Source organism: Sporosarcina sp. P12(2017) (assembly GCF_002743035.1).
GTDB lineage: Bacteria > Bacillota > Bacilli > Bacillales_A > Planococcaceae > Sporosarcina > Sporosarcina ureae.
This window is the reverse complement of record NZ_PDYL01000006.1, coordinates 115,343-173,013: the sequence shown is the minus strand read 5'-3', so window position 1 is coordinate 173,013 and position 57,671 is coordinate 115,343. Positions and strand designations below refer to the sequence as shown.

The window sequence follows — 57,671 nt, the reverse complement described above, 5'->3', positions numbered from 1 at the left end:
GCATGATATGATTCTCCTGTCAATTTATTGCACATTTGATCGGCATCAAATATCGAAATATCATAGACCCAATTAGCCATCATACAAACAGCTGCCATATGTGCTCCATCTGTAGTAGTTCCACAAATATCTTTTACAAGATCGATCTTATAATCACGATAGTAAGCATCCATTACTGTCGAAAGGACACAGACATCTGTCAGGACTCCGCCAATGATCAGATTCTTTACATTCAAACTTCTTAACATTAAGTCTAAACTTGATTCATGAAAACCGCTGTACCTATATTTATCAATAATGATGTCACCAGGTCGATTTTTCAATTCACCTATAATCTCAATCGAATCTGAATCTGTATGATAATAAAGTGGTTCTCCATTCTGATCAATAGGTTCACGATTGGCAAGTGCAATCCCGTCTCCTCTATTGATGTGACGCGTATAAATAATCGGTATGTTATTTTGTCGGCATGCTTTAATTACCTCTGCTGCTTTGTTAATAATTCTATCCATTCCCGCTATAGCAGATGTACCGCCCTCATTTTGAAAATCTATCAATAGCAACGCTGTGTTTTGTGTATCCAACTAACAAGCTCCTCTCTGCAAATCATTACCATGTACCATGCAAATATATACCAAAACTCCGCTCTCTTTTTTTCTCAATAAGGACCGCGTTATTTTTCAAGTTCGCGCTCTTAGTGGAGTTCCACTTCTTAAATTCGAACCGACAGACCCTCTATACGACATGGGGATCAGTCTCTTCCAACTTCAGTGTTTCCTCATAAGCAACCGCTCGATAAATAACTAATCCGCCTGATTGATAAGCAAAATGACCTCAGGCAAAGATCTTCCCTTGTACATCCAGCTCATTCAAGTGCTTTATATGAATCAGACGTACTTCCTCATTCCTCCAGGGTGAATCAGATTCAAAATCCCTTATAATAAGCCTTACAATGCCACCTAAATGCGATTCCAAACGACTATTTTCAATTCGTCATTTCTTCGACTGCATATTTCAATCCTTCTCCTCTAGTTATCCTTGATGCCGCCAACAGTTAGTTTTCTACTCGGAAAGTTGGAATGTCATGGTTCAAGACACCATCAATATACAATTTATCGGCTGCATAAAGTGCTTATTCAATTGAATGGATTTCAGTTTGCAGACCAAAACGTAAACATTAACTTTTTCTATTGCTTCTTCTGCTGATGTCACTTTGTCTATAACGAGGATCGGTGCAAACACTTCATTTACTCTTTTACAGCAGGCCTCCAGAATACCCCAAAAACTACCGGTTGAGCGGGAATTTCAATTGAACCAGTCGAGTCAATCTATCGTTGGATATTCAGAGTACTATTGTGAGTGTTCGGCATAAGAGAAATATTGTTGATTTCTACTTTTTAATTGAGCGCAAATTCTTTTTTAAGCAATCCCTTCTTTTAACCCTTTAGCACTTTCTTCGACATGACGTATCGTCATATATTCGGCTTCTTCACGTTTTCCTGTTAAAATCGCCTTGTTACTTTCCAGGCTTGTATTCTCCTGAAATGATTGCCAACCATATTGCGTGAGTAACTTGTGACGTCATACCAACAGTTTGTACTTCTTTGAATAATAGATATCACCTCTGCCTGCATGACCTATGTATAGTGATGACCCCAAAAATCCCAATTATCAAACTACCATGTACCATACAAGTAATAATAAAATTATATTATCTATTTTTTAAAATGTCAATTAATATTTTGATAATTAAAATTATTTAATATTTTTCTCCTCTATCTGCCGCTACTTCTTTGATCAATACAAGATCTTGCTCCTTTTCAACAATCCCTGGTTCAATCGCAAGCACTCTAACTAATTTAGGCGCACACCAAAAGCTGGGGGTAAACGCATACAGAATCTCATCTGCCACGGGGTGCTCTATGATGCAGTGGACGTTCAGCAACCAACCGGCCAGAGCCGTTTTCAAATTATTATACCGCTTACAGCTAAAACAGCTGATCTATACATTCGCTCGCTTAAAAAGTTCATCCGACCAACTAACCGAATGGGCGTTAGCACACGGCATGTTCGTTACAAATACACACTCCCCTTATGACTTTTTCAAATCTATCGAGAAGCATACACTACAGGATGAATTATCGGAAATTACACAGAACGTCCTTTTGCTGTCAGGAGAAAAAGATCATTATATTCCAGCATGGCATTTTACGCATCTCAAAGAAAACTTGCCTAATGCACACGTGGAGAGTCGAATGTTCACCGAAGCAGAAGGTGGCGAACAGCATTGCCAAGTTGGAAATTATGAAATTGCCATTGAGTATATGTACGAGTGGATTAAGCGGAGAGTATAGATGTACCAGGTTCCGATACTATTTAGGATACTTAGCGGCACACCTCTTGAGCAGATCAGCCAAGTTCAGACGTTTTTTGCCCAGCAATTCGAATTTGAAAACCTTGACGTCCTGCTAGGGAATGAAGAACCTATTACCGAGTAATACCTTCAGGATAAAATGATCCAACAAAAACGTGGCGGACTATGCTATGAACTCAATGGCCTGCTGTATATCGTACTTAAAGATCTGGGCTTTCCCGCACAACTCGCCGCTGGCACTGTTTGGGCACCGTCACCGCGAGACAGCTATGTCACGGACCGGACACACGTCGTGAACTTGCTCGAATTCGAAGACACACTGTACTTGATCGACAGTGGTTTCGGCAACAATCTCGTCATGCAGCCTGTCGCATTGGATGGAGACGCTGTCACTTCGCCTGCCGGCACATTCCGGTTGCGGACCGAAACGACGGAAAAAGGCACGATGGTATTTGAACAACTGAAAGACAACAACTGGGAACTTCGTTATGGCCTCTATCCCGACGCAATCAACTGGTCGCACTTGGATTGTGTAAAACAGCAGATCCACCACAGCCCCGAATCTTCATTCAATAAAGCGTTGCTCATTGCTAAATTAACAGACGACGGCACGTACTCGATTAACGAAGACCGTTACTATCGTAAGTCTAGTGGCAACGAGGAAACTCTGACATTCCAAGATCATGATGAACTACTCAAGCAAGTCAGACAGCATGCAGCTCCAGCTGTTTACGAAGCGACCGTAAACTATATTAATCAACAAAAGCTCTCCTGCTAAAAAGGTATCAGGTCCCGACACAATTCCAAAAAAGTTTCGGGACCTGATACCTTACCTCACTCTTGCAATTTTCTTTTTTCACTAAGTAGTCTTTGAAATCCCTTCTCTAATTCGTCTGTCGGACTAACACTTAAAACGACTAATGACTTCCGAAATCTTTGTTTCCAGCAAGAGTAATTCATTTTGCCGCAAGTCGTATTCTTTAATAGGATTGCGGTTTTATACTGTTCGTAGGTGCCATCAAATACTGTTAGTGCTCTGTTATGAATATCCACTATTCGTGTCGAGACAATTTCTGTGAACTTTCTATCATGTGAAACAAAAATAATCGTTCCTTTGTATTGTTTCAATTATATCCCTTTGAAATAACGTATAATGTAAATAATTAAACTTCTAGATAAAGCCATTTCCCCCATGCTTCATCTTAAACCCGAAAGGAACATCGATGTGGCTATTTGTCCAATCTAATAAACCCCCTAAGTACAAGTTAATTACGAAATGAACTCTTGGGGGAGTAATGTATGAAACTGAATAGAAATTTCAATTTGTTACTGACTGGCCAGTCTCTTGCCAACATTGGCGACGTACTATACATTGTCTGCATCATCTACTTCATCTTTGAATTGACCGGATCCGCCACTGCAGCTGATTTCGTCCCATTTACTATCACAAGCGCGATGTTTATCTCGAATGCCTTGACACCTTTATTAATACAACGCTTCAACCTTAAATGGCTGCTTGCTGGCTCTCAAATCGGAAAAACGATCTTGCTTGTTGCACTGACTTTCTTCCTGCAGCAACTTTCTTTATCCAATTTCTATTGGCTGTTTTTGATCATATTTCTAGTCGCCTTGCTGGACGGCTGCACTAATCCCGTCACCCAATCGCTAATACCAAATTATGTGAAGAGTGAACAGCTGCTAAAAGCGAATGGAATTACTGAAACCGTTACTCAACTGATCCAAACTTCTATATGGTTGATCGGTAGCTCATTGTTGATTTGGCTCTCTGCAAGTGCGTTTGTCTGGCTCACAGTCGGTGCATTCTCCGTATCTAGCCTACTCTTCACCAGGTTGGAAGCCGTTCAATTTACGCCAACTAAAGAAAAATACACATGGCAGCAAATTAGCCGAGGCTGGCAAACCGTCTTCACTTCACCTGTATTAAAGCGAATTGTCTGGATGGATATTCTTGAAACGATTGCTGGTACGGTATGGATTGCAGCGATTCTCTATGTATTTGTCAGTGATGCTTTGGTAGCTGATGAGAAATGGTGGGGATTCATCAATGGCGCCTTTTTCATAGGGTTGATGAGCGGCAGTCTTATCTGTCTCCGATTCCCAAACTGGATCGAACCAAAACTTGGCCAGTTCATTATCCTGGGCTCGTTCTCTAGCGGATTACTCACCATCTTCTTTGGTTTAACTAGCATTCCTACGCTGTCATTGATTATCTCCTTTCTTGTCGGTGTTTCTGGTCAGGTCAAAAATATACCCCAACAGACCGTGGTCCAGACGAGTGTTCCTAAAGATCGTTTGCCGACCGTATTTACAACACTCGGAGCAATTGGAACCGGAACCTTTGGCGTTGCTTCTCTTTTAACGGGTGTTCTGGCAGATGCATTTGGGATTCGGGGTGTATATATCTTATCGGGTCTTTTGTTATTAGTAGTTGGGGTGATTGCGTACAAAGGTAGAGTCTTACTTTCCAGAAAAGTGTAAGACCTAATTATCAAAGATGAAAGGGGACAATTGGAATATTTCCAACTGTCCCCTGCTTTCATTTTCTTTTCAACTGAAAATATACAATTTAATTAACATCTTTAATAAAGCTGAATAGGAATCCCGCACCTCCAGCCTGACAGACATCCCCCACTAACAAAAGACCTTTCAACTCAGCACTCCACCCAAAAACACCAAGCCAACCCGCATAAAAAAGGAATAATAAGGACATGATGAATAAAAGAGTGAAGAACGACCAAAAAACATGCGTACAAACGCAAAACACCAAACAGTAAATGAGGTAGTGTATGGGCTTTTTCAAAAAGAAATATAATACTAAAGTACAATCCACTTCCACTAAACAAATGAAGGAAACCAGTTCATCAACTGATCTTAAGACAAGTCTTCAAGACAATATACAAAATGTAAAAGACAGCCTGGGCGAAAGCTCAGATATTGTCATTCGAGAAATACGAATTGGTAAAGGTGGATCGATTAAAGCGGGTATTTTCTATACCGACGGGTTGACTGATACACCTGCATTGCAAAATTTCATAATGGAATCCTTGATGTTAGACATACAAGGTACCGAGTTAGAAAAGAAGTTAACGCCTGAACAAGATCTGTTAACTGCATTAAAAGATTTTGCGATGACGGTAGGAGAGATTAAAGATGTAACCAATTTTGATGATCTTTTTACTTCCCTTTTATCTGGCGATACTATTCTGTTGGTTGATGGATATTCCGAAGGTCTGGTCATCGGCAATAAGCATTGGATTGAGCGTGGGGTAACTGAACCTATGTCTCAGACAGTAGTTAGAGGGCCACGGGAAGGTTTTACCGAAAATTTGCGTGTTAATACGGCATTAATTCGTCGGAAACTTAAAGATCCGAGTCTATGGATGGAGTCAAGAGTGATTGGAACGCGCACGAAAACAAATGTGGCCATTATGTATATTAATGGCGTTGCAAATGACAAAATCGTGAATGAAGTCCGGTTACGTTTGGACCGAATAGATATTGATGGAATTTTGGAAAGTGGTAATATCGAGGGATTCATTGAAGATTCATCGTACTCCCCTTTCCCTACCGTCTATAATACCGAACGACCGGATACAGTAGCTGCAGCGCTTCTCGAAGGACGCATAGCCATTTTAGTAGATGGAACACCTTTTGTACTGATCGTTCCCGCACTATTTGTTCAATTTTTCCAATCACCTGAAGATTACTATGTGCATACAGGGATCGGGAGTCTGATTCGAGCCCTTCGCTTCCTTGCATTCGTGATTGCTTTGCTTGCACCTGCGTTTTTTATTGCAATCACCACTTTTCAACAATCTATGCTACCTCCTGCACTTCTTATTAGTCTGACAGCCCAACGAGAAGGTGTGCCATTTCCGGCATTTATTGAAGCCGTCATAATGGAAATCACTTTTGAAATCTTGAGGGAAGCAGGTATAAGAATGCCCCGCACCATCGGTTCAGCCATGTCGATTGTAGGCGCATTTGTTATTGGGACCGCAGCGGTCGAAGCGGGCATTATTTCAGCTGCCATGGTCATCGTCGTTTCCATAACCGCCATATCAAGTTTTGTTTCGCCTACTTACAACCTCGCGATCTCTGTGAGGATACTACGCTTTGGATTTATGGCGCTGGCTGCTTCGTTTGGCTTATATGGAATTGCCATAGGTTTAATTGCTCTCATTCTTCATTTATGCAGTTTACGTTCTTTTGGTGTACCTTATATGTCACCAATAGCTCCATTTAATATGTCTGATCAAAAGGATACGTTGATTGTTGTACCTATATGGAAAATGTTTACTAGACCTCGCCTAACCAATCAAACAAATAAGGTTAGGCAACAAGATCCTGCTTCTGCAAAACCACAGCCACCAAAAAACAAGGAATAGGAAAGGGAGTACATGATGAAAAAATGCATATTTCTACTCATTATTCTCACTCTCTTCTTGTCGGGGTGCTGGGACAGGAGGGAATTAAATGAGCTGGGTATCACCATGGCATTAGGTATTGATAAAATAGGAAATGAGTATGTAGTAAGTGCTCAAGTGGTCGTACCTTCGGAAGTATCCATGAGGGCAAGTACGGGACGTTCAGCGGTCACTCTCATCCAGGCAACCGGAGACACAGTATATGAAGCCTTTCGAAAAATGACAAAGATTTCCCCCCGAAAAATTTATCCGGGACATCTTCAAATACTGGTCATCAGCGAAGACCTGGCAAAAGAAGGAGTAGCTGAATCATTAGAGTTGCTGTCAAGGGATTGGGAGCTTCGATCAGACTTCTATGTAGTAGTTGCGAAGGATATAACTGCTTCTGAAGTATTGAATGTTACTACGCCAATAGAAAGTATTCCAGCCAATAAAATGTTTAATGCTCTTAAAGTATCAGAAAAAAACTGGGCCGGAACAGAAGGCGTTATTTTAGATGAGCTAGTAACTAATCTCATAAGTGACGGAAAGGAAGCTGTGTTAACAGGGATTCAAGTATTAGGTAACAAAGAAACAGGATCGAGCAAACAGAATGTGGAATCGATTACTCCTTCTACGCAAATTCAATATGATTATTTAGCTGTGTTTAAAGAAGATCAGCTAGTCGGCTGGCTAACTGAAGAGGAAAGCAGGGGGTACTCGGATATCACCAACAATGTAAAAAAATCCGTAATCTCTATTTCTTGTCCTAAAGGGGGAAAAATCGCTATAGAGATTCTTAATTTTAATTCTACAATTAAAGGCACTATAGACAAAGGAGAACCTGAGGTGGATGTCAAAATTCAGCTAGAAGGTAATGTAGGGGAGGTACAATGTTCAATCGATCTTACGAAACCAGAAACAATTGATGAGCTACAGAAAATTGTTGAAAAAGAAGTGAAAGAAACTATAGAACGGACAATAGATTCAATACAAAAGCAATACAAATCAGACATTTTCGGATTTGGTGAGGCCATTCATCGATCCAATCCTAAAGAGTGGAAAAAGATGAAAGAACATTGGGATGAAAAGTTTTCCAACTTGACCGTGAATGTTCATGTTGATATGAAACCCCTTCGTATCGGTACAGTAAATAATTCCTTCTTAGAAAAAATAAAGGACTAATACATCATGCTAAAAAGTATAGGAATACTCTTGTTAGCAGCTGCCATTCTGTGGTTTGAAGTTCCCTCACTCTTGGAAAAAAAATATAAGAAAGAATTGCTCGTGTTTTCAATTCTTCTAGCAATTGGAGTAGTGTTGGGCATACTACTTGCTTTTGGAGTAACTATTCCGCCCCCATTGGAATTACTAACTTTTTTGTTTACACGGCTAACTGACCTTATTGCTCCATTGTTAAAGTAAAGAACCATATGGAGGGAAAGGTAGGATATTACATGCAAAATATCAAAATTAATCCATATCAATTTCTAGTTTTGGTTATTTTTTTTACTGTAGGTACAGGTATCTTAATTATCCCGTCAGCTTTAGCTGCTGAAGCGAAGCAAGACGCTTGGATTGCCGTTATAGTGGGTATAGGAATCAGTTTGTTGGTCATATGGCTATTTACCACTATAGCTCTTTGGTTCCCTCATCTCAACTATATCCAAATTAATGAAAAACTATTTGGAAAATGGATAGGAAAAACCGTTTCGGTACTATTTGTAATCATGGCTACTTATTATACTTCTAGTCTTTTGTATTATTCCGCGACATTTGTAGCGACCAATATTTTGCCAAATACTCCTATGGTAGCTCTTCATATTCTTATGATAGGAATTGTCGTCATGGGAATCCATCTTGGATTGGAAACAATCGCTCGTTCTGCAGAAATCCTAATTGTTGTTTTCGTTGTCCTATTCCTCATTTTAGTAGTGTTTATTTCTCCACAAATCAAGTTTGAAAACTTACAGCCTGTATTTGAGGTAGGAACAAAAATGATCTTTCAATCAAGTATTTATTTTGTCACTTCATCTACTGTCAATGCGATTGTTTTATTAATGATCTTCCCTGCCTTGATCAACAAAATGAAGCAAGCTAAAAAATCCTTTTTAATTGGTCACTTAATAGGCGGGATCTTCATCTTCATACTTACATTTTTGAGTGTTTCGGTATTAGGTGCTGAGGATACGGCAAGACAAATTTATCCAGGTTATGAATTAGCCAAAAGGATAAGTGTTGGGGATTTCGTACAGCGTATCGAGGGATTAATGGGTTCACTTTGGTTTATTGCTCTCTATTTTAAGACGGTTCTTTACTTTTACGCTTCCATTTTAGGGATTACACAAATTTTAAATTTGAAAGACTATCGCCCCTTAACAGTGCCGTTAGGAATGCTTGCCGTGATCCTCGCTCTCGTGATCTATCCGAACGTCGTGTACCAAAATGTAATGGAACAATCGATTGAGATAGTCTTTTCCATGTTTATTGGACTTCTCTTCCCTCTTTTACTCGTTATCGTATATGCCTTTCGAAAAAACAAGTTAAAAAAGGAACCTGACAGCTCTTAGAATGAATTTACTTACTAATTGAACGTAAGTTATGTAGCAATCCAGCTGATCTTCTAATGGAAGTTCACTGGATTTTATTATTGTTCGTGAAAACTTAGTGTTTTACGATTCACTTTGCGACTCCACATCCATCCCTCCTCTCGCTCATAACGCACGATGCACCAAGCGCTTCCCCGCTTCTACATGTCCCACATACACTGGAAACTGCACTATGCGCTTTCGATACTCATACAAACTTTCCTCTATCCCCGATTCCACAAATGTTAATAAGTTCGGCATCAACCGATCGGCGTGAGTGACCTTTACACCGGTCTCACGAAATGTTTCGCTATGTAACCGATAAGCGTTTGCTTCTTTCTTACCGAGATAAAACGCATACCAATTCGGTTGCTTACTTTCCACTACAAAAAGCTTGATCTCGCCAATACGCAATGTATTCACTTTCATCGATTGCTGGATCGCTTCTTGGTCGTACTCGATCTCTTTCAGTTTTTTACTATCTTCGTCCATGCGGATCTTTTGATTCGTGATCGCCCAGAAGATGCTGTGGGCGGTTAGAGACATGTCGGTGTCCACTGCGTAATCGAATAGTTCTTCAACTGTGACCATATATACACTCTCCTTTTTGGGGTACCTAGTCCCCCGAATTATTCAGAATTATTCGGGGAAATGGTGCCGTCACCGAATCGATGACAGTCGGCCGTTGTCTTTGTTGTAGTAGACCGTGAAGCCGCCGACAGGGCCGTTGCGATGTTTAGCGACCGTAATTTCGAGATGGTTTTTGAGCTCTGATTCCTGATCGTAGTAATCTTCTCTGTAGAGGAAGCACACGACGTCTGCGTCTTGTTCTATGTTGCCGGAGTCTCGTAGGTCGCTCATCATCGGTTGCTTGTCTTGTCGTTGTTCGACTGCTCTCGAAAGCTGAGACAGTACGACAACAGGACAGTTAAATTCTTTGGCCATCGTTTTTAGATCTGAGCTAATTTGGCCGATCGCTTGGTTTTGATTATTCGTAGTTTCTTCCGGTCGAATGATTTGCAAGTAATCAACGAAGATAATCGGTCGTTTGTCAGGTTGTTCCCTGATGATTTTGCGGGCAGTGGCTTTTATTTGGCTCACTTTTATTCCGCTTCTGTCGTCAATACGGATCTTAGCGCTTTGCAGGTGCTCAAGTGCCGTCATCCATGTATCCTTCTGTGTGTTGTCGAAGTGTTTATATGGATCGCGCATCTTTAATCGACTGTATCCACCCGCTGCGGAAATCAGACGTTCCGTCATCGATTTACGACTCATTTCAAGTGAGAAAACGATCGGTAAATGATTGTTCCATCCGGCAGTCAGCGCGAGATGATTGAGTGTATCGGTCTTTCCCATGGAAGGTCTTGCAGCGATGACAATGAATTCACTGTCTTGGAATCCGTTCAGCAAATAATCCATCGGCTGTAAGCCTGTGCTAATTCCTGTCATGTCAGATGCTTCGATAAATGGACGTTCGTACTGTGCCACCAGGATCTCGTCGAGTAACAGCGAATCATCTGACGTGTAATCGGTATCCAGTTTTTCTAACTCTTTAAAAACATCATTAAGTTCCCACTGTTCGACCTGTGCTTGCTGTAAGATTCTCTCCATCTCGCGTTTTTTCCACTTTGTAATAACCATTTCCAAATACTCGTCAAAGCGTGCAGGATTGGCAAAGCGACGTAGTTCCGATACGTAATTGGCCCCACCAAGTTCTGCCGGTTCACGTGTCGTCAGCAATGTGATGAAGTCGATTGGGCGTCCGTTGTTGGCTAATTCTTTCATGGTCAGATAAATATTTTTGTGCAGCTGTTTCTCAAAGAATGCTGTCTGTATTCCACTGTCGAGCACCAAATAATTTTCCTCCATCATCGTACCGAGAAGGCTTTTTTCCATTAGTTCACTATTCATAAGTGTTCATCCCCTTTATTGAAATCCAGCACTGGCAGAGCGAGCAAGCGTTTTTTCGGTTTCTGCACTACAGCTAGTTCATTGATATAGTTTTCGAAATTGGTTGCGCTAAATAATGTCGACGGCCGCAGGAAGCGGTTGAATTCAGCATGGTTGATCCACTGAGATACTTTGAGATCGATGACTTTCATGAAGTCCTCTTGTGTATAACCTTCTTTCACTCTGCCAGCGATGAACTTTCTGGTTGCTAAAGACTGGGCTTTAAATTGCTTTCCGGCTTTATCATTTAAATAATTAATGACCACATGTGCGACGTCGAGATTCATCTCGACTTGGTCTTTATTCTTTATTTTTAAAGATTCTTTAAGTTCTTTAGTTATTGGCTTGCCCAATTCCGCCATGTGGACTTGCTCAACTCCGACAGGCGCACGTGGCGGTTCTGAGCAAGTGACTTGCTCATGTTCGAATGCACTTTCAGGCAATCGGGTATAGTCGATGCGATACCATTTCGTGTTGTCGATTTTCATCCGGTTATGATGATCTGTCGATATGAGATAGCCTTTGTTTTCAAGATCATAAATAATACGTCTAATCGTGTTCGAAGACCAGAATGTAAATTCTTTTGTCCACTCTTTATACGTTTTATGAATCCACCTATGGCCGTCTCGAACATTTTTGGATACAAGCGAGCGGAAATGCACTTGTTGCATAAATAACGCTCCGTTAATTCCCACTAAATGTACGAGCGACGGTAGTAGCGGTATCGACTCTTCATCAATTAATAATTTCATATGGTTTTTCCCCCTGTAAAAAAGTTGTAGTAGAGTGCTCACTTTGCACTTCTCATACTCCATATAGAGAGTTTTTCAGAAAAGGATACTGATTTTAAAAATAAATTTTGAATATGCTAAAAAAGGGGTGAAAGTTTAGTCCTTCACCCCTTGTAAATTATGTACGTTTAGACACACATCGCATAATTGATTTGATAGCATTTCAACGTAAAGTCTGGTCTGCCGGTCATGACGTTGAGATAGCCTATGTTTTCAAATATTGCTTCGTAGCTATTTGGTGCATAACCAATTCCCCCTCGATTTAGATTGCTCGCTTCATAGGTTATATAGAGTAATTTCTGTTTATGGATACACACTCATTGAAACTTACTACTATTGGATTGTTCTATACATCGTGTTTCGTGATACTTTTTAATTTTCTAATAGTGATTTTGGATATCTTTGGTATAATTATGTAGAAGTATAAAATCAAGTGGTATTCAACCATCGCGTCCATTTACAGAATGATTACGAAAAATAACAGATGTTTAAAGAAAGAGGAGGGGTTTTGTGTTCTGGTTAAGATTTGGGGTAATTATAGTATGTGTTCTTGCTCTTAATTCACTACTTAAGGTTCTTCTGAGGAAGCTACTTAAAATTGAAAAAGTAAAAAAAGAGTACTTTTCTTTTAATCACATAAATGAAGTACATCGTAAAATTGATAAAAGTTTGCGTGTTTTTTCTGCGATCAGCCTAATCACTCTATATTCTGTTCTACTTTTTTATTATGAAGATTTCATTTATCTGTTTTTCTTCGCCATCATAGCTTTTACAATACTGGATTATCTGATAAGGGCCTTTTTCGAATGGAAGTATACACACGATCCAAAACAATCTATTTTGACTGTAACCGAATTGCTAATAATAGTAGTGGCGGCCACCATCATGATTATCTGGTTACTACCTGCGTAGCAATACTTCATATTATGAACGGCAACCTCTGCCCTTTCACACCATTCAGAAAGTGCTACTCCACTGTTTTTATAACCATCCATCTTCGCAGACCAGTATGCTCCTTTCTTTTCTTTTCAAATAAATTCCTCCCAAAATATTTTCTTTGGGAGGAGTAACTCACGAAACGTCATCGCCACAAACTATAAATCCTCGTCAAACATAGGCGCTAATTTAGGTTAATGCCTTACCGCAAGCGGATGATACGCAACAGCTGTTTGAAATCCTTTCACCTTATACCATCCCCCGGGCAATCATTCCACTTCAGTAGAGGTCTACCCCTTTAGCCAATAGTAATGTAGAGGGTAAATTACGTAATATCAATTAGTAAACTTGTAGTCCGCCTCCAAAAAATAACCTCACATACCGATTTCAAATCGGCTTGTGAGGTTGGCGTTCTATAAAATAATCCTCCTACTATTTCGGCATGTTCTAATTTAACCTAAGTAGGATTTTTGCACAATTTCAGTATCTTTCAATTCATCCTTTGTTCCTTCACCTACGAGGCGTCCCGCCATCAGGACATATGCACGGTCACAGAAATCAATTGCCATTTCAGCGTTTTGGTCAACTAATAATATGGTCGTTCCTCGCTGGTGTAGTTCTGTTATTTTTTCATACACTTCGTAAACGAGCCTCGGAGATAATCCCATGGATGGCTCATCAAGTAATAATAGTTTTGGACTAACCATCATTGCCCGGGCAATCGCCAGCATTTGTTGTTCACCACCGGATAATAACCCTGCCATCTGATTTTTTCGATCTCTTAAAATCGGGAATGGCTCCGACACTTCTTCGGCCATTTGTAATCGTTCTTTATTACTTAGCGTATAGCCGCCTAAAAGTAGATTATCCCAAACAGATAAATACGGAAATACTTGCCTTCCCTCAGGAACTAACGTCATCCCATGATTGACTAAACGAAAAGTTCTTGAGTTCGTAATCGTTTTGTCGGACAATGTGATTTTCCCGCTTTTAGGACGAACCTCTCCCATGATACTTTTTAAAAGAGTGCTCTTACCTGCCCCATTTGCACCAATGACAGAAACCGCTTCCCGTTCTTTCACATGAATGTTCATATCTTCTATGGCACACACTTGACCATAATACGTGTTTAACCCTTGTACTTTAAGCATCTACCTTCACCTTCCCCATATATGCTTCAATAACTGCAGGGTGTTTTTGTATCACATCGGCAGTTCCTTCTACTAGTTTCTCCCCAAAGTTAATTACTGTAATATGGTCAGACAATGTGTTCACTAAGTTCATATCATGTGCAATAATCAGAATCGTAATGCCTTCATTATTTACAGCCGTAAATAATTCCATTAATTCCTTTGTCTCTTTTGGATTCATCCCAGCCGTCGGTTCATCGAGCAGTAAGAGTTGTGGTTGCGTCGCTAACGCCCTAGCAATTTCAACCCTTCTTTGATTACCATATGACAACTGCGCTGCATACTCATCTCGCACATCCCATAGCCCAACGAATTTCAAGATCTCTTCCACACGTTGTTTTGCAGCCTGTTCTTTTTCCCTAAATGCTTTCGTTCGCAATAAGGCAGGAGCTAGCTTCGCGCCTGTTAATAAATAGGTTCCAATCAAAACTGTCTCGGAAACAGTCATGTCCGGAAATAGACGTATATTTTGAAAAGTTCTAGATACACCATGCTTGGCAATCTGATCCGAGCTCAATGAAGTAATATCCGTTGTAGAAAAAAGTACCTCACCTTTATCAGGAGGTATAATTCCAGTAATCAGGTTAAATAACGTACTTTTACCTGCACCATTTGGACCTATGATGGCATGTATATGGTTTTTTTTCACTGAGAAGGAAAGGTCATTTACTGCCTTGACCCCTCCAAAAGATTTGGAAAGGCCCGCTACGGTTAAGATAGCTGTATCCGTCAGATTCTTTTTATTCATAGCCTAACCCCTCTTTCTTTACATCTACTGTTGCTTTTCCTCCTTTCATCTTCTTTAGTAAGGCTCGTTTTTCAATTTGTTTTCTATAATACTTGATAATCCCCATAATGCCTCTCGGGAAAAACATCATCATGATGACAATTAGCAATCCATAGATCAGCATGCGTAATTCTGGTGCTGCACGTAATGCTTCAGAAAAGATCGTGAGCAGTGATGCCCCTAATACCGCACCGATGATTGATCCTTGTCCACCGATCATGACCATTGTTAAGATGGTGACGGACATTGTGAAATTGAATGTCTCAGGACTGACAACATGAATGAAGTGAGCATATAATGTACCCGCGGCCCCACAATATGCAGCTGAAATAGTAAACATAACCACTTTCGTTCTAAATACTGGAATCCCCATTGACTGTGCAGCTAATTCATCATCCCGAATTGCAGTACAAGCCCGTCCGAAACCAGAATTGATGAGCAATTTCGTAACGATGATTGCTACCATTACAAAGAACAGTAATAATGGGTAATAATCAGCGTACTGAGTAAATGAAAGCTGAAAAATACCAAAATTCATTGCGGGTGGTGAAGGAATCAATGCAATTCCCATTGGACCACCTGTAACATCTGTCCAATTTAGAAAAACTAGCCAAATAATTGTTCCAAATGCGAGCGTAGCCATTACCAAGTATTCTTCAATCAGTTTTAGTCCGATAAATCCGATGATGAAACCGATGATGGCAGTTGCCAAAATCGCGATGGGTAATGTAAACCAAAAAGACAGACCAAGTTTTGTTGAAAATATAGCCGCTATATATGCACCTATTCCAAAAAATGCCCCATGACCTATGGATACTTGACCTGTATAACCCACTATTAAATCTAATCCTAGTACAAGAAGTATATAAATTAGGATTAGATTAATGACATACATAAAGTATGGATTCGTTATTCCGAGGGGGATCATAAGTAAGGCAATTACTCCGATGAGCAATCCTAGCCTACGATATCCCAACTTTCTGATATGTTCCATGTCATCTACTCCTTTATACTTTTTCTGCTACGACTTTACCGAAGATTCCTTGTGGACGAAGCAGTAAAATTACTAATAAAATGACCATAGCAACCGCATCTCGATAACCGGAAGAAATAAAGCCAGCAGCGAAACTCTCAAGCACACCTAGCATCAAACCCGCCACCATAGCACCAGGTATATTACCCATTCCACCCATAACGGATGCGGTAAAACCCTTAAGTCCAGCAAATACACCCATTGTTGGATAAACGAGGAATACAGGACCGACTAGTATACCAGCAAGCGCACCAACGCCCGATCCAATTGCAAATGTAATCGAAATGACTTTGTTTGCATTTATGCCCATCAATTCGGTCGCTTGAATGTTTTGTGATGCTGCTTGCACTGCTTTCCCCATTAATGTACGATTCATGAAAAATTCAAGTAGGAACATGACAATGATCGTAACAATAATGATGAAAATATAATGTTGATTGACCATCATCCCACCGATATTAATATTGTTTGAAAGGAAAGGTGAGGCTAACCTTTCAGGTGAAGCTCCCCAGATAAGTTGTGCGGAGTTTTGTAGAACAATCGCAATACCGATAGCCGCTATAAGCAAGTTCAATTTTGGAGCAGTACGCATTTTCTTATAAACGAGCTTTTCCATTAAATAACCTAATAGTGCACCTGATAACATACCACATGAATAAGCCAACCAAACTGGGGCTCCTAGGTACATGGTGGTAAGGGCAACAAATGCCCCTCCCATATATACCTCACCATGTGCAAAGTTGATGAATCGCAGGACATTCCAAACCATCGTGTATCCGATTGCCATTAATGCATAAACGCTTCCCAAGACAATCCCATTTATTAGTTGGTCGACAATCATAAATAATCACCCTATTCTTGGATTATTATAAACTTCTGGTCTTTCACTTGCATGATCATTGGAGCATTTGAACGTTCGCCATCTTCGTCAAATTGAATTAATCCTGTCGTCCCTTCCATCTGAATATTCGCCAATGCGTCACGGACTTTTTCTGGTGAATCTCCGCCCTCTTCAAAGGCTTTTGCAAGTGTCAAAGCAGCATCATAGGCGATTGCTGTATTCGCTTCAGGCTCGATATTATTTTCTTCACTTAATTTTATAAATTCATTCATTGCCTCTGTATCCATTTCCATGTTAATCATAGATGCAAAGATATGATTTTCAACTGCATCTCCCCCTAATTCAATTAACTGTTCGGAATACATGGAGTCGTCAGGTGAGAAAAACTGAACATCTAGTCCTGCTTGTTTTGCTTGTTGTGCAATTAAAGCCACTTCGTTGTAGAGACCTACAATCATCACCGCATCTGGTTTCATTTTTTTTATTTTAGATAATTGGGAAGAAAAGTTTTTATCTCCTGGGTTATATGTTTCCGTTGCAATAAACTCAACACCTATAGATTCCGCTGCTTTTTTCGCAGAGTCGGACATTGTGATTCCGTAATCAGTATTTTCATATATAGATGCGATTTTCTTGATTCCCTTTTCTTCAGCCATATATTTTAATACTGCTGGAACGTACACTTGACCAGTTAGGATGATGCGGTATAAATAGTCATTATCTAAAGTAGTGAATTCCGGACTTGCTCCCATGTGGACGTGAAGTGCCTTGGCATTTTTCGAAACCTCTTGAGCCGCTAAAGTTGGTGATGAATTATAGCCGCCAATTATTGCTTTAACATTATCATTCATAATCATTTTGTTCACAACCGCAACTGCTTCAGATGGTGTCGCTTTATCATCCCCAACGACTAACTCCAACTTCTTTCCGTTTACTCCACCTTCTGCATTAATCTTTTTAAAAGCCAGATCAACCCCATTTTTCATATCTTGTCCGTATTGGGCATTGTCCCCGGTCATTGGTGCTTGTAGACCCACTCTAATGGATTCACTTTTGTCAGATGCTTCTGCTTTTGAAGATGACCCTTCTTCGGTTGAACATCCTGCTAGAATTAGCGTGAGTGCCATGAAGAAAGCAATACATCCATTGAATTTGGTTTTACCGAATGTCATTTTCATTCCCCCTAGAATTATTTAAAACAATTTGGTTAGCAAAAGAATAACTTGTGTCGAAGCAAGTGGTAACATCGCTATTATTTTAGAATCCCTCCTTATTTACCTATGGAATATTGTTTAATATAAATAAAGATGATTCCCTTGAATTGTAAGAGCTTTCTACTGTTGTCTCACAATCAATTAAGAAATTATCCTCAAACAATCCTAAGTTAAACTCGAAACTATGAATACATTGACTTTTCTGATAATTGATAATGTGATTTTCCTAATTTTATTAAATGAGGATTCTAACATAGCTCTACAATCTGGTAGTAACTTCAGCTATTCTAAAAATATCCCCACAAAGCAATTTCAAATCGTTTTGCGGGGTATAATTTTTTATGATGTTCCTACTGCTTTTTTTAGAAGCGCTGAACCGGCAATACCGGGTTCGGTCATTTCCTTCGCATCCAAAATGATGTCGAGTTCTTCTGAGGTCAGATATCCATGACGTATACAAATTGACCGTACGGACTGTCCCGTGACAAGTGCTTCCTTTGCAACTTTAGATGCAATTTCATAACTGACATGCGGATTGATCGCAGTTACGATTCCAACACTTGATTCCACTAACTTTCTACAATGTTCAACATTTGCCGTAATTCCTTTAATTGCAAACTCTGACAGTACATCTACACCATTTGTTAGCATCGTGAGGGATTTAAATAAATTAGATACAATCACTGGCCCCATCACATTAAGTTCTAATTGACCTGCTTCAGAGGCAAGCGAAATGGTATGGTCATTTCCGATAACCTGAAATGATATCTGATTAATAACTTCCGGGATAACAGGGTTCACTTTTCCCGGCATGATGGATGAACCTGGTTGTCTGGCAGGTAAGTTAATTTCATTGAATCCAGTTAACGGGCCAGATGATAGTAACCGTAAATCATTTGCAATTTTGGATAGGTTGATAGCTAAGATTTTCAACGCAGAAGAGATTTCTGTATAACGATCTGTATTTTGTGTAATGTCCACTAAGTTCTCTGCTGTTTCCAATGGGTAGTTTGTTTCTTCTATTAAATATTCCATCATCTTTTCGCGATAATCAATTCTAGCATTCAGACCCGTTCCTATCGCAGTTGCTCCAATACTAATTTTATTTAACTGCCGTACAGATTGTTCAATCCGATCTATATCCCGTCGAATGACACAGGCATAAGCACCAAACTCTTGACCAAGTCGTATTGGTATGGCATCTTGCAAATGTGTACGCCCCATTTTGATAACGCTTTCAAATTCCTTCTCTTTAATGACTAACTGTTTATGCAAGGTATTCAAACCTGTGCCTAAGTCTTTTGCTAATTTTAGCAAGGTAAGATGGACGGCTGTCGGGATTACATCATTTGTTGACTGGGACATATTGACATGAGAGTTTGAGCTAACAGTGACATTGGAACTGTTCAATATCTCAATTGCGCGATTGGCAAGTACTTCATTAACATTCATATTTAATGAAGTGCCAGCACCTCCCTGAATCGTATCCACTACAATCTGGTTATTCCACAAACCCAGTTTCATTTCCTGAGCGGACTTTCTGATTGCTAATGAGATGGATTTATCCAACAGTCCTATCTCGGCATTGGCTTTAGCCGCAACTTTTTTAATGATTGCTATAGATCGAATCAATTCTGGATGTGGTTTCTCCCCCGTAATCGGAAAGTTATCAAGGGCTCTAGCTGTTTGTATACCATAATAAGCATTTGTAGGAATCTGCTTCTCTCCTAAAGAGTCACTTTCTATACGATATTTCACATCTACCCATCCCTTTCTAGATCGATATCAACAATTGATAATCTACGATGAATTGGAGATACAATTATCTTCTCAGACAGTTTCGTCAACAAGCAAAACCTTATTTGTAGTTTAAAAGATGATGAAGAAGCTAGCATCCTAAATTGAGACCCTAAACATTCCAAGCGCAATCAGATCATTTAATCCAGCTGCTGATCAATTGTGAGAATACCATTTAACATGACATCACTCGCAATTTTAATATCTTCAGATGTACTGTATTCTTCGGGACAATGACTCTTGCCATCGATACTTTTTACAAAAATCATCGCAGATTTTGAAATAAGGGACATATGAGCAGCGTCATGTACTGCCATGCTCGGCAACGTCATATAAGGAACAGATATTCGTTCTGCGGAATCTTGTAAAATGGAGACAATTTCTTCATTCAACGTAGTAGGTTTTTGTTGCTGTAAAATGGATTGACTCATTTGCACTTTACGACGTTGCGTCACTTCATTCCACTTCGTTTCAATCTTGTCTACTACTTGGTCCATACGCTCTTGGCATTCTCCCCTAATCTCCAGCACGAACTCTACTTGCCCGGGAACGATATTTACGGCATTCGGCAATACCTCCAATTTCCCTACCGTACCAACCAGATCCGTTTCATCTTCCCCGCAAATTTGCTCCACTACAAGAATCATCTCACTAACAGCAGTGAGTGCATCGAAGCGATGTGACATCATCGTCGTTCCCGAATGATTTGCTTCCCCAATTACCGTTACCTTACTTCTGTAAACGCCAACCAGACTGTTAATAATCGCCACGGATTTATCATTTGACTCTAAGCGCTTTCCTTGTTCTATATGCATCTCCACAAAGATTCTCTTCTCTTCATGCATCGACGCCATTTCATGTATCTGCTCGATATCTCCATTTACTTTCTGCAAAGCATCACGTAATAGAAGACCTGTAGAGTCAGTGGCCATTCGTAGTTCATCTTCCGTCAGTTTACCAACGAAAGCACGGCTCCCTAGCGTAGACAAACCAAAGTCATTTGACTCTTCCGCAGTGAAAGAGACGATTTCCAAGTCGTGATCAAAGGTAATATCGTTTTCGATTACGGTTCGAATAATCTCTTTGGCAACAAGTGTCCCTAAGGCCCCATCATATTTCCCCCCGTTTGGAACTGTGTCCAAATGGGATCCGATGACTATACTCCCTTTTTTCTTTCCATTGCCTTTTAGCTTCCCCCAAATATTCGCAATGCCATCAATTGTTATGTCTAAACCTAGATCCTGTAACTCTTTAATGAAGCGTATCCGAACTTCCAAATCCGCCGGTGAGAAACTTGGTCGTGTAATCCCTCCACGTTCATCACGACCATATTCCGCATAGCTATCAAGATCGTCAAGTAAACGCGGCAACTGAATCTGCAACATTATTTGTCCTCCCTATGACTGATAAGTATCTATCGACGTTTCAGTTGTTGTACTGTGATCTTTAATTTGTTTTGTCTTTTTTTGATCATTTACATAACTTTCAACTACAGAACTTGTATCTGGTTTTGTCATATAGCTGACCCCGACCATTACAATCGTATTGGCAATTAAACCAATTAGACCAGGATGTATTTCAAACGGTGTTGTCGATGCAAATACTTGGAAGTAGAGGTTGACCGCAAAGCCCACCACTATTCCTGTAAATACACCTTGAGTTGTCACGCGTTTCCAATACAGTGCACTTAGCACACCTGGCGTAAACTGAATGATTGAACCATAAGCCCCTAATAATAAAGCTACTACGCCTTGTCCGCCGAATACCGCGATACAATATGCAAGAGCTCCAATCAGTACTACAGCACTTCGCATAATCAATAGCGTCACTTTATCTGATAAATTCGGAAACATATTTTTAATAACGCCATCTGTAAATTCCATTGATGCACTATGTGTAATGACATCAGCACTCGACATTGCTGCGGCTAATGCTGCTGCACCTACTAGGCCATATAACCAGCCTGGTAAGGATAAAAATGTCGTAATGAGATAGGGTAAAATTTGATCGGATTCACCGACAGCACTAACATTAACAACCCCAACCGCAGCGAATCCTGCAAGTAATAAAGGGATAATTAATAATGCAAATAACGGATAAGCGATAACCGTCTTTTTTATCGTCACTGCATTTGATGAATAGGATCTTGCAAACATATGCGGCCACATAAGAAACCCTATGACGGAAACTAATATGACCGAAGTAAAGGCAGTAGTAGACATTGTTGAACCCTCTACTCCAATTCGAAGGAAATCAGGATCAGCTGCTGCAATTTTTGAAAACATTTCGGTTGTCGTTCCGTGCATTTTCTTTACTATCATGATTCCTACAACCCAAGATACCGTGATCATTAATGCTCCTTGGAACACGTCAGACCAAGCTGCTGCGCGTAATCCACCTGTTGCCACATAAGTAACTACAATAGCATAAGCAACTAAAGCACCGAACCAAAAAGCAATTCTTCCTTCCGTCATAAGATTAAAAATAATAGCCATTCCACGTAATTGAGTCGCTAAATACTGAATACAAGCAAAGAAGGCAATGAACCCAACAAGGATCCCAAGTGCTTTACTTCGAAAGCGCGTCTGTAGAAAACCGACCAATGAATAGAGATTGAATTTACGTCCAATTCTTCCGATCTTTGGACCGAGAATATACCAAGGCAAAAGTGAAAATGCTAAATACGCCAGTATGTAAAACGCAGGAGCTCCGCGTGTAAATGCCCATCCTGGTGCACCTAAAAATGAAAAGGCGCTAAAAATGGCTCCACCCATTAAAAACCAAGTTAAGAATAGTCCTAAACCTCTACCTGCAGTAGTAAATTCTTCTAATGAGGCTTTGTTCGTACCTCTACCGGCCATTACACCAACAATAAGTGCTACAGCTAAATACAACACCATAATTAACATCGATATTTGCCAATGTTCCATCTACTTATACCTCCTCTTTATCTGGGTCAATGAAATATAGAATGAGGACTGCTATAAAAGTAATGACAATCCATAATATAATCCAGAAAAAACTGTATGGAAGCCCCAGTATTAATGGATAGGCTTTATTACCAAAGGTAAATATCGGAAAGAGAACCGTTGAAAACAACAATGTGCTAATAATGATGTAGTACGTACGAAAACTTCGAACACTCATATATGCCACCTCTTTTTAACGTATTGACTGTTACATTAGCGTCTTTTGACGTAATCCTAATACAACATGAATTGTCGCTGATCTTATGCTACTTAACATGATTCTTTCTATGCTATTACGGACATCTGTTTAAAAAAATATGTAGCCTTAGATTGTTATGTCTATGACTACATATGTTAGTTACTATGAATATTGCAAATTATTCGTCTCCTAGAACTCCATATGACGGAGCAATTTCGGGTGTGATTGCTCTTATTCGATACTCTTCAGCTTGTGGGCCATAAACTTCCCACGCCCTTTTCAAATCTTCAAGTGGTTGGTCACTGTAATCCACTCGTAAGTCTACAAATGGGAAAGCATCCTCTTGATAAACTAATAATCCGATGGAATGTTCTTGATCCAGCTCTCCACCCATCTCAAAACCTTTAGAAATAGCAGCAATTAACCGATCAGCCAACGTGCCTTTTGCATCCAAAAAGGTTTTCCCCATCTGTTCTGGAATGTTGGGGTCACTTAATAAATTCCCGATACTTGCAACGTTTTTAGCGGAAAATTCTCCATGGACTCCTAGAGCTTTATTACCTGTAAAGACGGCTGAGTTCCCGCTTGCATCCACGACGGCTAATTGACGATATTCTCTGAAGGGTGTCGTTTCCTTCATTGCATTGATTGCCGATTCCGCGTCAAAACCGTTTTCTAAGACATTCAAACCGATATTGGCAAGTCTTGGGTCCGTCACGTTTTGCGTTAAAATCGCCCCAACGCCTTGCTTCGCCCACGGACACCTTGCGCCTACTGAAGGACTGCTTGATGTAACAATAACCCCTAGTGCACCTGTTTCTTCACATCGTCCTGCGACTGAAAAAGTATTTGTAAATTTCATAATTACCCTCCATTACTGCTTGTTCGATAGTTTTCTTATCTCGTATTTATTCGCTAATTACTGCTTCAACGTCAATTTCCATCAACATTTCAGGCATTGCAAATCCGCTTACAATTAATCCCGTACTGCATGGATAGACATCTTTAAAATGTTCAGCAATTACTGGATATACTTTACTGCGGTCCTCACGCTTCAAAATATAAACTGTCATCTTACAAATATCTTTAACGGATCCACCAGCCTCTTCAATTAATTGCTTTACACAACGGCAAGCCATATCTGTTTGTACAGCTACATCATCAACGCCGTGGAAGTTACCTTCTAAATCGAAACCTGTTTGACCACGAAGAAAAATGCGATTACCAGCGCGGACAGCCATACTTAGCTCATTCACAATATGGTGTTCCGGCTTTCCTAAACCTGAAGGGTAAAATTCATCTGTCTTAAACTTTCTGATACGTTGGATCTCCACTTTTTGTGTATTTTCATAGATTGTCATTTGTATATTCCTCCACTTTTCAAGTTATTTTTTCATTAATCTTTTCTCGTTCTGTTGAACAACTGGTTTAAGATGATTCCAACCTAGTAACCAATTGGCTTCATCTACTTCTCCTTTTGAAAATAATTCACGAATGCGTGTAGATGAAATGGTTTTTCCTGCGCTACACAGCACCGGATCCAAAATGAACACATCAAAATACTTACGTAATGTATTTACATCACCTTCTCGTCCTCTTCCAAAGCGAAAATCATGACCTTCGAAAATCTCCACTGGATTCAAATTTATCAATTCCTGCAGAAATCGCTCCACGCCCTGTGAAATATAATCCGCATTGAATTGCGCTACAACCACGTGATCTACACCTAGCTTTTCAAGCATCTCCAATTTCTCAGGTAGCGAAGTTAGTAATTTCACATGTTGGAAAAAAACTTTTGGTGGCGGGTCGAATGTATACACAACAAGTGGCACACCCAATTCCACAGCCTGCTCACGAGCTTGCCTCACTAATGTTTGGTGGCCAATATGTAGTCCATCTAACGCACCGATAGTTAGAACACACTCCGGAAGCTTTAATGTTTTGGATTTATGAACTTGCATGCATGACACCTCTTCCCTCTAGTTTTTCTTACATAAGTTGCGCTGTCCCACAGTAATGGGACAGCTAAACATTATGGTTGGAATACTAACGAAGACGATAAATTTGCAGCTTTCATCACCATTTCACGATTTGGAGTCAAATCATAATTGTTAAAGACAGCTGCATGTTGCGCGAATGGCGGGCTTTGTGCAAACAATTCAAATGTAATTTGGTGACCTGCATAGGAAGAGTTCAGCATGTCACGTGCAAAGTAAAGCAATTTGGCACGTTCTTCTGCACTCCACTCACCAACAGAATAAAATCTATCAATATATTCCTTGATTTTTGGATCCTTCATCGTTTCCATGTCAGGTGTCACAGCTAATTGTCCACCTACTAACTCACGTGCCAAATGTGCCATTTCAGGGAAATGTTTTAGCGCAAACACACGACCTGTATATAGAAGAGACTGATTAGGCATCATTAATCCGCCTGGTGATAATTGCGCTTCCGAAACAGCAGCTGTCAGATGAGCATTGATCGTTTCACGATAGTTGATTAGCTCCGAAAGTTTTTGCTGAACTGCAGGAATCTTTGTCAAACCTGTTTGCTCCACATTTAATAATGCAGCACCGATTAGATAATCCGCTCTTCTTAAAATTCGTAGTACATAGTTGTATGAAGAATAACGGTGTACCGTTTCACGAATATATTTCGCTGACTCTAAATTACGGTGGAATAACACATTCTCCCAAGGTATTAGCACGTCATCAAAAATCAACAATGTATCAATCTCTTCAAACTTACTAGACAGTGGGTAGTTTACTGGATCTTTTCCAGCTCCAACAGGAGATCGGCAAATATGTTTTAGCCCCGGGGATCCCATATCACAAATGAAACCAACTGCATAGTTTTCCATATTGACACTGGAATTTGACCAGTTAGAAATCGTTGGTTTTACGAATGCTTGGTGTGCATAAGCAGCGGCAGTTTCAAACTTTGCACCACGCACTACAATTCCTTTATCATTTTCAGCAACGATATGAAGGAGTGTTCCACCATCTTCACCGTTGATTAACTTACTGCGGTCTCCTTTTGGATCCGTGTTGGCTGAAACGTGAAATAAATCCTCTTTCGCCACACGCGCAACATGATGTTTAATATTTTGTGCATAGGTCGGGTCAATTTCATTCAAACGGTCTTGCGCATCATATAACGACCACATTTCACCGATTGTTTCATCCCCTACACGGTAGACAACTCCACCTAGATCATCTAAAACGGTTTCTACATACGTACGAATACCTTTTAGATCATCCTTTGTTTTTGGTAGTTTAAAAGCACGGCAAATTTCATCACCATCCGCAAGCTTAACAGTCAATTTGTCTTTGTACTTCGCTTCATGGTTCATATCATACATACGTGCTTTTACATCGATGATTGGCTTGAATGCCGGATGATTTGCAATGTCATATACTCTTTCTCCGTCAATATATACTTCTCTTCCATCATTCAGTGATCTGCGGTAGTCGTCTCCTGTTAATAAAGCCATTTAAATTCCTCCCTGGGTATCTGATTTTATTGTGAAATTAAATACTGCCACCTGCGTGACTAATAATGTATTTACCTAGTTTTTTTGCTTCTTCTGTATGCTGTTTGACAATAGACTTAGCAGCTTCCTTATCTCCCGCTTCATACGCTTTCAATAATGCTAAATGATCATCAGCCAGTTTATTCAACTCTTCGCGTGCAGTACTACTATTTTCTTCAAATGCTACTCGCAAAGCACTGCTCATAACTGCTTCAGCCGTCAGGCGACGATAGGAGTCTAGTAAAGTAGCATTATTCGTTAAAGCAATCGTATAATCATGGAGCGAAATATTCGCCTCAATATATTTATCGATATCTGTAATACCTTTTTCTTTATCTGCCAACGTTTCTTCTACACGACTCCTGAAATCAGACAGTTCTTCATTAGATAGATTGCCAACTGTCTTTTCAATAGCCGCAACTTCTAGTGCACAACGTGTTTCCAAAGCTTCCGTTAGCATCTCAATACTTAGCGGAGTAACGGAGAAATCACCATTTTCACTACGCTTGATTAACCCTTCGCCTTCTAATTTGGTAAGTGCGTAGTAGATTACTTGTCTTGGAACTTCTAGTTTTTCTGTCAAACTGGCAACACTGAATGGCTCCATTAGTTGGAAATCTCTTTTCAACACTTTACTTCGTAAATCTAGATAAACCATTTCATCATTGTGTGAAATGAAGCGTCCGAATTTTCCACGGTAGTAAGTCAATGGATTACGTTCTTCAGAATCCGCATGTATAACTTCTGCAAGGAACACAGAATGCGTACCGCCTGTCACTTCTTGTACGACCCTGCACTCCAGATGGGCAAGTGTATCTTTTAAGATCGGCTCACCTAATTTCCCTTCAACCGTTTCAATATCTTTGAATTTGTCAGATGAAGGTCTAGCAAACTGTAAAGCTATGTCTCCCTGGTCCTCATGCAGTATGTTCACACCAAAAACCTTTGCTTGGGAAATTGCATTACACGTCCCGGTTGCTTGGTTGATACATACTAGCAACATTGGAGGTTCAACCGATAGTGAGGAAACTGCACTTGCCGTCACCCCATAATTGACACCTTCATGCTTTGTTGTAATAACCGTAACACCGCTAGTAAAATGTCCGATTACATCCCGAAAGACTAAGTTATCCACCCTTGCCGGCTTTCCCTTTTCACTAATCTCTGTTCCCATCATAATCCCTCCTAAATTAGTTTACGGACATAGTCCTAAATAAGTCCCTTATTCGACAAAAAAATATAAAATCTGCATTTCCCTATAAAAGTAAGTCGAATCGGATGTACTTATTTGGTAGTAATTACCGTATAATGCCTCAAATGTAATATACATACTGTTCAAAACACTATCAACGCTTTTTTTATTTCTACTTTCAGATTTCAATACTAGCGAATTATTTTGAAAGCGATTACATTTATTCTGACATCATTCGAGTAATCCAAATAATTTCATTTAACCATAGTACCTACTATCATATGATTAAATAAATTTAAACTACTACATATTCTCCCCCTTAAAAGCCAATGTCCGTAAGCAGACCGTATATAGGTAATGAAATAGGGAAATATTTATACTGGCTAAGTGAATTCGTACCAGTTACTGAACTCCCTTGTTATTAATATACAGCACTTATTTTTAATGTCAACTATTTTTTACAATATTTAGAAAACTTAATTAATGAATGAGTACACAGTCACTTTCAATCTTCTGGTCTATGACGAACTAGTAGAAACAATAAATTTCATTTGATTCTTATAGTAGCTTATGTGTATTCTTGTAATAATACGAATGTCCTTTTACAACTATTAAGGACTTCACCTTGGATAATAGTAAATGATCGATACAAATCGCTTGAAAATGATGAATGGAGGGTATCTATGAATAACCGAATTTCGGAAATGGTAGAGAACATAAGGGATCTATTGATTGAATGGCGTCGAGATTTCCATACATACGCGGAAGCTGGATGGGTTGAATTTCGGACAGCCTCCCTTATCGCCTCACGACTTTCTAGCTGGGGATACGAAGTACGTGCGGGACGCGATGTAATGGATGAAAGTACTCGAATGGGCGTTCCCGGTCAGGCGTATTTGGAAGAACAATTTGATCGCGCCATCCAGCAAGGGGCTAATACAGAGTGGGTTGCACAATTACGCTCTGGCTTTACTGGCGTTGTCGGCACTTTAGATACAGGTAAGCCAGGCCCGACCATTGGATTACGTTTTGATATGGATGCCTTGGACCTGCAAGAGTCCTCTGATGAATGTCATTTTCCAGTAAAAGAAAGGTTTACCTCCGTCAACGACCGAATGATGCACGCTTGCGGTCATGATGCACATATGGCAATCGGACTTGGCATCGCTTCCCTTTTAGCTGAATTAAAGGACAGTTTAAACGGCAAATTCAAACTTATTTTTCAGCCTGCTGAAGAAGGTGTTCGTGGTGCAAAGTCTATGGTGAAGGCTGGAGTTGTTGACGACGTAGATATTTTCATTTCTCAACATATCGGTCTAGGTGCGGAATTAGGTGAATTCGTTTGCAGTGATCTAGGATTTCTAGCTACTACAAAATTGAATGTTAGTTTTCTAGGCAAAGCTGCACATGCTGGAGCAAATCCTGAAGAAGGCAAAAACGCTTTATTAGCCGCAGCAACGGCGACCTTAAATATGCATGCTATCTCTCCCCACAGTTCAGGAGAATCCCGAATCAATGTTGGGGTTTTACACGCAGGCACCGGACGCAATATTATTCCAAATAAGGCAGACCTCCAAGTAGAAACGCGTGGCGCTACAACAGAAATAAATGAATACATGTATGAACGTATGAGAAAAATCGTGAAGACTGCTGGGGATATGTATGAGGTGGAAACACATATAGAAGAAGTCGGCGCAGCCCCAACATGTACTCCTAGTGAACATTTAGTAGCAGTTTTACGGAAGAAAACCAAATCATTGAAAGGCATCCAAAAAATCACAAATACTTTCACATCTGGTGGTTCTGAGGATGCTACCTATATGATGTCACGCGTTAAAGAAAACGGCGGGCAAGCAGCTTATGTAGTGTTTGGGACGACACTTAGTGCAGGTCATCATAATGAAAAGTTCGATATCGATGAAGAAGTCATACCATTAGCAGTAAAAACATTAGTACATTGTATCACACAATTTGATACACCATTAGTTCCGTCAAACAAAGGAGAATAACTATGAAAACTAGAGTAGGAATTGTCGGACCAAAAGACAGTGTAGAAATTATGAAGGACATCGCGAAGGAATTTGAGGATCAGATGACCCCTGTTTGTTTTGAATATAAAAATTCGATTGAAACAACAGAAATCGTAGAAAAAAACCAACATATTATTGATATCTGGATTTTTTCTGGACAAACACCCTTTTCACTCGCAAAAGAAAGCTCTTCTAATCAGCTCTTTTTCTATTTATCTTTGGATGGTTCTAGTTTAACAAAAACACTGTTAAATATTGTTTATAATAGTAAAAATGATTTACGTAACATTAGTTTTGATATGATGGAGGAACGTGATATATCCGAGACATACCGTTCCTTAAATATTTCATATGAACAATGCCATCTTTATGAATACCACGGAGTTACACCTATCAATCAAATCATTGAATTTCATTCAATGCTATACAACAAGGGTAAAGTATCCGTTTGTGTAACTAGTTTGAGTGATGTCTATGAAGCATTGACTTCCCAGGGGATACCTGTATACAGAGTTACACCTACTTTGGCAAACGTTCGAACAACATATACATCTGCATTACAGCAATGGGAAGCCCTCAATTTTAAACAATCTCAGTTAACAGTTATGTTAATATCTATTGATAATATTAATAAAATTGAAAAGCCTCATTCATTTTCTTATGATATACATCGTTTGAATTTAGAATTGCAATCGGCGATTTTAACATTCACTGAATCTATATCCGGCTCATTTTTATCCATTGGTACAGGGACGTTTATAATATTTTCTACTAGGGGTTCGCTACGAAACGCAGGTGATCAAAGTGTTCGTTTATTGGATAGTTTATCCTTAATTACAGATTTTCCATCGAACATTGGAATAGGCTATGGTGACTCCGCTTTAGCTGCAGAAGAAAACGCAAGATTAGCGTTATTGCATGCACAAAACTATAATTCGAATAGTGCCTTTTTAGTCGAAAATGACGGCATGGTAAAAGGACCACTTAATAAATCTAAAAGTATTTCTTTTGAGTTTAGGAATGTAGATGAAGAAATCGGAAATAAGCTAAAGGAATGCGGTGTATCTATTACTTCCTTCAATAAAATTATGTCTGTTCAACGAAACTTGGGAAAGCATGCAATCACTGCAGCAGATATTGCTGAATGGTTGAAAATGACCGAACGTAATGCTCGCCGGCTTCTAAATAATCTTACGAATGCTGGTATCGCAAAAATCATTGGACAGGAAGCACCTGCAACGAGAGGACGCCCCCGCAACGTTTATCAGGTAGGATTAAATTATTTATCTAATGCACCCGAATAGAATAATGTAGCTAGGGCATGTGCAAATTGTTTAGGATCTTTGCACATACTCTTCTTTTGTTACAAACAATCTATATGATTTTAAAAATAGTTTGACAGGTTGGAATGTTTTGTCTAATCTGTTAACTGTATTACAAAGAATAGAGTAAAGAAGTATTTACCAAAAATGATAAGGAGCTGTTTAGTATGCCGTTCGTCCACATTAAAATGATTGAGAAGCGCTGTTCCTCCGAAAAAAAAGAAATAATGATTAAAGAGGTCACTGATTTAATCGCTGGTATTTTGGAGCAGGATGTAGAAACGGTGCGTGTTCAACTTGAAGAAATGCGGCCTGAAGATTGGGGTATTGCCGGAGAATCTGTTAAAAAACGAACTGAAAAAAGCCTGACATAAATAATTTATTATATTTAATTTCGGTCTATTAAGGGAAAATATCCAATTACAAATTATACCTATTGGTTCTTAAGAGATCATATAGGTTCGATTTTATCGTTAATTGGTTCTAAATAATTGAATTTGATGGATGGTACTCCCGCGCGAAACTATCATGATTGTTTAAACCTTTATGAATCACGTTTTTTCGCGCAGGCAACCTCCCTTAAACCCCATCAATATATAATCCACCCACCCTTCTTATTAAAGAGTCTGCAGTTCAATACAAGAATCACCTATCTTCCACATCCTAACCTTCATAAACAAAGAGTTTTTTCTTTTAATCATATAAATGAATCGCATCGAAAAATCGATAAAGTTTTGCGGGTTTTTCTATGATTAGCTTAATCACTCTATATTCTGTGCTATTTTTTATGATGAGGAGTTACTTTACTTGTTTTTCTTCGTCGTCATGGCTTTTATGATACTGGATTATCTGATAAGAGCCTTTTTTGAGTGGAGGGTGTAACCTTATAAAAAATACGAAGTGTGAGACGTTAGGTACAAAAATAAAAGATACTCTCGAAATAGTCTCTTTGGAAATAATTATTCCCCTTTTCGTGTCGTGCTTTTATTAAATGCGTAATAGGCAGTACCCGCTATGAACAATGCCGTACTAAGCCACATCGTAATGCCGTTCCACTCCCCTTTAAACAATGTAATATTTGCTAGATTAATAAGATGGATTGCTATAAAGAAAAGATATAATCCGGTCGTCGTCTTCATTACTTTACACCTCCAGTACATATCTTTTTTGCGTAATCTGAGCGCAATCGCTTATAAAGCCATCGCACCCGATTCTAGCATACATGTTTTATAATTCTCCTATGTATTTCTCTTTGCTACTTAATTTCACTAAAAATGGATATAAAAATAAAACAAGAACGAATAAAATGGGAAATAAGCTTAGTAATATAACTGCTGGCACGTCAAAGAACATTTGAATGATCAATGGCAATAAAACGATCGGAGTTAACATACCGATTTTCCCTTTAGATTTTTGCGTTTGATACTGTTTTTCCTCGCAGTATGGGCAAGTCATCGCAGGATTTAATGTGGCTGTCTTTTTTATTGTTTGTTTCCAGCTCCACTGATGATGGCAATTTTCGCATGTAGGCATTACATTACCTCCTGTTTTCAAAATGGCCCGATTGCTAGATCTACGCAATCGAGCCATTTTATATAGAATTTTACTTTCTACAAGTGGATATAAACATCGATGCATCTTGATTCGCAAAAATCTGTTTCCCATGATAGAAAGTCTTACATGTAGTCGACGTAAATCCGACTTCGGCTAATAGGCTTTTTAGTTCATTATGCGAAAACCCACTATGAATTTTCGGATGATTGACTTGATCATTTTTATCAAAATCAACAATTATTAGCTGGCCATCATGAGGTAAGATACTAAACAGCTTTTGCAAAATTAATTTAGTATCGGGAATATGAAGAAGAACTAAAGAGAGTAACACGATGTCTGCCTTAAGTTCAGGCATGTCTTCGGTAAAATCTGAATACAGTACTTCGCAGTTCGTAATGCCTCTTGCCATAATTTTATCTGTTGCATCATGTAACGCTTGTTTTGAAGAGTCCACTAGCAATATCGAATCTACTAAGTCCGTTAGTTCCAAACTAACTAGACCCGAACCACTCCCATAGTCTACTAATTTTTTTGATTCACTACCTCGTAATAATGGTCTTACTTCTTCCACAATCACGTTAACCAATTCCATTCGTTTTTCTGTTTCCATACTTCACACTCATTTCATTTAATATATTACCTGATCGGGACTTTGTTTCGTACCTTTTCTGTTACGACAGTAAAGGCATCCAGTAACTTTTCAGGGACCAAGTCCTGAAAATATTAAAATGGTTGACGCTAATGTACAAAATGATTGCCAAGTCTTGTCAAGTATAACACCCGATCGCAACGAATTAACAAGAATACAATTCCAGCAGTTTTTCTTTCGTTAATTTATTCGGGCTACTCATATCAATTAAATAGGGTAATTGCCATTGCTGTGTTTCCATTGCTTGTTTACTAGTGGGATGATCCCAGCTAGGATACACTCTTATTGCCATTTTCCCTTTTGTTGAACTAGATCTAAGAATATTCTGTTTGAAAAGTACTTCCTTTGGGAAAATAAATTGTCCAAACTCCTGATCACTCTTAAAAGTAGTTATAACTAACAAATCAAACGCTTCTTCATATGAATAAGGCTGATTTTTATTGTTTTCATCTTTTTTCCAAAGCGCTACAAATTGCCCCACTTTTGTAGGTGTTCTATTCGCTACCTAAATCGAACGGTTTTAGAGGATATTTGAAATGTACCAGCGCCATATTTAGCGTTTTGCTTTTCTTCTTGCACCGACTTCAACATTAAATTATTTGGCTCATATAGCATTTTATTCATATGGGTTAATGCTCTATAAAATCTTTCATTGTTCGACCCCTCTACTTCACAGTTACTTGGCTCGTTACGATAGTCTATAATAATTTTCAGCAGTATATATAGACCACCACCAAAACTTAGAACCTTGACTAACAACGAATCTATCTAGCCATAATTCAAAGTTCGATTCTAGTGGCGCAGCTTCTTCAAATGATTCTATACAGGATTTCCAAAAAAGGTAGTTTCTTTTATTTTGTGAGTAGGATTCAGAATTAATTACAATATTATCCTGGGATATGTATGCAATATTATAACAACCTTCATATCGTTCGTAGTGTTCATTTAATTCGATAATTTGTTTTAAGCTATAAAGTTCTATTTCTCCGCCAAATGTGATGTCATCAAATAAACGACAACCATTCGTTATTTTAAGAAATCCTTTATAGTCTGGCGGAATTAGTAAACCCGTTTGTTTTTCAAAGTTTTGTATTTCCTCCTCACTTGCTGGTGGATTGAACGTGCATTTAGCTTTATACAAATATCCTTCTTTGTCTTGGATTTGAAGAATGTTATGATTTTCATTTAAACGCTTTTTTAAGGCATTCAAAGTTTGTATAACTATACTTCCTTCTGTTTGCATCAAAATCTCCCCCTCATTCTATATTATCAAAACTACTGTTTGATTTTTCCCTAGCATCATGCTATTTAGACCATTCCATTCATTAGCTTAACTTATTTTGTGTATAGTTCATCCTCATCATCAATCATAAGCCTTTGTCTGTCACTTTTAGAGTTGATTTGCACCTATTTCAAGTGCTATTTTTCACTAAAAATAAATATTCCAGCCTAATTTCCCTTTTAAATGCTAGAAAAATTAGGCTTATGATGTTCAACAATCGCGCCCGATTCTGGAACAGCGTAAGCGTAATTTTGCAATTGAGTAGGCTACTCTACCAATAACTCATTCAAAAATGGTAATAATTCTTTTTCAAAATCAACGAATTCATCGTCAGCCAACTGACGTAAATAGTGTGCAGTTTTTGACTTCTGTTCAGTTGAAAGTTGCGCATATAAATCAGGGTCAACAAATTTCTTCACAATACGTGCTACTGTGTAAATTTCAGAATCTGTGGTCATTTGCATATAGTTATACTGCATTTCCGCATATCCGTACAGTGTGTATAACGGCTCTATATAATCTGTGTCGTACTCTTCATTTTCAAAAAAGAGTGCACTATCTCTTAGCATATCTTGAATACCATTATCCATTCCTGCTTCATAAACAGACATTTTATTATAAAACACAAATGTCGTACTACCAAATAGGATTACCAGTAAAGCTAATATAATAAGACGCGCTTTTACTTTCATAGAATTTCCCTCGACTTCCCCAAATTAAGTAATTACACACTGTTTTTTCCTACGTTAAATGGCCCTATTGTTGAATAGTGTGCAGATCCTTATACAAGAATCGCGACATTTATGTTATTAACAAAGAGAATCATCTTTTTCACTTAATTTAAATTTTGAAATTATAAACGGAACAAATATTAGACTTAACCATCCCAAAGTTAATAACCTCTGCGATTGAGCAGAGATGTATTGTCTGTCACCACAATTGGGGCAGTCTTTTCCCTTCTTAGAAAATCCAAGAGCGATTATGTCTTTGGTATTCCACTTGTAATTACAGTTAGTGCAAGGTGGCATGATTATCCCCTCCTATTCTCCATTACCAAATATTAACAAAACGGCCATATTGTTGTACGGATGCAAAGCCTTATTCCAGAATCGCACCCCATTGGCGCATATATTTTAGTTCATTTTATATAGTGAAAGGCACTCATTCCTTATCGAACCATAACCTTTCGTGTGCTACTAAAAATATTCCGTTTTTTGATTCAAGCCAAATTTCGTTTTCTGTAAACTCGATCAATACAGCCCTTCCATAATTGCGCCATTCAAGATATTCAATAATCTCTATTGTTAGCCAACATTCATATCTTCCCACGTACGTTCCGTTTTTTCTTTCAACGTCATCCATGTCATAATGAATGATTGCCAACGGATTAAAATCAAGTAACCCATCTAACATAAAACCTTTCCTCTCCATATCCTGAATGTTAAACGGATACTCAATCTGTTATATCGGTTGAACATTTTTGTTATTGCACCCGTTAGTTTTACAAGATAACGTTTTAACATGTTAGAGTAACCTCGTTTTACTTTTTAATCTTTTTTGATTGAAAATATACTGAAACAATAATAATAATGACGAGTATGTTTAGTATTATTAGAAAAAAGTTATGGCTGAATAACAAAATAGGTATTGATGCTATATTTAAGATTGGTGCTATATTAGGTACCTCAACACCCATAATACCTAATATTACAGCACCTATACCAATACCAGCACAGCACAATAAAAATATAAATAACCATCTTACTAAATACAATATTACAATAAACGTTCTCTCAAAAAAATTTGAAACATATAGGCCTCTTTCTAACTACTTATTATAAGGAATTGTAGGTCACTCTCCAAACTATTAAAACAAGCAAAAAACCAGTTGATTCTTTAACTAAATAAATGGCCTGTTTCAGGAACAGGTGATCTTCCACAACTCCCCCTCGATTCTTGAAAAATGATTTTATTTATCTCTTCAATCCGTTCAGTTAACTTCTCCTAATCGTCCTCCCGTCCAATTCGGGGTATATCAACTCGATACATTTCTTATTTTAATGATCTTTTCCAGGTCCTTAATTAATCCACATAAAACGAAAAAGCTATTTTTTTATTCCCCTCATTACGGTTGGCATGGAATTTAAAGACAACCCTATAAACACCTTTACGCTGTGTATAGGATGACGGTAACTTCTGCTCCATTTTTTTGCCGGGTTCTAATACATTTAATTTATCCTCTGTTACTACATCATCTGCCGCAACCCAAACGTTATCTTGTAAGTATTCCAAGCTAGTTCCTAGCCCTGTGTAATCCACCGGTGTTTCCCCATCATTTCTTATAATAACAACCGGTGTCGCTCCCCGATCGTATCTCTCTTGGCTAACTGATATAGAAATGGAAATATCTCCATCTTTATAAATTGAATCAATATTATTCATTTCCCTTTGATTTTCTCTCTCTTTAATGATCTTTTCTTCTGAACAAGCAGCTAAAATCATTACGATTCCAATTAATATAATTAAATTTTTATTTTTCATTTTATTCCTCCTCTTTGCCAGTAGACTGTGAAGAGTTAAATAAGTTTCATCTTTCTTTAATTGGCCCTATTACTGAAAACGGGTGCAATTCTTCTTCAAGAAATGCACCCGATTGTCTGAAGAACCTTTACAAGCTTAGGTCCTCAAAAGGCAAGAAATAAGCTAAAACTAAATACACGAGTAAGCTGGCTGGTAAAATGAAAAAGATAATTCGAACTGCAAGTGAAGAAATCCCAAAATATTCTGCAATGCCCCCACAGACTCCTGAAATAATTTTGTCTCTTGAACTTTTCTTGAGTTTATTTTGCATTCTAATCCACCTCTTCTTTGTAAAATAATCTAGTTCGTTTATGTTATTTGACACGATCTCCTGTTAAGCAATCGCACTCCGATTGTTTAACAGGCATTCTTGCTCTATTTCCTAGTAAACAGAGCTTATTATCTTTGCCATGTAGTATTCATCAACAAACTCATCATTAATAAATAAAGAATGTCTTTTTATTCCCTCGACCTCGAAGCCCATTTTTTTATATAAAGAAAGACCTGCTTGGTTCCCAGTAACGACTGTTAATTCTAAACGACGAATACTGTGTTGTGTAGCCCATTGCTCCAATTCTTTAAATAGCTTCGATCCTACACCTTGACCTCGATAATTCTCGGATATACCGACAACAATATAAGCCGAGTGCTTGTTTCTTTTCGCATCGACACCGATAGCAAATAAGTATCCCACTAACTCATTATTTTTGTTTTCAGCTACTAAAATAGTGAAATTATTACTATCCTTCATACGCTCTATCATCTTTTTTTGACGTTCGTCTTCAATTTCCCTTTCCCCGGCTTCCCAAAGCATGTATTCAGAACTTGCTTCTACTTGCTGAATTAGATTGGAAAGTTTTTCTGCATCTGAATTTTCTATTTCCCTTAATATCAAATTATTTCTCCCATCATAAATTATCCAACAATCTAGCCCTATTGTGGAAAATCCTTATTCAGTTATCGCACTCATTTGGTGAATTATCAACAAGCTATTCGATAAACATTAGCATTTGTAGGAACAAAGAAAAAATCATTTTTTCTATTTATCAAACGTATAAATCCAAACACAATAAATATTAGAGCAATTGGTAAAGTATAAAAGTCGTTAATAGGTGTAAGAAAACCTATTAAAAAAATTACAATACCCAACAGTATCATTACGATACCCAAACCACTCACCCCCGTTTACCTGATCTGAACGCAATTGTTTATACTGCATTTGCGCCCGATTGTAAAACTCCTGAAATTACTTCACTTTTTCTATAGTGATTGCAAAAATTCTGACTGGAGCTACTTCCATAGCCGTACCATCATATCCGACTATCACCTTATTACCTACTTGAAACGTTTCTTCTGTATTCTCAGGGAAACCGATTACAACAGGTCCTAAAAGTTTATTATCGTTCGCTTCAATTTCAGAAACGTAAGCAGTTCCGCTACTATAGATCTCCTCGATTGTTCCTACAAAAGTTGCTTTAACGTCTCTCTCCAGATTCTCTGAACCGCAGGCGAACAGTAAACCAGTAACTACTGTCAAACAGAGAGAAAAAACAATTTTATTTCCCATTGTTTAAGTCACCTCCTTTAAAATACGAATGAATCTTATTGAAAATCAATACACTTTCCGTTTATGAAAAGAGTTTGATTGAGCATTAACCTATACTGTTAAAGCTCTTGATTGTGAGGAAGTAATCAGCCTGATTAATCACTAAACTCCTTAAATAGGTTCTTTAATTCTTTTTCGTCATATAAGATGCCACCTTCACTCATGAATTTTTCAAACTCAATTGTTCCATCTTCCATAAACTCGACTTCCCAACGCTGACCTGGGATAGCAATTTCCACCATAATTGCTTCGCTTCTGATCTTGCTCAATTTATAAAATACTTTTCTTTTCTCAAGCTCATTAAGGAAATCATTAAATTTTTGGACTTCCATTAAAATCACTCCTCAAACGTTATTTTCATCGGTTTAGTGACCCAAATATTTAATGGTGCTTTTACTTAAGTAGGTTCCAAAGTTTTGAAAACATGCTTTCATTCATCTCAAAATAGACATCTGTAATTCCATAATAGATATATCCATCCTTAAGAAGTATAAGTGTAACCGTTGAACCGTCATGTAATGTTAAAGTCAGTTCCCTGAATTCCTCGTCATTTCGTGAATTACTTATTGGGTCTGACTGTTGTTCACGAGGAAGAGGCTTTGTTTTTTTCAGTTCTTCTAAGAAGATGTTCAATACGCCCATATCCGAAATCGGCTTGTAATTATCAATATTGTTATCCCAATCACTAAAGGCTCTCCACTGGGCAGAGGTTACATTTCCCACCAGATTTAATTTTCCAAATAGATCCTCACCACTGCTTATCGTTATTCCGTTAAGACACTCATAAAACTCTGCATATTGGTTTCCAACCTGACCTTCGTAAACCATCAATCTAAAATCTTTATCATAGCCTTTCACAGAATACACATCGATTTCACCAATTGTTGAAGCTAATTCTTCGTCGTAGGCTTTTTGTTTACTCCATTCATCAATATTGCCTTTTGTAGTTCCAATTTTATCGCCTATAAGAGCTTTTGCATCTGTAGCATTTATTTTTGTGTTTGTTTGAGTATAAATCTTACCGTTATACACAATTAAGCCAACCATGTCTGCATTTGAAGAATCTTTAGGCAATTGAATAGCTGGGATTTCCACACTTCCATTTTCATTATCCATAAGTGGATCTTGATTGTCTGTTGGACTATCTGAAGTCACGTAATTCATTAAAGTGAATGCTCCAACAGAAATAAGTAAAGCAACCACAATCACGATACCTTTTACAGGAAATCTTTCTCTATACTTTTTCATACTATCCCTCCTACTATTAGTAGACCGAGATAAGTTAAATACGTTACAATTTTGAATATATCAGGACTATAGAAGCACTATGATTCTCTCGCAACCATCCCCATCTATTCACAGAGTTCATTTATAATAATTGAACTTGAGTAGTTAAGCGAAAATAACAATTTGGATTCATTCTACAAATCTTCTCGTAAATGGGATGAATAAATAACTATCCAATTGGAGGTTTTCTTTTACTTTTATTATATTAAAATAGAAATTGATATGATGTGAAGTATCTGGAGATTGCTATTCATGGGATTTTTTTGGCATTCGACTTAATTTTACCACTGGGGATTCAGAATGTATTTGTGTTTTCACAAGGAGCTACACAGCTGCGAGTTCTTCATATTAGCTGTATTTGGACTATCTGCCATTTTGGATACAGTAGGAGTGATCGGGACTAGCGCATTATAATATGTGGGAAAGAAACAAGTATATTTTACAATCGGTTGTATTGCTGTAGCTTGGGTTTGGTTCTTCGGATTAATGATTGCAGGTTCAATATTAAAAAGCTGGACACAACAGGAAACTTGATGAACATACTAAACAAGTACTCGGCCTTGTTTATTTGATGGACTGCCATTTATCTTTTGATTGGATTAACGTAAAGTTTAGTTAATGTTTCCGAAAAGAAGTAATCTTATATGTCATAAATATTTTGGGGATTTAAAAAGAGAATAATGGATTGTTATAGGATTCAAGAAAAAGGCTGTCAAAGTGAGAAGTTCGATTTCAATGTCACTTACTCTACTTAATGATTCGGCTCCTTCGTTACATTGACAATCAGCTCATACTTCCCAGGCGAGATCTGGTACTTTCCGATATTGTCTTTATCATCTTCACATAGGAAAGTGATCAGCTGAAATTAATTTCTCGATAAACTAGAAGTATGAATTCGCTTTCTAGGGCAGACATACTTCTTTAGTTATGTTTTCCAGTAAGTATGTGGAGACGGCGGGAGTCGAACCCATCTCCTAGAAAAGCCGCTGGAATGCAATTCACCTAAATGTAATCTGTTTCTACTTTTCCTATACATCCTTATCAATCCATCGCTATTTCCACCCAGACAACGTATAATAAGAAAAGCAAAAGAAGAATTCAATCTTCCTTTAGTTAGAAAAAGAGGTGCACTTACTTGAAACAGTTCGAAACAGCATTACCCGAGCAATATGAAACATTAAAAAAACAGGCCAATTACACGTCCAGTTGGCGAGAGCGTTTAGAAGCAGTCAACATATTATCGGATTATCAACATGACAAAGTCATAGATTTATTAAAAAATCGTATGCAGCATGATACTGTCCATCAGGTGCAAGTAGCAGCTTATGAAGCACTTGCCGCATTTGGCGAGGATGTAGAAAAGCCATCACCTGCACGTTTTGATATTATCAAAAACACAGACAAGATCTTCCTTCGCGTGAAGAAGAGCTTGCCGAAGGATCATACTGTGGTAGACTTTGCGGATAAACTAAAACGTATGCGTGTAGATGTCTTTGATGCATATGAAGGCGACAAAGGTGTAGAATTTATGAATTGGTTAGAAGAACGTTGGGCAAAGCTGTAATCCATAGTGTTGCGATATATAAACGAAAGCCACTCCCTCCACTTTTTCGAGGGGATGGTTTTTTTATCTTACGGTTCGGTTCTTCGTAAATATACCGACCGAAACTCACTTTACCTCTAATCCAGTTTGAACTACTTATTGCTTATTCAATTCTTCTAATAGACCATTATCATCTTCATATTCCAACTTACCGATTTTTCCTTTTTCATCGGTAGAAAAGAGAACACTACCTGATACATGGGCAATTTTTTCTTCTTCTCCTTCTTGCTGGTAGCCAACTGTTTCTACGAAAGTATAGCGATTGGAAATATCCTTGGATTCCTCAATAACTACATCCTTTAAGTTCAGCTTATATTCCGAGACATAAGCAGTCACAGGATAAATCAATCCAGTGGTGTTAAGGAAGGCTTCAACATAAAACTGTGTAAAGTATGGACCGTATTCTCCTTGTACATATTTATCCAATTCAGGATTCACTTCAGAACCCTCTATAATTGTAGTGTATTGGGGATCATGAATAAGCGACATGAATTCTTCGTCGGGTCCATCGAATTGAAGTTCAAGCACCGCCTGTATCACTTTCTTATTCGCATCTTCTGACTCCTCTTTTGAACAAGCTCCTAATACAAAAACGGATAAAAACAAGGTGAAACTTAGCAACAGTTTACTTTTAACTTTCAAGATTATAAGTCCTCCTTTTAGCAACTCAGGATCGGCCTATTAATTAATCGCACCAGACAATGGACGTTTGCTTTGCACTTACCACTTGTGCGACAATAGCGCACAAATGCTAAAAATAGTTTTTTAACCAAGTTAATATATAAATAAACATAAGTGGCTCAATCAACACAAGACAAAGTAAAATAATGAAAAAGGATACGCCTGATAGTATTTTCAGTACCCCTTCTTCCATTTTTAAAAAAGCGATAAAACTAAAGATCACGCTAAAGATTAAAAAGAAATACCCTATGAGTATAGCAGGTTCAATTATTTCAGTTGTCATCCAATTAACCATGAGTGCTACTAATCCTAATACTATAAAAATGATTGACCATATACTAAAAGGTCTTTTCATGGAAATAAACCTCCTTTTGATCACCACACACGCATTGAAAAAATCATACTATGCTAAGATACCTTGGGCATAGATTGTCAATAAGAACGCAATATTATACTATGCTTTTAGCACACCCATTTATAGAATGTAAATATTCTTCAGTTCTTGGAAGGCATTACCCAAACTTTATATCTATCGTCTATTGAGCTTTCTGTCATCACCCTAAATTCTTCTATCCCCGCAAGTTTAAAAGCTAAAGCATACGCTATTTTATAATCAGACGTGTCATAGCCATCATACAGTTTTGCATACATTTCATTCGCTATTGAATCGGCCCAAACATCCGCTTCGAACAAGCTATCAAATATGAAATTTTCTATTTTCCATTTATATGTCATCAACTACCCACCTACTTAGTCCTCTTACTACATAAGACCGGGATCTGCACTCTAGGCCCCATCCGTTAACGAAAGAATCAATCAGTCACCTAGTAAGATAAACTTAATTCATAATGATAGAATTGTGTATCTCGCTCATACCTGTTTTTCTCATATAATTTTTGAGCAATGTAGTTATCTGGTGCCGTCTCCAACACAATACTTTTTGCGCCTGTTTCACGGGCATAGTTTTTCGCCTGTTGTAAAAGCGTTTGGCCTATTCCTAGTTTCCGCGCTTCTGGATCTACAAACATATCATTCAGTATCCAAGCTTTTTTCATGGAGATGGATGAAAAAGTGGGATACAGTTGTGTGAAACCGACATACTTTTGATTGTTCTTCACCACAAATACTACAGATTCTTTATTTTCCAGACGTTCCTTTATATAATTTCTTGCGCCTTCCACATCTGACGGTTGTTTATAGTACACGCGGTATGCATTGAATAATTTTGCTACAACTTCCAAATCCGCAATCGTAGCTTGATATACTTCCATTTGAAATCCCCCTAAACGTTTTTATATCTATATTTTGTATTTCAGTTGTGTTTTATTATTCCTTGAAATAAATTGTTTTCAGAACGAGCAACATTCTACTATTCATACGTTATTAAAGTGCAGAAGGGTTCACTTTTTCGAAAGTTTCAAATCTATTCAACTACGTCTCCACTTTGTTCTTCCCATTACTCCTCTCTCCATTATCAAAAAATAAAAGCACCGCGGTATGCGATGCTTTTCTCTACTTCACTATTTATTGATGACGTACGATAAATCGTAACTTCTTCAACCCTTTTCTCGATTTCTTCACCGCAGTATATACGTGCGCAAATAACTTTTCTACCTTCGCGCGTTCTTCATGAGTCACGTCATGCGGACTATACTTAGCTTTTTGGTAGATTTTCAATCCATCCTCGAAGTCCTGTTGAAGTTGCGGATCGATTTTGCCCACTGCTTCAGGTACTGTTTCGAATGAAGGCAGCTTCGCGACAACTTGTTCTTTTTCTAGCATTTGTACCATGAGCTGAACATGGTTCACAACGGCTAATCGATGATCTTTCACTTGTAGTTTTTGTTGACGTTTTCTTTTTCTCAAGAAGTACAGCAATAACAGGACGAATATAATTAACGCAATGACGAGATTCAACCAGAACCATATAGTAGTGTTTGAGTTCACTTGCTTCGCGTCTTCTGGCTTATCTTGATCTTGTTGCACTTCTGTCGTGTCATTCGGTTCAGGTTCTGCCGTACTTCCGCTGTTCGCATCCGGTAAATCAGCGCCTGATGCTGGATAGTCTTGTTTATTGATGTTCGGCATTTTTTCAGCGTACCCCGGTGTCACTTCAATCGGCACCCAGCCGACCATGTCGATGTAGATTTCTGTCCACGCATGGGCATTTTTCTCGCTGACGTTGATTTCACTGAATGACTGTAAATCTTTCACATCATCCAGTCCGACGATATAGCCTTCCGCATAACGCGCAGGCGTGCCGAGCATTCTGAATGCTAACGTAGCAACTGTCGCATAATGAACGGAATAGCCTTCTTTCGACTCTTCCAAAATCCCTGTCAGGAAATCCTGGTCTTTTATCGGTTCGGCATGTTCATTATAACGCATCGACTGTGCGAGGAAACGTTCCACTTCTTGAATCGTTTGTTCGTACGGTAAACGTGTTTCTGCATCGACTACGCTTTCGTCCATATGATTGCGCAATACGGTTAAACTGTCTTGCGGCACCGCGAGATACTCGTTGTAAACATATTGATTATAATGACTTTCACGACGTAAATAGTCGGTGTCTTTTGTTTTGTACAACGCATTCGCGATTTGCGGATAATCGGTGTACGGTGTCAGCATATAGTTCATTTCCACTGTACGTCTGCCGAAAATCCCTGTCGCATGCAGCGCGTCAGCTTGTTTGGAACGGACAAACTGATCATCCAATTCCGCTAATTCATACGGTGCGTAAATATATCGACTGGAAGCAGCGACGTTTTGAATGACGAGTTTCGCTTCTTCGTACTCATCCGGCAAACTACTTTTCGCTGCCAAACTCAATTGTTTCGCTCCGGTGAAATCTTCTTTTTGTAATGCTTCAAGCAGAGACTTCTCTTCCCTATACGCTTCCCCATCGATTTCCTTCCAGCCACTCGGCGTGTAAGTCGAACCGACGAATCCTTTCAAATACAGTGGACTCGGATTTTCCATCGCGACTTTTAATGCGGTATAATCGCCCGGTGTAAATGTGGAAAGCCGATGGAAGTTGCCAGCTGTCAGCACAGGTTCTTCACCTTTAAAGTAACGTAACTTCTCGCCTTGATAACGGACAGTATCTTCCATTTTCGAGCTGCCCGTAAATTCTTCATTACCGTTTTGATTGATCACCGTATAAGTGATCATCAGCACGACCAATGAAATAGGCACGATCGCAATCCGTTTCCACCAGCGTACGGTTAGTTGATTCATATACAGTAATGCCAGAATCAGCACCGCAAAAAATAGAATATCGAGGATCAATGCGGGTGATGTGCCAAGAAGTACTTGTATCGACCAAATCACGATAGCGAGCGCAACAGGAATCCAACGTTTTTGATTCGCAATGGCATAATACATGGCACTGCCGATTAGCAAAGCGATTTGACCGAGGATCATACCGTTTAGCCACGAAGTCGTTTCATTGACGGATAATAGATCCATATAGATAGGTTTGTGTTCTGAGAGCGCGATGAACAACGCGTTGATCGTTCGTTTCACGTCGTCTATGTACGTGGATAGGAAAATCAAACTAACGATCACGCTCGCAATCAAGACGATGTCGCCGCCACGCTGTTTCCACAGTATACGTGCGACCATCCACAACAAGACGAGAATGAGCGCGGGAACGCTACTCATCTCAGGAAACAGCATCGCACGAATTACGAAGAACGCCGCTATGATGACACTATACGCAACTACTCCATCCAGCCATTTCATGCGACTGATCCCTCCTTCTGATCCGAGATCACGATCGTCTGGTATTCGGTACTACGCGCGCTATTGGTCGTCAATACGATACAGTTTGGATACGTTCGTCTGAGCTTTTTCCACTGTTCATCCGACATCGAAAGTTGCGTGACACTTTTCGTCAACACTTCTTTTATCGCGTTCGCTGCATCCCGTTCATTGTCGATCGTCAACTGCTCACCTGTCGAATGATCCACTAGAAGCTGGACTTCGTGATCGCCTGCGACATAGGAATAAAGCAAAGCAGAAAACGTCTCGATGAATTCGTCATATAGCGTCACTTGATTGGTAAACGATGTAAAATCGATCGTCATCATGACGGCATCTCCTGTCAGCGTTTCATGCTGTTTGACGAATAGCTCATCGACTTTACTTGATAGTTTCCAGTGAATTTGTTTGACCGAGTCGCCCGGTTTATACACCGACAACTCCGCCAGTTCTTCGCCAGCGATCTTCTTCATCGGGATCATGCCCGGCGTTTGCAGCACATGTTGATTTTGCTCAATGCGTTGAAGTTTTAGGAAATACGGATTCGGCATGATCAACACCGCGGACTGCGTATTCATTTTCTGCATCGAACGGAAGAACGTGAAACTGTCTTTGATCGTCAGTTGTTTGATTCGTATATTCACTTGCCCCATATATTTCTGCGGCAGAACGAACGAAAACTCTTCCGTACTTTTCGCAGGGATGGACAAGTTGTGGTGGTGACTCTCTTGTTTACCAGTAAATATATGCTCGATGATGAGATGTATTTGTAGTTGTGTAACGGGTAAGCGACTCGTATTTTGTACACGCAGTTGATAGCCCATTTGTTCATTTTTATAGATTTCATTCGCCGTAATGATGTCGCACTGGATTTTCCCTTTCACGAGATAGACGCTCAATACAAGCCACAGCCAGACAATAAGTGAACTGACGGCGAATAATAGAGCGAAATGCGTCGTCGTGAAGATGAAAAACGCGAGCGTAAACAGCAGCCACACGACGCTAATGAGTAATGTCCATATCATACGATCAGCCCTTAAAATGTCGCAAGCATTGCTTGATCAGGCGTGGCAACACTTTGCAGTAATTTTTCGAGTAGCGTATCCTGCTCGTGTTCAGTACCTGGCACGCTCGACATGACGATGCGGTGTCGGCTCGTCGGCAACCACACAGCGTGGACATCTTCCGGAATGACGTAATCGCGTTGTTGTAGGAAGGCATGCGCTTTCGCCATCTGACAGAGAGCGAGTGCGCCACGCGGGCTGATTCCTTGGTGGATCGATGGATGATTTCTCGTTTTCTCGGTTAATGCTGTGACGTAACGTAAGATTTCTTCGTGAATGAACAAGTTCTGTACTTGGTGCTGTAGCGCAAGCAACTCGTTCTTCGTAAGGACTTGTGTGAGTGAAGATAACGGATCTGCCTGCTGACGGTTTTTCAACATGTCGACTTGGTCTTCAAAATCCGGATACCCTACGCTCAACTTCGTCATGAAACGGTCAATTTGTGCGCTCGGTAATGGTTGTGTACCGATTGTGCCGTACGGGTTTTGCGTCGCAATGACGTGAAACGGTGCCGGCAGCGGATAGGTTGCACCGTCGACTGTCACTTGTTTCTCTTGCATCGCTTCAAGTAGCGCTGCTTGCGTTCTCGAAGACGTTCGGTTGATTTCATCACCGAGCAATAAGTTGCACATAACCGCGCCTTCTTTAAAGACGAATTCGTTTTTCTCTTTGTCGAACATCGTAAATCCGATGACGTCAGACGCGACGACGTCCGGTGTGAACTGGATACGATTCGAATCGAGACCGACAACTCGGCTGAACGCTTTCGCGAGTGTCGTTTTCCCGACTCCAGGTAAATCTTCTAGCAGTACATGTCCGCCAGCTAAGAACGTCATCCATACTTTTTGTATGACGTCGTCTTTCCCGTTAATTACTTTTTTCATTTCATTCAGTACTTGTGTTGATGGATTGCTCATTTTTTAATTCCTCCTGTTGTTCAAGTTCACAGCAGTAACGATGTCTTCCGCTGTGATGGCATATGGGAATAATCCGCGTGCGATCTTGCTAGCTGCGGTTGTGTAAAAGCGGTTGGAAGTGAAAAAGGTTTTGGGATTATTGATTGCGATAAGTGATTTATCGAACAGCATGCCGACACGTGTAGATACTTCTGCTGCAAATTCAATATCATGCGTTACGATAATCGTCGTGATGTTCTGTTTTTGAAGCGTTCGGATCAACTCCGTCACTTCCTGTTTCGACATGACGTCCATTCCTTTAGTCGGCTCGTCCAGCAATAAAATATCCGGTTTATGCAGCAATAATTTCGCAAGCGCGGCCTTCTGCTGTTCTCCGCCACTTAAGTCAAACGGATTTCTCTCTGATAAATGTTCGATATGCAACTGTTTCATCATACTTGATACAGTCGATTCCCTCTGTTCTTTCGGCAATTTCTGCACAGGAACCGCATGGATTAGCTCTTCTTTCATGGTCGAGTGCATGAATAAAGCTTGAGGGTTTTGCGGCAATAAGACGATATTCCCTTTCCACTTGCCTGGTGCGACGTCATCTATCCATACTTTACCTGCATATGGCTTATGCAGTCCGGCGAGTACCTTCAGTAACGAAGACTTACCGACTCCATTGCCACCGACAATCGTGAAGATTTCACCTCGATGTACGGTGAACGTCATATCGGCAAGTAGATCATCACTCTTCCGATTGTATCGGAAATATAAATCTTTCACCGTGATGAGCGGTGGGTGCTTTTTTTTCATCGGATCTGTCGGTAGAACGGCCGGTGGATAGTGCCGAATGAAATCCATTCCATCACGCACCGTAATCGGCGTCTCGTTACGGAATCCGAGCTTATAATAGACACGCATCGCCGTAGTAAGTGCGTCCAGCATCGGATTTTCAAGCAAGGAGTTTCCAATCGATTTCGGTGTCGTATCATATAGAAGCGAGCCGTTTTCCATGTACATTACTCTGTCGCACACCGGTAATAACTCTTCCAGCCGATGCTCAACAATTAAAATCGTCATGCCAAGTTCGCGATTGATTTTCTCAAGAAGTGACAGAAACTCAGACGCCGCAATGGGATCGAGTTGGGAAGTTGGTTCGTCAAGCAATAAAATATCCGGCTCCATCGCAAGCACTGCCGCAAGATTGACAAGTTGTTTCTGCCCCCCTGATAAATCGCTAATACTATCATGCAGCCAGTTTTGAATACCGAAGAAACTGGCGACTTCCGCGATTTTTCGCTGCATGTCTTCCGACGAGACGCCCATATTCTCGAGACCGAATGCCAACTCCTGCCATACTTTCTCCATGACCATTTGTTCATCTGGATTTTGCATCATGTAGCCAATCGCAGTCGCCGTAGTCGACGCTGGAAGTTCATCGATTTTTTTACCATTGAAGTACACCGTCCCACTTAGTTTACCGTTCGGCCGCATTTCACGCTTCAACATTTTCAATAACGTAGACTTTCCTGAACCGGTAGGACCGAAAAGTGTCACGAATTCTCCGCGCTTAATCCAAAAGGAAATGTCTTGCAACACATGATGTTCTTCATAACGGAAGTTCAGATTTTCGACTGTAAGTATCGCCATTTGACACTCTCCTTCGCTTCGTAGATAAACGGTAAGAACATGAGCAAACCGATGATGACATAATGCCCTGCACCTAGTGTCTGTTCACTGATCTTCGGATAATATTGCGTCTGGTGCTGCGAGAAGTACCCGATATAATAGAGTAGAAATAACACAAGTCCAATCGTCAATATTCCGTCCCGTTTCGTGAACCGCATCATCCTGTACTGCGTTCTCGCTTTCGTCATGCCATATCCGCGTGCCTTCATGACATCTGGCTTCACGAAGACAAATTCCGCTGTCTGTATGAGCGTCTGGCGCCACAGTGCGAATGCGCGGCGGAATTTTTCCACTCTGCTGTTTACTTTGTAATAGCCGATTCCGCATTGTGCCATTTGCTTTTCATGCCATTTCGTTTTGAATAACGGAATGAAACGCCATAGCATGGAAATGAGGATGCCGAGGTTAGCGGACACTCGTGTTAGTACGGCAAGCACTTTATTCGTCGTAAATATTTCGAAATAGCTCTTCACCCAAAAACACGTGGCGACAACAGCCCCTGCTAGGACAAGTCCTTTCGTCACCGCTTCAAACGTCACCGCGTGGTCATTAAGGAAAAACAATGGGGTGAAACCGTTATGTACATACGATGGATAGGCTGCGGCAATTAGCAGAAAGACGAAAAAGTAATAGACCACGTCTTTACTTGCGGTCCGAATTCCGTGCAGCATGAAGAAGTACAGAATGCCACCGATCAGAGCAAGCGCCACGATGATCGGATGAAAAGAGCTGAACATCGTGACAACAACGACTGTAACGTAGACAAGTAGCAATATAGGGTGAAAGTTTGAGAATGCGCTCATCTAGATTCCTACTTTCTATGATTTTCGTATATAACCATCTACATCTCTACCTAGATCACACGTATAATGGAACTCCACTTCATCGCCGTCTTGCAGTTCGTATTGACTAACACCACGGCTCGGGAATTCGCCGTTCACTTTATACATCCAGCCACTTAACGGACCGCAATTAAACTCATATAAATAGTTAATGCCTTGGACGTAAATACTGTTGTATATATTGTAGTCGGCTCCTTGGTACTCCATCGGGATGCGGTGATGACGTGTTGCGCGGTCGAGTAAATCAAATGCGGTATCGCCACTACGCAGCACATACTCCGTTTTTTTAAGAATTTCACCGTCCGGTTCCACATATTTCTCGAGACCCGGTTTCAGCTTGTCCATCGCGTCGAGAACGGTGTCACTGCGTATTTCAAGCGTCACCGTCTCCGAGTCTTCCGTAATTTCGTCGATATGGGTCAAGTAATACTCTTCCACGGATTGAATCTTCGTTCCCGTGACGAGCCAGCCGACGATAAAGAGGATGAATCCTACAACTAATAGATCTTTCTTCATTATATCCCTCTAATCTCTTTGACGCCTTCTTTTTTTGATTCTCAATAGCACTACGATGATTAAACCTACTGCAACGATTCCGAGCACCCATGAAATGCGCTGTGCTCGAACGGCATTGTCAATTTGTGTTTTTGATTTCTTGAGGTCTTCATAGTTCAAGACTTTTCCTTGATCATAGGGAGACAATGCGTTGAATCGCTCGAGAATCGCATCGACGTTGTCTTGATCTTTACTTGTCAATTCATTGAATGGATACAGTTGATCGAGTACATCTTCATTGATGCTTTGGATCTCGGCTTCTATTTTCTCCATCTCTTCTTTGTACTTGTATAGCTGAGCCAATTCTTTTTCGAAGTCGCCTTTATTGTCTGCTTGTTCGAACTGATCGATCATCGAAACGACGTCAATATAATGCTCTGTCGTCAAGGGTGTAGGAATCGCGTCTATTTTTTCTACATCTTGTTCGGTACTATTTCGTGGCGCGGTTTGCTCCTGATAGATCGGTGCAATCGCGCCATTGCCTTTCGTATTAATTTCATACGCTTCGCTGAATGCAGGAAGATCGAGTTGGATCGATTGCTTTATTGCTGCTTCCGCGAGCTTATGGAAGTTGTAGACATAGGAACGCTCCTCTATAGGAAAGTTTTCATATGTATCAAGCAATTGCTGCAGCTGTTTGGCATCGGTATGTTCATGGATGTCGTCAATGTCTTCCATCAACTTCAGCATTTGCTGCTTCATCTCTTGCGGGTTTTCAGGACGGAAATCATACATCGTACGGTAACCGTTTTCCAGTCGGTAGAGCGATACAAGTGCATAGAGAACTTGCTCAGAAGCCATCGAGTTCGATTCATCTGGTAAGGAAGACGGATTGTCCGCGTTATATGTTTTGGCGTGGACAAAACCGCCATCTTCCATTTGGTAATCCATAATGAAATCAAGCAAGGAGTTATCGCCTTTTTTAAAGCGTTCGTCTTCATTCGGATGGATACCGAGCGACGTCAGCGCAACGAGTACTTGTGCCGCACTTTCGACGTTGTCGTCATCTTGCGTGCTGAAGCCACCAGTTGATGTTTGCATATCCGATAACTTTTCTAGTGCTTCGTCGACAATCGTGTGAATCGTTTTCGTAACATTCTCACCTATATCTTTTTGTGTATAAGTGAATTCTTCCGTGCTTTGGTAATATGGCGCGAGTGCTTGAATCGCCATGGCGGTCATATCGGTCTCTGCTTCGTCTTGATAGAACGAAAATCCGCCATCTTCCAGTTGCAGTGAGATGATTTCTTTGATGATCTCGATTCTTGTCATATCCGCGTCATCCGGCACTTTATAGCGCATACTGTCAAGTGCAATGAGCCCCCATATCCAGCCGTTGATCCCTTGTGCACCTAACGACGTTTTCAATCCACGGTTATACGTGCCGTCCGCGATTAAGTTACTATCTCCAACCGCCGTCGGGTCACCGCCAACTGCCAATATCGCCAATGAAATCCGGTGCCATTCCGTCGCTTTCATATCGCTGAGCTGATCTTTCGTTTTATAGCGTTCTATCACATTGTTCTTGATGACCGCGAGATACGCCTGGTAATCGTCAGGATAGCCAATACGGCCGAGGCCTATCGGATACCAGTCGCCGTTTGTGTTCCCCGCATGCGCAAGAAACGGCTTGCTCAACAATGGGTCAGACTCTGCAATATTCTCATCTTGTTTTTTCCACGCAATAATTTGTTCAATTGTGTGCAGCAATGATTCTTCTTTTTCAGGTGTCGCGAACGCAACGGACGGCAGGAGTACCGCCGTCATCATTACGACTGTCAATAGCCATGCATAGAAATTTCTCATTCCTTCACTTCTCTTTCCTTACCATTCTTTATCCCAATTCGCATCACTTGTACCAGAACTGTCGTGCCCACCAATATCTTTACCATAATGTAGGGTGTAGCGAACGCGCACCACATCTCCATCAAGGAAATACGCATCCGAGAATCCATAGTTCGGGTAATCGCCATTGACGCTATACATCCAGCCGGAGCCGTTTGCGAAATCGAATTCACTTAGGCTATCTGGTGAGTAGATGTCCCGATTTGAAGTGGTGGACACCTTCTCGACTACTTCCCATAGATCATCAGGAATATGGAGTCCGTTTAGCATGCCTGGCTTACTGACGTCACGCAGATAGAAACTACTGTCGAGGTTTCCAGTTTTGCCGTATTCATATCCATTATTGCGAAGTAGCTGATCCAGAATATAAGAACCTTTTTCGCCTTGGTGTATATCCATCTTCGTCGGCTTGATGAGATAAGGAATACCTAATACGGAAGCTTCCAGACTGATCGTGACTTGTCCGATGACACCGTCTTCTGCTGGTGCTACTGACGTGACCGTGAATGTTTCGGTTACCGTGCGCGCTTCATCGTCCCATACTTTGATCGTGACGTTGTTTTTCCCCGTCTGCAATGTCAGTTTATAACTTGTTTTCGCGCTGTCATCCCATGTGAACGGAATATTCGCCCCATTGACTTGCACTTGAACGTTTTTCCCTCGAATGCGTTCACCCGAAGCGGTTACCGGCCAGACGTTGATCGTCTTAATATCCCCTTTAACTGTGCTACCGGACTTCAAATCGGTCACCAGTTTCGGTGCATCCGGATCGACTTGTGGTTTTTCATTCACATTCGGATCTTTATAGGTGATTGTGTACTGCCGTTCCAATTGTTCGTCTTCGTATTGTCCAACGACTTTGACTGTGTTTGCTCCATTCATCAGCTGCACACTATAATTCGAGCCGTCCGACGATTTTACCAGTTGATCATTTACGGTAATCTTAAGGGGTACATCCACTTCATTCGCAGTAGCTTTCGCGTAGAATGAAAAATCTTCGCTATTTGCTTGTTGGTCTTTTAAGTCTGTTTCCAATGAAATAGCGATTTTTTCTTTCTCATAGATCACGGTGTAGCTCTGTTCCGCTTTTTTTCCATGTAGTTGCGCGGTGAGCTTGAACGTGTTTTCCCCTTCAACTAATGTAGCTGTATACGAACTCCCAGCTAGTGGTTTTAGTTCTTGATGATTACTTACCACTTTCAGCTTCGCATCTTTTTCCCCTTGCGCAGCTGTCGCGGTGAATGTCAGCGTCTCTTCCATCACTGTTTGATCTTTTAAGACCGTCGTGATGATGATATCTTCACTATTTAACGTCACACGGTACAATTGACTGACACGAAGTAGTTTATTATCTGATTGTTTATAGATAACTTGGAATTGAATGTCATTCGTACCTTCAATGAATGTGATTTCGCCTGTGAAGTCATTCAGTTGCTTACCGTTTAACGTCACGTTCATTTCCTGGGGAATGAGAGAATCGTCCAAGTGGTTTACGGTGACGACATATACCGGATCGGTGACTGTTTCGTTATTTTTGATGTTCGTCGTGAAGTAGCGATTTTGTTGATCCGCCACATCGACGATTTCTATGTCTGTATTCGTATTCGGTTTTGTTTTCTCTGGTGCGGGTTTGTTGTTGCCCTCAGCAGATGTATTGGTCTTGTCAGCCGTTTTCGATGAGTTAAGTGGTGCATGGGTAGTTCCTGGTTTGTTGAGTGGTTGATTTTGCGGCTTTTCTTCCGGTTTCTCTTGTGACTTGTCCGTATTTGTCGGTTCTTGTGATTTCGATACATCTTCTGGATTGGCATCACTTTCTATCATCTTATTGGTATCAGTATCGGAAGATTCATCCCCGCCGCCAGCTAATTTCAGCGTAGAAGCCTCTACTTTTTCATTGAAATCAAATGCAGCGGCTTGTTCATTAGAAGTCGTCGCATATGTAATTGTGCTAAATAGCAGTAAGACGACAAGGCTGTAGTAGATATAGTTTTTGTATTTCATGAATGCATTCTTCGTATTTTTCATCCAACTCTTCCTTTCTTCATTATAAAAGGTATACGGTGCGCAATAATATTGAATTCAAAAAGTCCCCACCTCCTGAATGAGATGGGGACCATGTATGTTCAATAATTAAACTGCACAAATTGAATGATACACAAATCACCCTTTACCGGAAGGTGTCATGTTTACATACTTTGGCAAGTCTCCTGACTTTAGGGCTCATTTTCTCCCTATTACAGTGGCCGGACCGCTCAGGATTTTCACCTGATTCCTATTTACTCTTTGCATACTAGACAAAGAACCAAAATACTCTATGTAACTGTTACTAAGCATATAGTTTTTGTAAGGTAAAATCAATAGACGGTGTAACTGGAGTAGGGTTCTGTTTTTAGCGTTTTTATAACTAAAACCTCTTATTTCCAAAGAGGTTGCCATTGATGCGAAAGCTTTTTCAAATCAATGTACATAATAAATGAAATATAGGAAATCATACTTATATATTCAGTTAAAAGATTGCTGTGCCTAGATGTTTTCACTATTATCGCACACCTATATAAAGGAGATAAAAACCATGAAAGTCAGACCATCTGTCAAGCCAATTTGCGAAAATCCCAAACATAAACAAAGTCAAGGTTAATACAGGATGCTCTATGCCAGTCATAAAGAGTATAGGGAACATAAATAGGCGCCTATCCGAAAAATAGAACGTAAAGGGAGATTATCATATGGATAAGAAAAAATATACGGTAGCTGGAACGAATATAGACGAAGTAAAAAAACTTAATGCAGAATCTGGTCTATCCTATAATGAAATGAATGAAGTTCTAACCAAAGAAATTGAACAGAGAAAAAGATCAAATGCTGCTCAGCATAAAAAGTAATTGGCAAAATAAAACTTACCAAGTTTCAAATCGTAATTGGTTTCTCTGAATCTTTTATCACTCTGATAGCTGTGTTCGTTTATGTAGTGGTCAAGGTGCTTTTCCAGCGTTTTTTTACTATATCAAACTGCTACACACACTGCTAATCATATCATTAATAGATTATCATTCAGTAAAAAATCCCCACCTCCTGATAGAGATGGGGACTATGCGTGCTCAATAATTAGACTACACAAATTAAATAATACACATTTCAAACCTTTACCGAAAGACGTCATGCAAACATACTATGGCAAGTTTACATTGGCGTGACCACTCAGGTTTTGAACCTGATTCCTATTTACTTTTCGTTTACTCAACAAAAAATCAAAATACTCTATATAACTGTTACTCAGTATATGAATTTAGCAGGGTAAAATCAATAGATGGTGTGTCTAAATGAGATTCTGTTTTATTGAGATTAGCTAATAAGTAATTCCTTTACACTTTCGCATGTAGAAATACGTCTCTTTCTTAACTTTGTTTCTCCCGTGTTAGTAATCTTCTTCCTAGTGCCCTCATGTAATTAAAAATTCCCGTTGTGACAGCAGCCCGAAGATTTGATGTTTCGACTGCATACGTTTTCCTACTGCTGCTAAAGAAATGATTACTACTTTCCACCAAATACTAGACAACTCCTACTATCTAGTCCCATAAAAACAGGACTGCCCTGCATATATGCAGAACAGTCCCGTAACGGATCTGTTAATAACTCGAGTCTGATACTTCGCCTTTTACGATACTAATACCCGAGCTTGCGCCAATGCGCGTGGCTCCCGCTTCGACTAGCGTATCGAAATCTTCTCCGCTACGCACACCGCCGGACGCTTTGACACCAATATCCGGGCCTACCGTCTTCCGCATAAGGGCCACGTCATGTACCGTCGCCCCGCCTGTCGAGAATCCAGTCGACGTCTTGACGAAATCGGCGCCTGCTTTGACGGATAGCTCGCATGCACGGACGATTTCTTCATCGGTCAACAAGCACGTTTCGATGATGACTTTGACCAATGTACCGTTAGCTGCTTCGACTACCGCACGAATATCCGACTCGACCCATTCGTCATCCCGGTCTTTCAAGGCCCCGATGTTTATGACCATGTCGATTTCTCCTGCTCCGTTCGCCAGTGCATCTTTCGTTTCAAATGCTTTGACTGCAGAGGTAGTCGCGCCAAGCGGGAAACCAATCACCGTACAGACCAACACATCCGTACCTTTCAGCTGCTGTGCGGCATATGAAACCCAACTCGGATTAATACACACTGATTTAAATTGATAGTCTTTTGCTTCTTTTATGAGCGCCGCGACTTGGTCTTTCGTTGCGTCGGCTTTCAATAATGTATGGTCGATCATTTGTGCTTTATTCATTTGCGAACCACTCCTTTGATTATCTCGTAATTTCGTCGTGCACAAGTGTCACAGGCTGTACTTTTGAAGCTGACACACCATAGGCATGATAAATCTTTTCTTTTACGCTTTCGATATCCTCCGTATTGCTGTGAATCGTCACGAGCGATTCGCCCACTTCCACGGAATCACCGATCTTCTTGTGCAGCACCAGCCCGACTGCCAAATCGATTTCGGACTCTTTTGTTGCTCGTCCCGCACCTAGAAGCATCGCGGCCGTACCGATTTCATCCGCGGTAATCGCAGAGACATATCCCGCTTCTTTTGCCG

General features: G+C 39.8%; 57 protein-coding genes, 2 pseudogenes and 2 riboswitches (2 of these 61 running past the window's edge). Of the genes and pseudogenes, 14 read left to right on the top strand and 45 right to left on the bottom strand.

From position 1 onward, the window contains the following. Window positions 1–584, bottom strand: partial view of a cysteine hydrolase family protein gene (locus tag CSV80_RS06785; protein WP_099670157.1) — the 5' portion only. 91 nt of this gene lie to the left of the window's left edge; the window shows 584 of its 675 coding nt (coding positions 1–584); the start codon lies at window positions 582–584; the stop codon falls past the left edge of the window. Window positions 585–1,759: 1,175 nt separating this feature from the next. Further along, window positions 1,760–1,912 (bottom strand): hypothetical protein, encoded by a 153-nt coding sequence (locus CSV80_RS17485; RefSeq protein WP_158231868.1) that lies wholly within the window; start codon window positions 1,910–1,912, stop codon window positions 1,760–1,762. A 10-nt stretch (window positions 1,913–1,922) separates the two neighbouring features. On the opposite strand from CSV80_RS17485, the gene CSV80_RS06775 reads away from it, so the two are divergent. The 6 genes from CSV80_RS06775 to CSV80_RS06740 all read left to right on the top strand — a co-directional run bounded on the left by CSV80_RS06775 (window position 1,923) and on the right by CSV80_RS06740 (window position 9,371). After that, window positions 1,923–2,354 (top strand): alpha/beta fold hydrolase, encoded by a 432-nt coding sequence (locus tag CSV80_RS06775; RefSeq protein WP_099671855.1) that lies wholly within the window; start codon window positions 1,923–1,925, stop codon window positions 2,352–2,354. A gap of 159 nt (window positions 2,355–2,513) precedes the next feature. Continuing rightward, window positions 2,514–3,152, top strand: coding sequence for an arylamine N-acetyltransferase family protein (locus CSV80_RS06770; protein ID WP_099670155.1), 639 nt, complete (start codon window positions 2,514–2,516; stop codon window positions 3,150–3,152). A 521-nt stretch (window positions 3,153–3,673) separates the two neighbouring features. Beyond that, the gene (locus tag CSV80_RS06760; protein WP_099670153.1) at window positions 3,674–4,873 is read left to right on the top strand and encodes an MFS transporter; all 1,200 of its coding nucleotides are present in this window, start codon (window positions 3,674–3,676) and stop codon (window positions 4,871–4,873) included. Between the two features lie 308 nt (window positions 4,874–5,181). Next, complete coding sequence (locus CSV80_RS06755; protein WP_099670152.1) at window positions 5,182–6,783, top strand: spore germination protein; 1,602 nt, start codon at window positions 5,182–5,184, stop codon at window positions 6,781–6,783. 12 nt (window positions 6,784–6,795) lie between these two features. Next, entirely contained in the window at window positions 6,796–7,986 is a 1,191-nt protein-coding gene (locus CSV80_RS06750) for a Ger(x)C family spore germination protein (protein ID WP_233201536.1), read from the top strand. 272 nt (window positions 7,987–8,258) lie between these two features. Beyond that, window positions 8,259–9,371, top strand: a complete 1,113-nt coding sequence (locus CSV80_RS06740; RefSeq protein WP_099670150.1) for a GerAB/ArcD/ProY family transporter — start codon at window positions 8,259–8,261, stop codon at window positions 9,369–9,371. A 144-nt stretch (window positions 9,372–9,515) separates the two neighbouring features. Here CSV80_RS06740 and CSV80_RS06735 read toward each other — a convergent pair whose 3' ends face one another. The 3 genes from CSV80_RS06735 to CSV80_RS06725 form a co-directional block, all read right to left on the bottom strand. Next, the gene (locus CSV80_RS06735) at window positions 9,516–9,980 is read right to left on the bottom strand and encodes a hypothetical protein (RefSeq protein WP_099670149.1); all 465 of its coding nucleotides are present in this window, start codon (window positions 9,978–9,980) and stop codon (window positions 9,516–9,518) included. A gap of 69 nt (window positions 9,981–10,049) precedes the next feature. Continuing rightward, entirely contained in the window at window positions 10,050–11,300 is a 1,251-nt protein-coding gene (locus tag CSV80_RS06730) for a replicative DNA helicase (protein WP_099670148.1), read from the bottom strand. Beyond that, window positions 11,297–12,091 carry a conserved phage C-terminal domain-containing protein gene (locus CSV80_RS06725; protein WP_158231867.1) on the bottom strand — a complete coding sequence of 265 codons (795 nt, stop codon included), beginning with the start codon at window positions 12,089–12,091 and terminating at the stop codon, window positions 11,297–11,299. The genes CSV80_RS06730 and CSV80_RS06725 overlap by 4 nt, the downstream gene beginning before the upstream one ends. Before the next feature lie 549 nt (window positions 12,092–12,640). On the opposite strand from CSV80_RS06725, the gene CSV80_RS06720 reads away from it, so the two are divergent. Further along, window positions 12,641–13,042 carry a DUF4181 domain-containing protein gene (locus tag CSV80_RS06720; protein ID WP_099670146.1) on the top strand — a complete coding sequence of 134 codons (402 nt, stop codon included), beginning with the start codon at window positions 12,641–12,643 and terminating at the stop codon, window positions 13,040–13,042. Between the two features lie 476 nt (window positions 13,043–13,518). Here the strand turns inward: CSV80_RS06720 and CSV80_RS06715 are convergent, their stop codons facing one another. The 13 genes from CSV80_RS06715 to CSV80_RS06650 form a co-directional block, all read right to left on the bottom strand. Beyond that, on the bottom strand, window positions 13,519–14,217 hold the full coding sequence (locus CSV80_RS06715) for an ABC transporter ATP-binding protein (protein WP_099670145.1): 699 nt from the start codon (window positions 14,215–14,217) through the stop codon (window positions 13,519–13,521). After that, window positions 14,210–15,004: an ABC transporter ATP-binding protein gene (locus CSV80_RS06710; RefSeq protein ID WP_099670144.1), complete on the bottom strand. Its 795-nt coding sequence runs from the start codon at window positions 15,002–15,004 to the stop codon at window positions 14,210–14,212. Before CSV80_RS06710 ends, CSV80_RS06715 begins: the two co-directional genes overlap by 8 nt. Continuing rightward, a complete protein-coding gene (locus tag CSV80_RS06705) occupies window positions 14,997–16,037 on the bottom strand; it encodes a branched-chain amino acid ABC transporter permease (protein WP_099670143.1) in 1,041 nt (346 codons plus the stop codon). The genes CSV80_RS06710 and CSV80_RS06705 overlap by 8 nt, the downstream gene beginning before the upstream one ends. Window positions 16,038–16,050: 13 nt before the next feature. Then, the gene (locus tag CSV80_RS06700) at window positions 16,051–16,917 is read right to left on the bottom strand and encodes a branched-chain amino acid ABC transporter permease (protein WP_099670142.1); all 867 of its coding nucleotides are present in this window, start codon (window positions 16,915–16,917) and stop codon (window positions 16,051–16,053) included. 11 nt (window positions 16,918–16,928) lie between these two features. Then, entirely contained in the window at window positions 16,929–18,089 is a 1,161-nt protein-coding gene (locus tag CSV80_RS06695) for an ABC transporter substrate-binding protein (RefSeq protein WP_099670141.1), read from the bottom strand. 381 nt (window positions 18,090–18,470) lie between these two features. Next, window positions 18,471–19,889, bottom strand: coding sequence for an aspartate ammonia-lyase (locus tag CSV80_RS06690; RefSeq protein WP_099670140.1), 1,419 nt, complete (start codon window positions 19,887–19,889; stop codon window positions 18,471–18,473). A 179-nt stretch (window positions 19,890–20,068) separates the two neighbouring features. Then, on the bottom strand, window positions 20,069–21,313 hold the full coding sequence (locus CSV80_RS06685; RefSeq protein ID WP_233201535.1) for a Zn-dependent hydrolase: 1,245 nt from the start codon (window positions 21,311–21,313) through the stop codon (window positions 20,069–20,071). Window positions 21,314–21,325: 12 nt separating this feature from the next. Then, a complete protein-coding gene (locus CSV80_RS06680; protein ID WP_233201534.1) occupies window positions 21,326–22,858 on the bottom strand; it encodes a sodium:solute symporter family protein in 1,533 nt (510 codons plus the stop codon). 416 nt (window positions 22,859–23,274) lie between these two features. Beyond that, entirely contained in the window at window positions 23,275–23,958 is a 684-nt protein-coding gene (locus CSV80_RS06670) for a DUF1028 domain-containing protein (protein ID WP_099670138.1), read from the bottom strand. Between the two features lie 46 nt (window positions 23,959–24,004). After that, window positions 24,005–24,457, bottom strand: a complete 453-nt coding sequence (locus CSV80_RS06665) for a RidA family protein (RefSeq protein WP_099670137.1) — start codon at window positions 24,455–24,457, stop codon at window positions 24,005–24,007. Window positions 24,458–24,481: 24 nt separating this feature from the next. After that, window positions 24,482–25,057 (bottom strand): adenylyltransferase/cytidyltransferase family protein, encoded by a 576-nt coding sequence (locus CSV80_RS06660; protein ID WP_099670136.1) that lies wholly within the window; start codon window positions 25,055–25,057, stop codon window positions 24,482–24,484. 71 nt (window positions 25,058–25,128) lie between these two features. Further along, complete coding sequence (locus CSV80_RS06655) at window positions 25,129–26,589, bottom strand: 4-hydroxyphenylacetate 3-hydroxylase family protein (protein ID WP_099670135.1); 1,461 nt, start codon at window positions 26,587–26,589, stop codon at window positions 25,129–25,131. A gap of 37 nt (window positions 26,590–26,626) precedes the next feature. Then, on the bottom strand, window positions 26,627–27,802 hold the full coding sequence (locus CSV80_RS06650; protein ID WP_099670134.1) for a flavin reductase: 1,176 nt from the start codon (window positions 27,800–27,802) through the stop codon (window positions 26,627–26,629). Window positions 27,803–28,503: 701 nt separating this feature from the next. Here CSV80_RS06650 and CSV80_RS06645 point away from each other — a divergent pair. From CSV80_RS06645 to CSV80_RS06635, 3 genes are all read left to right on the top strand, one after another. Then, the gene (locus CSV80_RS06645) at window positions 28,504–29,829 is read left to right on the top strand and encodes an amidohydrolase (RefSeq protein WP_099670133.1); all 1,326 of its coding nucleotides are present in this window, start codon (window positions 28,504–28,506) and stop codon (window positions 29,827–29,829) included. Window positions 29,830–29,831: 2 nt separating this feature from the next. Continuing rightward, complete coding sequence (locus tag CSV80_RS06640) at window positions 29,832–31,154, top strand: helix-turn-helix domain-containing protein (protein WP_099670132.1); 1,323 nt, start codon at window positions 29,832–29,834, stop codon at window positions 31,152–31,154. A 185-nt stretch (window positions 31,155–31,339) separates the two neighbouring features. Beyond that, a complete protein-coding gene (locus CSV80_RS06635; protein WP_199083936.1) occupies window positions 31,340–31,546 on the top strand; it encodes a tautomerase family protein in 207 nt (68 codons plus the stop codon). 585 nt (window positions 31,547–32,131) lie between these two features. Here the strand turns inward: CSV80_RS06635 and CSV80_RS06630 are convergent. From CSV80_RS06630 to CSV80_RS06555, 13 genes and pseudogenes are all read right to left on the bottom strand, one after another. Then, a complete protein-coding gene (locus CSV80_RS06630; RefSeq protein WP_099670130.1) occupies window positions 32,132–32,311 on the bottom strand; it encodes a hypothetical protein in 180 nt (59 codons plus the stop codon). 88 nt (window positions 32,312–32,399) lie between these two features. Next, window positions 32,400–32,705: a TIGR04104 family putative zinc finger protein gene (locus tag CSV80_RS06625; RefSeq protein WP_099670129.1), complete on the bottom strand. Its 306-nt coding sequence runs from the start codon at window positions 32,703–32,705 to the stop codon at window positions 32,400–32,402. 70 nt (window positions 32,706–32,775) lie between these two features. Then, complete coding sequence (locus CSV80_RS06620) at window positions 32,776–33,336, bottom strand: class I SAM-dependent methyltransferase (protein WP_369802808.1); 561 nt, start codon at window positions 33,334–33,336, stop codon at window positions 32,776–32,778. Between the two features lie 184 nt (window positions 33,337–33,520). Then, window positions 33,521–33,999 (bottom strand): annotated as a pseudogene (locus CSV80_RS06615) (MepB family protein). A gap of 64 nt (window positions 34,000–34,063) precedes the next feature. Then, window positions 34,064–34,618: an SMI1/KNR4 family protein gene (locus CSV80_RS06610; protein WP_099670128.1), complete on the bottom strand. Its 555-nt coding sequence runs from the start codon at window positions 34,616–34,618 to the stop codon at window positions 34,064–34,066. Window positions 34,619–34,923: 305 nt separating this feature from the next. Continuing rightward, complete coding sequence (locus tag CSV80_RS06605; protein WP_099670127.1) at window positions 34,924–35,349, bottom strand: hypothetical protein; 426 nt, start codon at window positions 35,347–35,349, stop codon at window positions 34,924–34,926. Between the two features lie 469 nt (window positions 35,350–35,818). Continuing rightward, window positions 35,819–36,070 carry a hypothetical protein gene (locus tag CSV80_RS06595; RefSeq protein ID WP_099670125.1) on the bottom strand — a complete coding sequence of 84 codons (252 nt, stop codon included), beginning with the start codon at window positions 36,068–36,070 and terminating at the stop codon, window positions 35,819–35,821. 669 nt (window positions 36,071–36,739) lie between these two features. Further along, the gene (locus CSV80_RS06585; RefSeq protein WP_099670123.1) at window positions 36,740–37,198 is read right to left on the bottom strand and encodes an immunoglobulin-like domain-containing protein; all 459 of its coding nucleotides are present in this window, start codon (window positions 37,196–37,198) and stop codon (window positions 36,740–36,742) included. A 127-nt stretch (window positions 37,199–37,325) separates the two neighbouring features. After that, entirely contained in the window at window positions 37,326–37,508 is a 183-nt protein-coding gene (locus CSV80_RS06580) for a PspC domain-containing protein (RefSeq protein WP_099670122.1), read from the bottom strand. A gap of 111 nt (window positions 37,509–37,619) precedes the next feature. After that, the gene (locus CSV80_RS06575) at window positions 37,620–38,132 is read right to left on the bottom strand and encodes a GNAT family N-acetyltransferase (protein ID WP_099670121.1); all 513 of its coding nucleotides are present in this window, start codon (window positions 38,130–38,132) and stop codon (window positions 37,620–37,622) included. Between the two features lie 351 nt (window positions 38,133–38,483). Then, window positions 38,484–38,804 carry a hypothetical protein gene (locus CSV80_RS06565; RefSeq protein ID WP_099670119.1) on the bottom strand — a complete coding sequence of 107 codons (321 nt, stop codon included), beginning with the start codon at window positions 38,802–38,804 and terminating at the stop codon, window positions 38,484–38,486. 134 nt (window positions 38,805–38,938) lie between these two features. Continuing rightward, window positions 38,939–39,175, bottom strand: a complete 237-nt coding sequence (locus tag CSV80_RS06560; protein WP_099670118.1) for a hypothetical protein — start codon at window positions 39,173–39,175, stop codon at window positions 38,939–38,941. A gap of 61 nt (window positions 39,176–39,236) precedes the next feature. Continuing rightward, window positions 39,237–40,091, bottom strand: a complete 855-nt coding sequence (locus CSV80_RS06555) for a hypothetical protein (protein WP_099670117.1) — start codon at window positions 40,089–40,091, stop codon at window positions 39,237–39,239. Window positions 40,092–40,366: 275 nt separating this feature from the next. Between CSV80_RS06555 and CSV80_RS17765 the strand changes: the two are divergent. Beyond that, a pseudogene (locus tag CSV80_RS17765) lies at window positions 40,367–40,702 on the top strand (hypothetical protein). A gap of 563 nt (window positions 40,703–41,265) precedes the next feature. Further along, entirely contained in the window at window positions 41,266–41,694 is a 429-nt protein-coding gene (locus tag CSV80_RS06545) for a HEAT repeat domain-containing protein (protein WP_099670116.1), read from the top strand. A 135-nt stretch (window positions 41,695–41,829) separates the two neighbouring features. On the opposite strand, the gene CSV80_RS06540 is transcribed toward CSV80_RS06545, so the two are convergent. The 12 genes from CSV80_RS06540 to CSV80_RS06485 form a co-directional block, all read right to left on the bottom strand. Then, window positions 41,830–42,375, bottom strand: coding sequence for a hypothetical protein (locus tag CSV80_RS06540; RefSeq protein WP_099670115.1), 546 nt, complete (start codon window positions 42,373–42,375; stop codon window positions 41,830–41,832). A 109-nt stretch (window positions 42,376–42,484) separates the two neighbouring features. Continuing rightward, window positions 42,485–42,769: a hypothetical protein gene (locus tag CSV80_RS17760; RefSeq protein ID WP_099670114.1), complete on the bottom strand. Its 285-nt coding sequence runs from the start codon at window positions 42,767–42,769 to the stop codon at window positions 42,485–42,487. Window positions 42,770–42,909: 140 nt separating this feature from the next. Further along, window positions 42,910–43,149, bottom strand: a complete 240-nt coding sequence (locus CSV80_RS06530; protein WP_099670113.1) for a hypothetical protein — start codon at window positions 43,147–43,149, stop codon at window positions 42,910–42,912. A gap of 89 nt (window positions 43,150–43,238) precedes the next feature. Beyond that, a complete protein-coding gene (locus tag CSV80_RS06525; protein ID WP_099670112.1) occupies window positions 43,239–43,685 on the bottom strand; it encodes a GNAT family N-acetyltransferase in 447 nt (148 codons plus the stop codon). Window positions 43,686–43,938: 253 nt separating this feature from the next. After that, complete coding sequence (locus CSV80_RS06520; protein WP_099670111.1) at window positions 43,939–46,158, bottom strand: transglutaminase-like domain-containing protein; 2,220 nt, start codon at window positions 46,156–46,158, stop codon at window positions 43,939–43,941. After that, complete coding sequence (locus tag CSV80_RS06515) at window positions 46,155–47,201, bottom strand: DUF58 domain-containing protein (RefSeq protein WP_099670110.1); 1,047 nt, start codon at window positions 47,199–47,201, stop codon at window positions 46,155–46,157. Before CSV80_RS06515 ends, CSV80_RS06520 begins: the two co-directional genes overlap by 4 nt. 11 nt (window positions 47,202–47,212) lie before the next feature. Then, window positions 47,213–48,157 (bottom strand): AAA family ATPase, encoded by a 945-nt coding sequence (locus CSV80_RS06510; RefSeq protein ID WP_099670109.1) that lies wholly within the window; start codon window positions 48,155–48,157, stop codon window positions 47,213–47,215. Between the two features lie 3 nt (window positions 48,158–48,160). Next, window positions 48,161–49,792 (bottom strand): ABC transporter ATP-binding protein, encoded by a 1,632-nt coding sequence (locus tag CSV80_RS06505; RefSeq protein ID WP_099670108.1) that lies wholly within the window; start codon window positions 49,790–49,792, stop codon window positions 48,161–48,163. Continuing rightward, window positions 49,765–50,634, bottom strand: a complete 870-nt coding sequence (locus tag CSV80_RS06500) for an energy-coupling factor transporter transmembrane component T (protein WP_099670107.1) — start codon at window positions 50,632–50,634, stop codon at window positions 49,765–49,767. The genes CSV80_RS06505 and CSV80_RS06500 overlap by 28 nt, the downstream gene beginning before the upstream one ends. 15 nt (window positions 50,635–50,649) lie before the next feature. Further along, a complete protein-coding gene (locus tag CSV80_RS06495; protein ID WP_099670106.1) occupies window positions 50,650–51,189 on the bottom strand; it encodes a DUF4430 domain-containing protein in 540 nt (179 codons plus the stop codon). Between the two features lie 9 nt (window positions 51,190–51,198). After that, on the bottom strand, window positions 51,199–53,034 hold the full coding sequence (locus tag CSV80_RS06490) for a prenyltransferase/squalene oxidase repeat-containing protein (protein ID WP_099670105.1): 1,836 nt from the start codon (window positions 53,032–53,034) through the stop codon (window positions 51,199–51,201). Between the two features lie 18 nt (window positions 53,035–53,052). Further along, window positions 53,053–55,074 (bottom strand): DUF4430 domain-containing protein, encoded by a 2,022-nt coding sequence (locus CSV80_RS06485; protein ID WP_233208469.1) that lies wholly within the window; start codon window positions 55,072–55,074, stop codon window positions 53,053–53,055. Window positions 55,075–55,253: 179 nt separating this feature from the next. Then, window positions 55,254–55,395: riboswitch (cobalamin riboswitch) on the bottom strand. 250 nt (window positions 55,396–55,645) lie between these two features. Between CSV80_RS06485 and rpmJ the strand changes: the two genes are divergently transcribed. Further along, window positions 55,646–55,711, top strand: a complete 66-nt coding sequence (gene rpmJ / locus CSV80_RS18155; RefSeq protein ID WP_369802809.1) for a 50S ribosomal protein L36 — start codon at window positions 55,646–55,648, stop codon at window positions 55,709–55,711. Between the two features lie 88 nt (window positions 55,712–55,799). After that, complete coding sequence (locus CSV80_RS17625; RefSeq protein ID WP_199083935.1) at window positions 55,800–55,955, top strand: hypothetical protein; 156 nt, start codon at window positions 55,800–55,802, stop codon at window positions 55,953–55,955. 274 nt (window positions 55,956–56,229) lie between these two features. Continuing rightward, a riboswitch (cobalamin riboswitch) is annotated at window positions 56,230–56,341 on the bottom strand. Between the two features lie 358 nt (window positions 56,342–56,699). Here CSV80_RS17625 and deoC read toward each other — a convergent pair. Both deoC and CSV80_RS06475 read right to left on the bottom strand, forming a co-directional pair. Then, window positions 56,700–57,362, bottom strand: coding sequence for a deoxyribose-phosphate aldolase (deoC, locus tag CSV80_RS06480; RefSeq protein WP_099670103.1), 663 nt, complete (start codon window positions 57,360–57,362; stop codon window positions 56,700–56,702). Window positions 57,363–57,381: 19 nt separating this feature from the next. After that, window positions 57,382–57,671, bottom strand: the 3' end of a protein-coding gene (locus CSV80_RS06475) for a pyrimidine-nucleoside phosphorylase (protein ID WP_099670102.1). 1,015 nt of this gene lie beyond the right edge of the window; only the last 290 of its 1,305 coding nucleotides appear in the window; its start codon lies off the right edge, out of view — the gene reads right to left on this strand; the stop codon is at window positions 57,382–57,384.

What these genes read in the sequence shown, in the direction of transcription:
- CSV80_RS06775 (WP_099671855.1), top strand. Translation starts at nt 1,923, where the DNA reads ATGATGCAGTGGACGTTCAGCAACCAACCGGCCAGAGCCGTTTTCAAA.
- CSV80_RS06770 (WP_099670155.1), top strand. Translation starts at nt 2,514, where the DNA reads ATGATCCAACAAAAACGTGGCGGACTATGCTATGAACTCAATGGCCTG.
- CSV80_RS06760 (WP_099670153.1), top strand. Translation starts at nt 3,674, where the DNA reads ATGAAACTGAATAGAAATTTCAATTTGTTACTGACTGGCCAGTCTCTT.
- CSV80_RS06755 (WP_099670152.1), top strand. Translation starts at nt 5,182, where the DNA reads ATGGGCTTTTTCAAAAAGAAATATAATACTAAAGTACAATCCACTTCC.
- CSV80_RS06750 (WP_233201536.1), top strand. Translation starts at nt 6,796, where the DNA reads ATGATGAAAAAATGCATATTTCTACTCATTATTCTCACTCTCTTCTTG.
- CSV80_RS06740 (WP_099670150.1), top strand. Translation starts at nt 8,259, where the DNA reads ATGCAAAATATCAAAATTAATCCATATCAATTTCTAGTTTTGGTTATT.
- CSV80_RS06735 (WP_099670149.1), bottom strand. Translation starts at nt 9,980, where the DNA reads ATGGTCACAGTTGAAGAACTATTCGATTACGCAGTGGACACCGACATG.
- CSV80_RS06730 (WP_099670148.1), bottom strand. Translation starts at nt 11,300, where the DNA reads ATGAATAGTGAACTAATGGAAAAAAGCCTTCTCGGTACGATGATGGAG.
- CSV80_RS06725 (WP_158231867.1), bottom strand. Translation starts at nt 12,091, where the DNA reads ATGAAATTATTAATTGATGAAGAGTCGATACCGCTACTACCGTCGCTC.
- CSV80_RS06715 (WP_099670145.1), bottom strand. Translation starts at nt 14,217, where the DNA reads ATGCTTAAAGTACAAGGGTTAAACACGTATTATGGTCAAGTGTGTGCC.
- CSV80_RS06710 (WP_099670144.1), bottom strand. Translation starts at nt 15,004, where the DNA reads ATGAATAAAAAGAATCTGACGGATACAGCTATCTTAACCGTAGCGGGC.
- CSV80_RS06705 (WP_099670143.1), bottom strand. Translation starts at nt 16,037, where the DNA reads ATGGAACATATCAGAAAGTTGGGATATCGTAGGCTAGGATTGCTCATC.
- CSV80_RS06700 (WP_099670142.1), bottom strand. Translation starts at nt 16,917, where the DNA reads ATGATTGTCGACCAACTAATAAATGGGATTGTCTTGGGAAGCGTTTAT.
- CSV80_RS06695 (WP_099670141.1), bottom strand. Translation starts at nt 18,089, where the DNA reads ATGACATTCGGTAAAACCAAATTCAATGGATGTATTGCTTTCTTCATG.
- CSV80_RS06685 (WP_233201535.1), bottom strand. Translation starts at nt 21,313, where the DNA reads ATGTTGCAGATTCAGTTGCCGCGTTTACTTGACGATCTTGATAGCTAT.
- CSV80_RS06680 (WP_233201534.1), bottom strand. Translation starts at nt 22,858, where the DNA reads ATGGAACATTGGCAAATATCGATGTTAATTATGGTGTTGTATTTAGCT.
- CSV80_RS06670 (WP_099670138.1), bottom strand. Translation starts at nt 23,958, where the DNA reads ATGAAATTTACAAATACTTTTTCAGTCGCAGGACGATGTGAAGAAACA.
- CSV80_RS06665 (WP_099670137.1), bottom strand. Translation starts at nt 24,457, where the DNA reads ATGACAATCTATGAAAATACACAAAAAGTGGAGATCCAACGTATCAGA.
- CSV80_RS06660 (WP_099670136.1), bottom strand. Translation starts at nt 25,057, where the DNA reads ATGCAAGTTCATAAATCCAAAACATTAAAGCTTCCGGAGTGTGTTCTA.
- CSV80_RS06655 (WP_099670135.1), bottom strand. Translation starts at nt 26,589, where the DNA reads ATGGCTTTATTAACAGGAGACGACTACCGCAGATCACTGAATGATGGA.
- CSV80_RS06650 (WP_099670134.1), bottom strand. Translation starts at nt 27,802, where the DNA reads ATGGGAACAGAGATTAGTGAAAAGGGAAAGCCGGCAAGGGTGGATAAC.
- CSV80_RS06645 (WP_099670133.1), top strand. Translation starts at nt 28,504, where the DNA reads ATGAATAACCGAATTTCGGAAATGGTAGAGAACATAAGGGATCTATTG.
- CSV80_RS06640 (WP_099670132.1), top strand. Translation starts at nt 29,832, where the DNA reads ATGAAAACTAGAGTAGGAATTGTCGGACCAAAAGACAGTGTAGAAATT.
- CSV80_RS06635 (WP_199083936.1), top strand. Translation starts at nt 31,340, where the DNA reads ATGCCGTTCGTCCACATTAAAATGATTGAGAAGCGCTGTTCCTCCGAA.
- CSV80_RS06630 (WP_099670130.1), bottom strand. Translation starts at nt 32,311, where the DNA reads ATGAAGACGACGACCGGATTATATCTTTTCTTTATAGCAATCCATCTT.
- CSV80_RS06625 (WP_099670129.1), bottom strand. Translation starts at nt 32,705, where the DNA reads ATGCCTACATGCGAAAATTGCCATCATCAGTGGAGCTGGAAACAAACA.
- CSV80_RS06620 (WP_369802808.1), bottom strand. Translation starts at nt 33,336, where the DNA reads ATGGAAACAGAAAAACGAATGGAATTGGTTAACGTGATTGTGGAAGAA.
- CSV80_RS06610 (WP_099670128.1), bottom strand. Translation starts at nt 34,618, where the DNA reads ATGCAAACAGAAGGAAGTATAGTTATACAAACTTTGAATGCCTTAAAA.
- CSV80_RS06605 (WP_099670127.1), bottom strand. Translation starts at nt 35,349, where the DNA reads ATGAAAGTAAAAGCGCGTCTTATTATATTAGCTTTACTGGTAATCCTA.
- CSV80_RS06595 (WP_099670125.1), bottom strand. Translation starts at nt 36,070, where the DNA reads ATGTTAGATGGGTTACTTGATTTTAATCCGTTGGCAATCATTCATTAT.
- CSV80_RS06585 (WP_099670123.1), bottom strand. Translation starts at nt 37,198, where the DNA reads ATGAAAAATAAAAATTTAATTATATTAATTGGAATCGTAATGATTTTA.
- CSV80_RS06580 (WP_099670122.1), bottom strand. Translation starts at nt 37,508, where the DNA reads ATGCAAAATAAACTCAAGAAAAGTTCAAGAGACAAAATTATTTCAGGA.
- CSV80_RS06565 (WP_099670119.1), bottom strand. Translation starts at nt 38,804, where the DNA reads ATGGGAAATAAAATTGTTTTTTCTCTCTGTTTGACAGTAGTTACTGGT.
- CSV80_RS06560 (WP_099670118.1), bottom strand. Translation starts at nt 39,175, where the DNA reads ATGGAAGTCCAAAAATTTAATGATTTCCTTAATGAGCTTGAGAAAAGA.
- CSV80_RS06555 (WP_099670117.1), bottom strand. Translation starts at nt 40,091, where the DNA reads ATGAAAAAGTATAGAGAAAGATTTCCTGTAAAAGGTATCGTGATTGTG.
- CSV80_RS17760 (WP_099670114.1), bottom strand. Translation starts at nt 42,769, where the DNA reads ATGAAAAGACCTTTTAGTATATGGTCAATCATTTTTATAGTATTAGGA.
- CSV80_RS06530 (WP_099670113.1), bottom strand. Translation starts at nt 43,149, where the DNA reads ATGACATATAAATGGAAAATAGAAAATTTCATATTTGATAGCTTGTTC.
- CSV80_RS06525 (WP_099670112.1), bottom strand. Translation starts at nt 43,685, where the DNA reads ATGGAAGTATATCAAGCTACGATTGCGGATTTGGAAGTTGTAGCAAAA.
- CSV80_RS06520 (WP_099670111.1), bottom strand. Translation starts at nt 46,158, where the DNA reads ATGAAATGGCTGGATGGAGTAGTTGCGTATAGTGTCATCATAGCGGCG.
- CSV80_RS06515 (WP_099670110.1), bottom strand. Translation starts at nt 47,201, where the DNA reads ATGATATGGACATTACTCATTAGCGTCGTGTGGCTGCTGTTTACGCTC.
- CSV80_RS06510 (WP_099670109.1), bottom strand. Translation starts at nt 48,157, where the DNA reads ATGAGCAATCCATCAACACAAGTACTGAATGAAATGAAAAAAGTAATT.
- CSV80_RS06505 (WP_099670108.1), bottom strand. Translation starts at nt 49,792, where the DNA reads ATGGCGATACTTACAGTCGAAAATCTGAACTTCCGTTATGAAGAACAT.
- CSV80_RS06500 (WP_099670107.1), bottom strand. Translation starts at nt 50,634, where the DNA reads ATGAGCGCATTCTCAAACTTTCACCCTATATTGCTACTTGTCTACGTT.
- CSV80_RS06495 (WP_099670106.1), bottom strand. Translation starts at nt 51,189, where the DNA reads ATGAAGAAAGATCTATTAGTTGTAGGATTCATCCTCTTTATCGTCGGC.
- CSV80_RS06490 (WP_099670105.1), bottom strand. Translation starts at nt 53,034, where the DNA reads ATGAGAAATTTCTATGCATGGCTATTGACAGTCGTAATGATGACGGCG.
- CSV80_RS06485 (WP_233208469.1), bottom strand. Translation starts at nt 55,074, where the DNA reads ATGAAATACAAAAACTATATCTACTACAGCCTTGTCGTCTTACTGCTA.
- CSV80_RS17625 (WP_199083935.1), top strand. Translation starts at nt 55,800, where the DNA reads ATGGATAAGAAAAAATATACGGTAGCTGGAACGAATATAGACGAAGTA.
- deoC (WP_099670103.1), bottom strand. Translation starts at nt 57,362, where the DNA reads ATGAATAAAGCACAAATGATCGACCATACATTATTGAAAGCCGACGCA.